Annotated in this window: 59 protein-coding genes and 1 pseudogene (2 of these 60 only partly in view); 34 read left to right on the top strand and 26 right to left on the bottom strand. The window is 69.8% G+C overall.

Annotation, left to right across the window (positions count from 1 at the left end; all coding sequences use genetic code 11):
* On the bottom strand, positions 1–13 hold the 5' end (the start) of the coding sequence (locus QP939_RS08475; RefSeq protein WP_285456057.1) for a DUF1918 domain-containing protein. It extends 176 nt beyond the left edge of the window; only the first 13 of its 189 coding nucleotides appear in the window; the start codon lies at positions 11–13; its stop codon lies beyond the left edge, outside the window.
* Positions 14–70: 57 nt separating this feature from the next.
* Between QP939_RS08475 and QP939_RS08470 the strand changes: the two genes are divergently transcribed.
* Together QP939_RS08470 and QP939_RS08465 are read left to right on the top strand one after the other, a co-directional pair.
* Complete coding sequence (locus tag QP939_RS08470) at positions 71–703, top strand: spermidine synthase family protein (RefSeq protein WP_285456055.1); 633 nt, start codon at positions 71–73, stop codon at positions 701–703.
* A complete protein-coding gene (locus tag QP939_RS08465) occupies positions 685–1,248 on the top strand; it encodes a hypothetical protein (RefSeq protein WP_285456054.1) in 564 nt (187 codons plus the stop codon). The genes QP939_RS08470 and QP939_RS08465 overlap by 19 nt, the downstream gene beginning before the upstream one ends.
* Here the strand turns inward: QP939_RS08465 and QP939_RS08460 are convergent.
* The 3 genes from QP939_RS08460 to QP939_RS08450 are packed head-to-tail and all read right to left on the bottom strand — an operon-like array spanning position 1,245 to position 3,152.
* Positions 1,245–1,826 carry an HhH-GPD-type base excision DNA repair protein gene (locus tag QP939_RS08460; protein WP_285456052.1) on the bottom strand — a complete coding sequence of 194 codons (582 nt, stop codon included), beginning with the start codon at positions 1,824–1,826 and terminating at the stop codon, positions 1,245–1,247. The two genes, QP939_RS08465 and QP939_RS08460, sit on opposite strands and share 4 nt — an antisense overlap.
* Before the next feature lie 30 nt (positions 1,827–1,856).
* Complete coding sequence (locus tag QP939_RS08455; protein ID WP_285456051.1) at positions 1,857–2,354, bottom strand: DUF2165 domain-containing protein; 498 nt, start codon at positions 2,352–2,354, stop codon at positions 1,857–1,859.
* A gap of 21 nt (positions 2,355–2,375) precedes the next feature.
* Entirely contained in the window at positions 2,376–3,152 is a 777-nt protein-coding gene (locus QP939_RS08450; protein ID WP_285456049.1) for an AraC family transcriptional regulator, read from the bottom strand.
* A 49-nt stretch (positions 3,153–3,201) separates the two neighbouring features.
* Between QP939_RS08450 and QP939_RS08445 the strand changes: the two genes are divergently transcribed.
* Positions 3,202–3,615, top strand: a complete 414-nt coding sequence (locus QP939_RS08445) for a DUF2000 domain-containing protein (RefSeq protein ID WP_285456047.1) — start codon at positions 3,202–3,204, stop codon at positions 3,613–3,615.
* 83 nt (positions 3,616–3,698) lie between these two features.
* On the top strand, positions 3,699–4,187 hold the full coding sequence (locus QP939_RS08440; RefSeq protein WP_285456045.1) for a hypothetical protein: 489 nt from the start codon (positions 3,699–3,701) through the stop codon (positions 4,185–4,187).
* Position 4,188: 1 nt separating this feature from the next.
* Here the strand turns inward: QP939_RS08440 and QP939_RS08435 are convergent, their stop codons facing one another.
* From QP939_RS08435 to QP939_RS08420, 4 genes are all read right to left on the bottom strand, one after another.
* The gene (locus tag QP939_RS08435; protein ID WP_285456044.1) at positions 4,189–4,797 is read right to left on the bottom strand and encodes a class I SAM-dependent methyltransferase; all 609 of its coding nucleotides are present in this window, start codon (positions 4,795–4,797) and stop codon (positions 4,189–4,191) included.
* 9 nt (positions 4,798–4,806) lie between these two features.
* On the bottom strand, positions 4,807–5,187 hold the full coding sequence (locus QP939_RS08430) for a DUF2203 domain-containing protein (protein WP_285456043.1): 381 nt from the start codon (positions 5,185–5,187) through the stop codon (positions 4,807–4,809).
* 25 nt (positions 5,188–5,212) lie between these two features.
* A complete protein-coding gene (locus tag QP939_RS08425) occupies positions 5,213–5,722 on the bottom strand; it encodes a hypothetical protein (protein ID WP_285456042.1) in 510 nt (169 codons plus the stop codon).
* Between the two features lie 88 nt (positions 5,723–5,810).
* The gene (locus tag QP939_RS08420; RefSeq protein ID WP_285456041.1) at positions 5,811–6,248 is read right to left on the bottom strand and encodes a hypothetical protein; all 438 of its coding nucleotides are present in this window, start codon (positions 6,246–6,248) and stop codon (positions 5,811–5,813) included.
* A gap of 166 nt (positions 6,249–6,414) precedes the next feature.
* Here QP939_RS08420 and QP939_RS08415 point away from each other — a divergent pair, with 166 nt between their 5' ends.
* Positions 6,415–7,638, top strand: coding sequence for an NADP-dependent isocitrate dehydrogenase (locus tag QP939_RS08415; protein ID WP_285456040.1), 1,224 nt, complete (start codon positions 6,415–6,417; stop codon positions 7,636–7,638).
* 198 nt (positions 7,639–7,836) lie between these two features.
* Positions 7,837–8,133, top strand: a complete 297-nt coding sequence (locus tag QP939_RS08410; RefSeq protein ID WP_285459695.1) for an SH3 domain-containing protein — start codon at positions 7,837–7,839, stop codon at positions 8,131–8,133.
* Between the two features lie 366 nt (positions 8,134–8,499).
* Here the strand turns inward: QP939_RS08410 and QP939_RS08405 are convergent, their stop codons facing one another.
* On the bottom strand, positions 8,500–9,231 hold the full coding sequence (locus QP939_RS08405; RefSeq protein ID WP_285456039.1) for an MBL fold metallo-hydrolase: 732 nt from the start codon (positions 9,229–9,231) through the stop codon (positions 8,500–8,502).
* A gap of 44 nt (positions 9,232–9,275) precedes the next feature.
* Between QP939_RS08405 and QP939_RS08400 the strand changes: the two genes are divergently transcribed.
* Complete coding sequence (locus QP939_RS08400) at positions 9,276–10,073, top strand: exodeoxyribonuclease III (RefSeq protein WP_285456038.1); 798 nt, start codon at positions 9,276–9,278, stop codon at positions 10,071–10,073.
* On the opposite strand, the gene QP939_RS08395 is transcribed toward QP939_RS08400, so the two are convergent.
* Positions 10,070–10,543 carry a cupin domain-containing protein gene (locus tag QP939_RS08395; protein WP_285456037.1) on the bottom strand — a complete coding sequence of 158 codons (474 nt, stop codon included), beginning with the start codon at positions 10,541–10,543 and terminating at the stop codon, positions 10,070–10,072. The genes QP939_RS08400 and QP939_RS08395 overlap by 4 nt on opposite strands.
* A gap of 81 nt (positions 10,544–10,624) precedes the next feature.
* Between QP939_RS08395 and QP939_RS08390 the strand changes: the two genes are divergently transcribed.
* A complete protein-coding gene (locus QP939_RS08390; protein WP_285456036.1) occupies positions 10,625–11,125 on the top strand; it encodes a MarR family winged helix-turn-helix transcriptional regulator in 501 nt (166 codons plus the stop codon).
* Between the two features lie 55 nt (positions 11,126–11,180).
* On the opposite strand, the gene QP939_RS08385 is transcribed toward QP939_RS08390, so the two are convergent.
* Entirely contained in the window at positions 11,181–11,909 is a 729-nt protein-coding gene (locus tag QP939_RS08385) for a chitinase (RefSeq protein ID WP_285456035.1), read from the bottom strand.
* Positions 11,910–12,362: 453 nt separating this feature from the next.
* On the opposite strand from QP939_RS08385, the gene QP939_RS08380 reads away from it, so the two are divergent.
* Genes QP939_RS08380 through QP939_RS08355 form a run of 6 tightly spaced genes read left to right on the top strand, consistent with a single transcriptional unit; the run spans position 12,363 to position 16,966 of the window.
* Complete coding sequence (locus QP939_RS08380) at positions 12,363–12,725, top strand: hypothetical protein (RefSeq protein WP_285456034.1); 363 nt, start codon at positions 12,363–12,365, stop codon at positions 12,723–12,725.
* Positions 12,726–12,771: 46 nt separating this feature from the next.
* Positions 12,772–13,806, top strand: a complete 1,035-nt coding sequence (gene trpS, locus QP939_RS08375; protein WP_285456033.1) for a tryptophan--tRNA ligase — start codon at positions 12,772–12,774, stop codon at positions 13,804–13,806.
* A complete protein-coding gene (locus QP939_RS08370) occupies positions 13,803–14,312 on the top strand; it encodes an ATP-binding protein (protein ID WP_285456031.1) in 510 nt (169 codons plus the stop codon). Before trpS ends, QP939_RS08370 begins: the two co-directional genes overlap by 4 nt.
* 45 nt (positions 14,313–14,357) lie before the next feature.
* Positions 14,358–15,368, top strand: coding sequence for an inner membrane protein YhjD (gene yhjD, locus QP939_RS08365; RefSeq protein ID WP_285456030.1), 1,011 nt, complete (start codon positions 14,358–14,360; stop codon positions 15,366–15,368).
* Positions 15,369–15,425: 57 nt separating this feature from the next.
* Entirely contained in the window at positions 15,426–16,532 is a 1,107-nt protein-coding gene (locus QP939_RS08360) for an acyl-CoA dehydrogenase family protein (RefSeq protein WP_285456029.1), read from the top strand.
* The gene (locus tag QP939_RS08355) at positions 16,529–16,966 is read left to right on the top strand and encodes a winged helix-turn-helix transcriptional regulator (protein WP_285456027.1); all 438 of its coding nucleotides are present in this window, start codon (positions 16,529–16,531) and stop codon (positions 16,964–16,966) included. The genes QP939_RS08360 and QP939_RS08355 overlap by 4 nt, the downstream gene beginning before the upstream one ends.
* On the opposite strand, the gene QP939_RS08350 is transcribed toward QP939_RS08355, so the two are convergent.
* Entirely contained in the window at positions 16,963–18,198 is a 1,236-nt protein-coding gene (locus QP939_RS08350; RefSeq protein WP_285456026.1) for a D-alanyl-D-alanine carboxypeptidase family protein, read from the bottom strand. The two genes, QP939_RS08355 and QP939_RS08350, sit on opposite strands and share 4 nt — an antisense overlap.
* Positions 18,199–18,241: 43 nt before the next feature.
* On the opposite strand from QP939_RS08350, the gene QP939_RS08345 reads away from it, so the two are divergent.
* Together QP939_RS08345 and QP939_RS08340 are read left to right on the top strand one after the other, a co-directional pair.
* Positions 18,242–18,469, top strand: a complete 228-nt coding sequence (locus tag QP939_RS08345; protein ID WP_285456025.1) for an SCO4848 family membrane protein — start codon at positions 18,242–18,244, stop codon at positions 18,467–18,469.
* 63 nt (positions 18,470–18,532) lie between these two features.
* On the top strand, positions 18,533–19,924 hold the full coding sequence (locus tag QP939_RS08340; RefSeq protein WP_285456024.1) for a S8 family peptidase: 1,392 nt from the start codon (positions 18,533–18,535) through the stop codon (positions 19,922–19,924).
* Between the two features lie 394 nt (positions 19,925–20,318).
* Here QP939_RS08340 and QP939_RS08335 read toward each other — a convergent pair whose 3' ends face one another.
* The 4 genes from QP939_RS08335 to sdhC are packed head-to-tail and all read right to left on the bottom strand — an operon-like array spanning position 20,319 to position 23,720.
* Positions 20,319–21,089, bottom strand: coding sequence for a succinate dehydrogenase iron-sulfur subunit (locus QP939_RS08335; RefSeq protein ID WP_285456023.1), 771 nt, complete (start codon positions 21,087–21,089; stop codon positions 20,319–20,321).
* On the bottom strand, positions 21,089–22,843 hold the full coding sequence (gene sdhA, locus QP939_RS08330) for a succinate dehydrogenase flavoprotein subunit (protein ID WP_285456022.1): 1,755 nt from the start codon (positions 22,841–22,843) through the stop codon (positions 21,089–21,091). Before sdhA ends, QP939_RS08335 begins: the two co-directional genes overlap by 1 nt.
* A gap of 18 nt (positions 22,844–22,861) precedes the next feature.
* On the bottom strand, positions 22,862–23,275 hold the full coding sequence (locus tag QP939_RS08325) for a succinate dehydrogenase hydrophobic membrane anchor subunit (RefSeq protein WP_285456020.1): 414 nt from the start codon (positions 23,273–23,275) through the stop codon (positions 22,862–22,864).
* 1 nt (position 23,276) lies between these two features.
* Complete coding sequence (sdhC, locus tag QP939_RS08320; RefSeq protein WP_285456018.1) at positions 23,277–23,720, bottom strand: succinate dehydrogenase, cytochrome b556 subunit; 444 nt, start codon at positions 23,718–23,720, stop codon at positions 23,277–23,279.
* 1,118 nt (positions 23,721–24,838) lie between these two features.
* Here sdhC and QP939_RS08315 point away from each other — a divergent pair.
* The 6 genes from QP939_RS08315 (at position 24,839) to QP939_RS08290 (ending at position 31,647) form a co-directional block, all read left to right on the top strand.
* Positions 24,839–25,978, top strand: coding sequence for a BMP family lipoprotein (locus QP939_RS08315; protein WP_285456016.1), 1,140 nt, complete (start codon positions 24,839–24,841; stop codon positions 25,976–25,978).
* A gap of 78 nt (positions 25,979–26,056) precedes the next feature.
* Positions 26,057–27,628, top strand: a complete 1,572-nt coding sequence (locus QP939_RS08310; protein WP_285456014.1) for an ABC transporter ATP-binding protein — start codon at positions 26,057–26,059, stop codon at positions 27,626–27,628.
* The gene (locus QP939_RS08305) at positions 27,625–28,722 is read left to right on the top strand and encodes an ABC transporter permease (RefSeq protein WP_285456012.1); all 1,098 of its coding nucleotides are present in this window, start codon (positions 27,625–27,627) and stop codon (positions 28,720–28,722) included. The genes QP939_RS08310 and QP939_RS08305 overlap by 4 nt, the downstream gene beginning before the upstream one ends.
* A 32-nt stretch (positions 28,723–28,754) precedes the next feature.
* Positions 28,755–29,984, top strand: coding sequence for an ABC transporter permease (locus QP939_RS08300; RefSeq protein ID WP_285459694.1), 1,230 nt, complete (start codon positions 28,755–28,757; stop codon positions 29,982–29,984).
* Positions 29,984–30,373 (top strand): cytidine deaminase, encoded by a 390-nt coding sequence (locus QP939_RS08295; protein WP_285456011.1) that lies wholly within the window; start codon positions 29,984–29,986, stop codon positions 30,371–30,373. Before QP939_RS08300 ends, QP939_RS08295 begins: the two co-directional genes overlap by 1 nt.
* On the top strand, positions 30,370–31,647 hold the full coding sequence (locus tag QP939_RS08290) for a thymidine phosphorylase (RefSeq protein WP_285456010.1): 1,278 nt from the start codon (positions 30,370–30,372) through the stop codon (positions 31,645–31,647). Before QP939_RS08295 ends, QP939_RS08290 begins: the two co-directional genes overlap by 4 nt.
* Here QP939_RS08290 and QP939_RS08285 read toward each other — a convergent pair.
* Together QP939_RS08285 and QP939_RS08280 are read right to left on the bottom strand one after the other, a co-directional pair.
* A complete protein-coding gene (locus tag QP939_RS08285) occupies positions 31,644–32,123 on the bottom strand; it encodes a hypothetical protein (protein ID WP_285456008.1) in 480 nt (159 codons plus the stop codon). The two genes, QP939_RS08290 and QP939_RS08285, sit on opposite strands and share 4 nt — an antisense overlap.
* A gap of 219 nt (positions 32,124–32,342) precedes the next feature.
* Positions 32,343–33,467, bottom strand: coding sequence for a PA containing protein (locus QP939_RS08280; RefSeq protein WP_285456007.1), 1,125 nt, complete (start codon positions 33,465–33,467; stop codon positions 32,343–32,345).
* A 213-nt stretch (positions 33,468–33,680) separates the two neighbouring features.
* On the opposite strand from QP939_RS08280, the gene QP939_RS08275 reads away from it, so the two are divergent.
* Together QP939_RS08275 and QP939_RS08270 are read left to right on the top strand one after the other, a co-directional pair.
* A complete protein-coding gene (locus QP939_RS08275; protein WP_285456006.1) occupies positions 33,681–34,775 on the top strand; it encodes an adenosine deaminase in 1,095 nt (364 codons plus the stop codon).
* Positions 34,776–34,875: 100 nt separating this feature from the next.
* Positions 34,876–36,084, top strand: a complete 1,209-nt coding sequence (locus QP939_RS08270) for an MFS transporter (RefSeq protein WP_285456005.1) — start codon at positions 34,876–34,878, stop codon at positions 36,082–36,084.
* Between the two features lie 178 nt (positions 36,085–36,262).
* Here the strand turns inward: QP939_RS08270 and QP939_RS08265 are convergent, their stop codons facing one another.
* Positions 36,263–37,522, bottom strand: coding sequence for a SatS C-terminal domain-containing protein (locus QP939_RS08265; RefSeq protein WP_285456004.1), 1,260 nt, complete (start codon positions 37,520–37,522; stop codon positions 36,263–36,265).
* A 147-nt stretch (positions 37,523–37,669) separates the two neighbouring features.
* Between QP939_RS08265 and QP939_RS08260 the strand changes: the two genes are divergently transcribed.
* From QP939_RS08260 to QP939_RS08250, 3 genes are read left to right on the top strand one after another with little or no spacing between them, the layout of a single operon-like run.
* Positions 37,670–40,189, top strand: coding sequence for a DEAD/DEAH box helicase (locus QP939_RS08260; RefSeq protein ID WP_285456003.1), 2,520 nt, complete (start codon positions 37,670–37,672; stop codon positions 40,187–40,189).
* Between the two features lie 21 nt (positions 40,190–40,210).
* A complete protein-coding gene (locus tag QP939_RS08255; protein WP_285456002.1) occupies positions 40,211–41,272 on the top strand; it encodes a C45 family autoproteolytic acyltransferase/hydrolase in 1,062 nt (353 codons plus the stop codon).
* A gap of 56 nt (positions 41,273–41,328) precedes the next feature.
* Positions 41,329–41,466 (top strand): hypothetical protein, encoded by a 138-nt coding sequence (locus QP939_RS08250; protein ID WP_285460052.1) that lies wholly within the window; start codon positions 41,329–41,331, stop codon positions 41,464–41,466.
* An 82-nt stretch (positions 41,467–41,548) separates the two neighbouring features.
* Here the strand turns inward: QP939_RS08250 and QP939_RS08245 are convergent, their stop codons facing one another.
* Positions 41,549–42,130 carry an NADPH-dependent F420 reductase gene (locus tag QP939_RS08245; RefSeq protein WP_285456001.1) on the bottom strand — a complete coding sequence of 194 codons (582 nt, stop codon included), beginning with the start codon at positions 42,128–42,130 and terminating at the stop codon, positions 41,549–41,551.
* 68 nt (positions 42,131–42,198) lie between these two features.
* On the opposite strand from QP939_RS08245, the gene QP939_RS08240 reads away from it, so the two are divergent.
* Entirely contained in the window at positions 42,199–42,525 is a 327-nt protein-coding gene (locus tag QP939_RS08240) for a winged helix-turn-helix transcriptional regulator (protein WP_285456000.1), read from the top strand.
* On the opposite strand, the gene QP939_RS08235 is transcribed toward QP939_RS08240, so the two are convergent.
* Both QP939_RS08235 and QP939_RS08230 read right to left on the bottom strand, forming a co-directional pair.
* On the bottom strand, positions 42,413–43,066 hold the full coding sequence (locus QP939_RS08235) for a hypothetical protein (protein ID WP_434219639.1): 654 nt from the start codon (positions 43,064–43,066) through the stop codon (positions 42,413–42,415). The two genes, QP939_RS08240 and QP939_RS08235, sit on opposite strands and share 113 nt — an antisense overlap.
* A gap of 165 nt (positions 43,067–43,231) precedes the next feature.
* Positions 43,232–44,218, bottom strand: coding sequence for a sugar-binding transcriptional regulator (locus QP939_RS08230; RefSeq protein WP_285455997.1), 987 nt, complete (start codon positions 44,216–44,218; stop codon positions 43,232–43,234).
* A gap of 128 nt (positions 44,219–44,346) precedes the next feature.
* On the opposite strand from QP939_RS08230, the gene QP939_RS08225 reads away from it, so the two are divergent.
* From QP939_RS08225 to QP939_RS08200, 6 genes are all read left to right on the top strand, one after another.
* Positions 44,347–45,351 (top strand): zinc-dependent alcohol dehydrogenase family protein, encoded by a 1,005-nt coding sequence (locus tag QP939_RS08225; protein ID WP_285455995.1) that lies wholly within the window; start codon positions 44,347–44,349, stop codon positions 45,349–45,351.
* A complete protein-coding gene (locus tag QP939_RS08220; protein WP_285455994.1) occupies positions 45,344–46,678 on the top strand; it encodes an ABC transporter substrate-binding protein in 1,335 nt (444 codons plus the stop codon). The genes QP939_RS08225 and QP939_RS08220 overlap by 8 nt, the downstream gene beginning before the upstream one ends.
* A complete protein-coding gene (locus tag QP939_RS08215; protein ID WP_285455993.1) occupies positions 46,678–47,610 on the top strand; it encodes a carbohydrate ABC transporter permease in 933 nt (310 codons plus the stop codon). Before QP939_RS08220 ends, QP939_RS08215 begins: the two co-directional genes overlap by 1 nt.
* The gene (locus tag QP939_RS08210) at positions 47,607–48,440 is read left to right on the top strand and encodes a carbohydrate ABC transporter permease (RefSeq protein WP_285455992.1); all 834 of its coding nucleotides are present in this window, start codon (positions 47,607–47,609) and stop codon (positions 48,438–48,440) included. The genes QP939_RS08215 and QP939_RS08210 overlap by 4 nt, the downstream gene beginning before the upstream one ends.
* 2 nt (positions 48,441–48,442) lie before the next feature.
* Positions 48,443–49,516, top strand: a complete 1,074-nt coding sequence (locus QP939_RS08205) for an ABC transporter ATP-binding protein (protein ID WP_285455991.1) — start codon at positions 48,443–48,445, stop codon at positions 49,514–49,516.
* A gap of 191 nt (positions 49,517–49,707) precedes the next feature.
* Positions 49,708–50,982, top strand: a complete 1,275-nt coding sequence (locus QP939_RS08200) for an IS701 family transposase (protein WP_285459667.1) — start codon at positions 49,708–49,710, stop codon at positions 50,980–50,982.
* 13 nt (positions 50,983–50,995) lie between these two features.
* Here the strand turns inward: QP939_RS08200 and QP939_RS08195 are convergent, their stop codons facing one another.
* The 4 genes and pseudogenes from QP939_RS08195 to QP939_RS08180 all read right to left on the bottom strand — a co-directional run.
* Positions 50,996–51,622, bottom strand: coding sequence for a hypothetical protein (locus QP939_RS08195; RefSeq protein ID WP_285455990.1), 627 nt, complete (start codon positions 51,620–51,622; stop codon positions 50,996–50,998).
* Between the two features lie 509 nt (positions 51,623–52,131).
* On the bottom strand, positions 52,132–52,326 hold the full coding sequence (locus tag QP939_RS08190) for a ferredoxin (protein WP_285455988.1): 195 nt from the start codon (positions 52,324–52,326) through the stop codon (positions 52,132–52,134).
* Positions 52,327–52,366: 40 nt separating this feature from the next.
* Positions 52,367–53,569 (bottom strand): cytochrome P450, encoded by a 1,203-nt coding sequence (locus QP939_RS08185; RefSeq protein ID WP_285455986.1) that lies wholly within the window; start codon positions 53,567–53,569, stop codon positions 52,367–52,369.
* Positions 53,570–53,579: 10 nt separating this feature from the next.
* A pseudogene (locus QP939_RS08180) lies at positions 53,580–54,414 on the bottom strand (cytochrome P450) (it continues 390 nt past the right edge of the window).

Raw genomic sequence — 54,414 nt, 5'->3', positions numbered from 1 at the left:
CTGTGGCGTGCATGGGCTTCACCTCCGTGTCCAGGGTAGGAGCGGGCACGGCCTGTGAGAAGGTCGACGCGTGGTCGAGGTGGTGGAGACGGTCCGTGGCCGCGGCGGCGAGCTGGTGCTGCGCCGGGACGGCGAGGCGTTCGAAGTGATCGAGAACGGCGTTTTCCTGATGGACACGCGCAACGGCGAGTCCGAGCGGCTCCTGGTCACCGAGGCGCTGAGCGCGGGCGCCACCGTGCTGATCGGCGGCCTCGGCGTCGGGTTCTCCCTCCGCGCGGCGCTCGACGCGGGCGCGGCTTCGGTCGTCGTGGTGGAACGTGAACCGGCGGTGATCTCATGGAACCGTCACGGTCCACTTCGGACGGTCCATGCCGACGCGCTCGCCGACCCCCGCGTCCGGGTCGTGGAGGCCGACCTCGTGTCGTGGCTGGCGGAGACGTCCGAGCGGTTCGACGCGCTGTGCCTGGACATCGACAACGGTCCGGAATGGACGGTCACCGAAGGCAACGCGTCGCTCTACTCCGACGCCGGGCTCGCGCGCTTGGCGGACCTGCTGAACCCGGGCGGCGTGCTGGCGGTGTGGAGCGCCGGGGCGGCCCCGGCGTTCGCCGCCCGGCTGCGGGCGCGCTTCGCCGACGTCCGCGAGGTGCCGGTCGAGGTCCCGCGCGGCGAGCCGGACGTGCTGTGGTTCGCGCGCGGCTAGCGGCGGCGGAGAACGCGTCCTGGTGCGCCCTGGTCTGCGGCGGCGGCCGGTTCGGCCCGCGGGCCTGGACGAGCCCGCGCCGCACCCCGGAGTTCTACCCGGACGCGGTGACGCTGACCGCGGACGCCACGACCGCCGACGTCCTCCCGCTCATCGACGCCTCGGCCGGGTGTTCGGTGAAGGACAGCTTCGCGACCCTGGAGCTGCCGGGCTTCTCGGTCCTGTTCGAGGCGACGTGGATCGCGTGCGGGCCGGGAGTGCCGGAGGCGGGCTGGGAGCGCACGACCAGGCACGGCTTCCCGGTCGACGACGCGGTGGCGGTGCTGGCTCGCGGTGAAGACGTGGTCGTGGCCCACCGCGGCGAGGGAGTCGTGGGCTTGTCCAACTTCGCGGGCCCGGCGGCGAGCTGGCCGGGCGCGGTCGCGGCGGTGGCGGCGGCGTTCCCGGGTGTCCCGGTCGTCGGCTACGAACACGGCGCCGCGCTGGACATCGCGCTCGCGCACGGCGCCGAACCGCTCGGCCCGCTGCGCGTTTGGGTGCGTTAGTCCGCGGCGGCGGTGGCCTTGGCGGCCTTCTTGAAGGCGCGCACCTGGGCGAGGGTTTCGGCGTTGGTGACGTCGGCGATCGACCGCCGCGACCCGCGGTCGCCGTAGGCACCGGCCGCTTCGCGCCAGCCCTTCGGCGCCACCCCGCGCTGCTTGCCGAGCAGCGCCAGGAAGATCTTGGCTTTTTGCTCGCCGAAGCCGGGCAGGGCCTTCAGCCGCTTGAGGACGGTGGGGCCGTCGGGCTTCGGGCGGCCGTCGAGCCAGATGCCCTCGGTGCGGCCGTCGTAGTTCTCGATGATGTGCTGCGCGAGCGCGTGGACGCGGCGGGCCATCGAGCCGCCGTAGCGGTGGATGGCCGGCGGCACGACGCACAGCTCGACGAAGGTTTCGACATCGGTGGCGGCGATCTTCGCGATGTCGAAGCCGTCCATCCGGTCGGCGATCTTCCGCGGGCCGGCGAACGCGTGCTCCATGGGGTACTGCTGGTCCAGGAGCATCCCGACGAGCAGGGCGAACGGATCGTCGTTAAGCAGCTTGTCGGCCGCCGGGTCACCGGTGAGGTGCAGTTCGCGCAGCATGCCCGTCATCTTGACACAACGGCCCTCTTCCTACGTGCGCTCTTTCGCGGGGAGGTGGGCGACGACCAGCGCCGCCACCGCGATGAGGAAGTTCTGCAGGGCGGGCTGGAGGCCGTTCCACTTGTCCGACTGCCACATCTGGAACCACTCACCGCCGACGGCGAGGAAGCCGACGCCGAACAGCAGCACCCACATCACCCAGCCGAGGGTCGCCAGGCGCCGGGCCGTAGCGTCTTTCGCGCGGATCCACCCGGCCAGTGCGGCGAGCAGCACCAGCGCTGTCAGCACCTCCCACGCGATGATCACGACGTAGGCGGTGTTCTGCAGGCCGGGGCTGGTGATCGCGCGCCACATCATGTCCGGCGAGCGGAACGTCGTGTCCATCGCGAGCACGTGCTGGACGAACGCCTGGTTGGTGCCGAAGTCGGTGATGTTGCCGAACGCGATGAGCGTCATCTGGAGCGCGGTCATGGCGGTGAGGACGACGACCGCGAAGCGCAGGCCGCCGACCCTGGCGAGGAACCCCATGTCCGGATCGTAACGACGCCGTCACCGGGTTTTCGCGTAGCGCGACGGCGTCGTGCCCAGGTAGCGCTTGAAATGCCTCGTCAGGTGGGCCTGGTCGCTGAACCCGGCCGCGGCGGCGACGTCGGCGGCCGGGGCGCCGTCGAGCAGGAGCCGCCGTGCCCGGTCGACGCGGCGGCCCGTCAGGTAGCGGTGCGGGGGCAGCCCGAACTTCGCCCCGAAGCAGCGGACGAGGTACGCCGGGTGTGCGCCGAGCGTCGCGGCCGCTTCGGCCAGCGTCAGCGCCTCCGGCAGTCGGGCGTCCAGGAGGTCCCTCAGCTCGTCGGCGAGGCCGCGCTTCGGCTCGTGCGTCACCGGCCGGCCCAGGTGGACGCGCAGGCGGTCGGCCACCAGCACCAGCCTGCTCTCCGCCTCGAGCGCGTCGCCGGGCTCGGCCAGCGACTCGTGCAGCTGGTGGATCCGCGTGCGCAGCAGCCCGTCGGCCAGGCTCGGCCGGTCCACCGCCGCGCCGATCAGGTCCTCGCCGAGCACCGGCGTGTCCAGGTAGAGCACGCGCTTGCGGAAGCCGTGGCTGGTGGCGGCCCGTCCGTCGTGCGCGACGTTCGGCGGCAGCAGCGTCACCGCCGTTCCGAGCGCGCCGTGGTGGTGGCGGTCGAGGTCGTAGCGGATGACGCCGTCGTCGACGATCAGCAGGGTCCACGTGTCGTGCGTGTGCAGGGGGTAGGCGTGCGTGGTGAAGCGCGCGTGGAAGACCTCGGCGATCCCCGGGACCGCCGGCCGCCAAGCCGCGACGTCCGCCATGTCAAGAACGTACAAGACGCGCCGGTGGCCGCCGGGGGAGTCTTCGGGCATGAGTTCCTTCGACACGAAGATCGCCGTCCTGCTCCGCGACGACCTGGCGTCCTGGCAGCGGCTCAACGTGACGGCGTTCCTGGTCAGCGGCATCGCCCACGTGACGCCGGAGCTGATGGGCGAGCCCTACGCCGACGCCGACGGCACCGAGTACCTGCCGATGTTCGGCCAGCCGGTGATGGTCTTTTCCGGCACGGCGGACGTCCTGACCGCGGCGCACATCCGCGCGCTCGGCCGGGGTCTGCGGTTTTCGATCTTCACCGACGAGCTGTTCCACACCGGCAACGACGCCGACAACCGGGCCGCGGTCCGTGCGGTGCCGGGCGAGAAGCTGGCGCTGGCCGGGATGGCCGTGCACGGGCCGAAGAACGCCGTGGACAAGATCCTCAAGGGTGCGTCGCTGCACCGCTGAGCGGAAACCCCTGTCCGAAAACCACCGGCGTTGGCAGCATGATCGGCGAGGCCGCGCGAGGCGGCTCGGACTGGGGAGGTTCCGTGAAGTCACTTCTTCGTGCCGGTGTGGTGCTGTCGGCGGCGGCCGGGCTGGGTGTCGCGCTTGTCCCGGCCGCGTCGGCGGACCCGGTGCAGACCGTCGCGTACACCTCGGAAGACGGCGCCTGGCCGCTGGTTGGCAGCGCCCAGTACGCGGCTCCCGGCGACGAAATCGCCGTCTGGGAACGCGACGGCGTCCTGAAGATCGACGTCCAGTCGGGTCTGAAGGACCTGCGCGTCGAGCTGAGCGCCCCGGCCGGGGAAACCCTGCACACCGGGACCTACACCGGGGCCCGCTTCCGCGGACAGAGCGACCCGGCGCTGACGACTCCGGGGATCTTCGTCGTGAGCGGCAACTTCGGCTGCGGTGATCCCTACGCCGACTTCACGATCGACCGCCTCGACGCGGACGGCGTCGACGTCACCTTCGTCCAGCGCTGCGGGTCACCCGACGGCCCGGCGACCCGCGGTGAGGTCCACTTCCACGCCTGAGTCAGGGCGCCGTCGCGTGCACCACGAAGACGCTGCGGACCCGCTCGCCGTCGTTGAGGGTGAACGTCCGGGCCGACGCGTCGGCGAAGCCGTGCGCCAACGCCGCCGCCTCGGCTTCGTCGGTCGGGAACGTCAGGTCCTTCGGCACGAACTCGGCGAACGGGCCCGACGGCTTGAACCGCGTCCCGGAAACGACCGAGAACGCCAGCCGCCCGCCCGGCTTCAGCACGCGCAGCCAGTCGGCGAACGCGACGGCGCCCAGGAAGTGCAGTGAGGACGCGCAGAGCACGACGTCGGCCGAGTGGTCCTCGGCCGGCATCGGCACCGCGGGCCCGACCCGCCAGGTGATCCGCCGCTCGGGGTCGAGGTCCGCCTTGGCCTCGGCGCGCGCGATCATCGCCGGCGACAAGTCGACAGCGAGCACGCGGGCCGGCTTCAGCCGCAACGCCGCGTACGCCGCCCAGCCCGTTCCGGTGGCGACGTCGAGGACCAGGTCCGGGCCCGTCGGCAGAGGCTCGACCAGCGCGTCCGCGACGGCCCGGTGGAAGGTGTCTTCGTCGTAGTGCTCGGCCGTGCCGTCGAAGAAGGCGGCCCTGGTGTCGTGGTCCACGACCTCAACCTAGCCGGGCAGGCCAGGGGTTTTCAGCGGACGGCGCCCGGCGAAACCCAGGTCGGTGCGGTGGTACCAGCCCAGGTCGCGGTCGCCCTCGAGCCAGCACAGCAGCACGTCGGTGCCGTCGAGCTCGGCGGGGAAGTCGACCAGCAGCGGCGCGAACCCCTTGAGCTCGGCGCCGGTGCGCTGCACCGTCGTCATCAGGTCGTCAAGCCGGGCCTGGGCCGCCTTCCACTCGGGCAGCCCGCCCAGGTCGGTGGCCCGGCCGCCCGGTCGCAGCGACGCCGCGAGCTCGGCCGCGTCGGCCCGCACGCGCACGAGTTCGTCGAGGACCGGCCGCAGCCGCGCCAGTTCGTCACGTGCTTCCGCGACGGTGAACAGTCCCATCCGCCGATGATCCCACCGGCGCGGGTCACGCCTCGCGGCGCCGCCGGACCAGCGCGTTGGCCAGCCCGCTGCCGACGAGCAGGAACCCGACGCCGAGCAGTCCGCCGATGAAGAGGAAGTCCATGACGCCGTAGGCGATGTCGCTCTTCGGCATCAGGTTCACCAGCCGGAAGCCCCATTCGGGCATGGCCATCGCGGCGACGCCGGGCAGCACGCCGTAGAGCAGCCCGCCCAGGATCGGGCCGACGGCCGAGAGCGCCCCGAGCGCGGCGACGACCAGCAGCAGGATCGCGCCGCCCGCCAGCAGCGCGATGCCGAGCGGGTCGCGGTTCGTGCTGAGCGTCGCCTGGATCAGCTGCTGCTGACGCAGCCCGCCCCAGCTGAGGAGGCCGAGGGCGACCGGCGTGAGCACGAGCCCGCCGAGCGCGCTGACCACGTGCGCGCCGCCGCGGCGCGGCCGCTCGTCGAGCACGTCGGTGGTGTCTTCGTAGTCGTCGTAGTCCTCTTCGTAGTCGGCGTACCGATGGGTCGACATGGCCGTCACCTCCCGGATGATGAGTTCACGGGTGGCATCGTGCCTTGGTTCACCCGGAAGCGCGACGCTCGCTCGGCGAGCGGTCGGATCAGGTGACCGGCAGGCTGAGCGACCCTTCGACGTCGGTGCGCTCGACGTGGACGGTCCAGCAGCCGGGCGTGGCGAACCGGAAGCCGACGCCCCATTCGTCGCCGGGGTAGGCGAAGGTCGAGCCGCCGTGCTCCTCCGGCCCCCAGACGGGCTGGACGACTTCGGCGGCGGGGCCGGTCGCGAAGATCCGGATCGGCCCGGTGCCGGTGACCCGCCAGACGATCTTGTGCTCGTCGCCCGCCTTCAGCGGGACCTGCGCGAACACCAGGGCGACCGCGGTCCCGCCGCGCGACGAGCCCTGCAGGCCTTGACCGACCTGCTCCGGCGACGGCGGGTGGGCGCAGTCGGCGTAGGGCGCGAGCCGCGGCGGCCCGGACGGCGCCGCGGAGCACGCGGTCGCGAGCAGCGCGACGGCGGCGATCCCCCGGAAACCCACCTGACCAGCATGCCGCCCGCCCCGTGATCCCCGCCACAACCGGCGGGTGGAGACTTGATACCGACCACTACTGGAACCATCCAGCTCCGTCAAGCAGTACGCTTGTACCGCTACCGGCGAGACTTAAAGAAGAACGCGAAGATCCGCGGAAGGAGCACCGCTGCTCATGGCCAAGATCAAGGTCCAGGGCACCGTCGTCGAACTCGACGGCGATGAGATGACCCGCATCATCTGGCAGTTCATCAAGGACAAGCTGATCCACCCGTACCTGGACGTGAACCTGGACTACTACGACCTGGGCATCGAGGAGCGGGACCGCACCGACGACCAGGTGACCATCGACTCCGCGAACGCCATCAAGAAGCACGGCGTCGGCGTCAAGTGCGCCACGATCACCCCGGACGAGGCGCGGGTCGAGGAGTTCGGCCTCAAGAAGATGTGGCTGTCGCCCAACGGCACCATCCGCAACATCCTCGGCGGTGTCATCTTCCGCGAGCCGATCGTCATCCAGAACATCCCGCGGCTGGTCCCGGGCTGGACGAAGCCGATCATCATCGGCCGCCACGCGCACGGCGACCAGTACAAGGCCACCAACTTCAAGGTGCCCGGCCCCGGCACGCTGACCATCAGCTTCACCCCGGAGGACGGGTCGGAGCCGATGGAGTTCCAGGTCGCGAAGTTCCCCGAGGGCGGCGGCGTCGCGATGGGGATGTACAACTACCGCAAGTCGATCGAGGACTTCGCGCGCGCGTCGCTGCAGTACGGCCTCGACCGCGGGCTGCCGGTGTACATGTCGACCAAGAACACGATCCTCAAGGCCTACGACGGCCAGTTCAAGGACGTGTTCCAGGAGATCTTCGACGCCGAGTTCAAGGCCGACTTCGACGCCAAGGGCCTCACCTACGAGCACCGCCTGATCGACGACATGGTCGCGGCGGCGCTGAAGTGGGAGGGCGGCTACGTCTGGGCGTGCAAGAACTACGACGGTGACGTCCAGTCCGACACGGTCGCGCAGGGCTTCGGCTCGCTCGGCCTGATGACGTCGGTGCTGCGCACGCCGGACGGCAGGACGGTCGAGGCCGAGGCCGCGCACGGCACGGTCACCCGGCACTACCGCCAGCACCAGCAGGGCAAGCCGACCTCGACGAACCCGATCGCGTCGATCTACGCGTGGACGCGCGGCCTCGAGCACCGCGGCAAGCTGGACGGCAACTCGGAGCTGATCGGCTTCGCGAACAAGCTGGAGCAGGTCGTCATCGAGACCGTCGAGAGCGGCAAGATGACGAAGGACCTGGCGCTGCTCATCGGCAAGGACCAGCCGTGGCAGACGACCGAGGAGTTCCTCGCGACGCTGGACGACAACCTGGCGAAGAAGATCGCCCAGGGCTGAGTGGTTTAGTCGGAGCCCCCTTCCCGGTTCTCTTTCGCCGGGAGGGGGGCTTTCGTCTGGTTACGGACGGTCGTGGGCGGGTGACGTCGCTGGCGCCTCCGGGTGGTTGCGCTGTCCGGCGCTGTCGGTCCGGGTAAAGGATTGCCTACCCTTGGCGTGGGACGGGATTCGCGGCTGGAGGAAGGCGTCATGCTCGGGATGTCGAAGAAGACGCTGATCGTCGTCGGCGCCATCATCGCGGTCATCGTCATCTACGCGTTGAACACGGACAAGCAAGCGGCGGGAGCCTCGGCGACGGGCTGCAAGGTCACGGTGACGGCGGACGTCCTGAACGCCCGCGAGACAGCCGACGGCAACGCGAAGATCGTCGGCAAGTACTTGCGCGACGCCCAGTTCGACGCGTTGCCAGGGGTGCAGAACGGGTTCCGGAAGGTCGCCGACGACAAGTGGGTGGCTGCTGAGTACACGCAGCCCGTCGAGGGCTCGACCTGCTGATTCCGCCGCGCTGAGCCCGCTGGTCGCGGGTGTCGGCTCGCGGCCGTGGGCTAGTTCGTGTCCGAGGCCGGTTGCTTGCGCTCTGACCCCCGTCCGAGCGCAAGCCCACCGGAACCTCGTCTCCGCTCGGATCTCGCCTCGCGCTCCGACCCCCGTCCTCGCGCGTTCCCCCGGCTCGACCCGGCCGCCCGCACCATCCGGCGCCCGCGGAACTCCCCCTGGAGACCCCGCGGACCACCCCGTCGATCCGTGCCGCATTCAGTTGTCGCCCGTCCCCGGGACTCGGACCTCACCTCCGCCCACCAGCCGCCCTCCAACGCGACCAGTTCTAGCAGCAGGCACCGACAAAAACGGCATCCCCGCAGGTCAGAGCGCGATGGTGAGGTCTTCCGAGGCGACCAGAACCTCCCCGCCGAACCGCGCACCCGCCTCGGCGGCAGCCGCGGCACGATCAGTCCCCGGCCAGAAGTGGGTCAACATAAGCCGCCGGGCTCGGGCCTCCGCCGCCCACTGACCCGCCTCCGCCGCCGTCATCAAGTACCGAGGCGAAGGCGAAGGCGAGCGCAGCGTCGCCTCACAGATGAACAGATCCGCGTCCCGCCCGAGCTCGGCCAGCACCGGCGACGGCCCGGTGTCCCCGGTGTACGCCACGGTGAGCCCGGGCGCGGTGAGCCGCACCCCGAAGTTCGGCACGTGGTGCGGCAGCGGATACGCCGTGAGCCGGAACGGCCCGATCTCCGCCGGCTCCCCGAGGTCGTGCACCTCGAACAACTCGGTCGGGTGCGGCCGCGGCTCCATCGCCGCCAACCGCTCGACCGTCCCCGGTGTGCAGTGCAGCGGCAACCGCGGCTGCCCGTCCGTCTGGACCGTGTAGTGCCACGCTCGCCCGAGCGCGCTGACGTCCGCGCAGTGGTCCGGGTGCTCGTGCGTCACCACCACCGCGTCGGGCAGGCCGTACCCGAACAACCGCGACGCCGCCCCGTACCCGAGGTCGAGCACGACGCGGAAACCGTTGTGCTCCACCAGAAACCCGGCGCACGCGCGTCCCGACTCCGGCCACGCGCCGCAACTGCCGAGCACCGTGAGCCGATTCCCCATGCACGGCAGTCTGGCAGAGCGGACCCGGCCGGTACCGTGCACGTGTGCTGACTGTCTCCACCGTGAACGTCAACGGACTCCGCGCCGCCGCCAAGAAGGGCTTCGTCGAGTGGCTCGCCGCCACGAAGGCGGATGTCGTCGCCTGCCAGGAGGTGCGCGCCGAAGCCGGTCAGCTGCCCGCGGCCGTCATCGAGCCCGAGGGGTGGTTCGTCGTGCACGCCCCCTCGGCCGTGAAGGGGCGCAACGGCGTCGCCATCTACAGCCGCGAGGAACCCGAAGAAGTCCGGATCGGCTTCGGCGAGCCGGAGTTCGAAGACAGCGGCCGGTACCTCGAAGTCCACCTGGCCAAGGTCGTCGTGGCCAGCCTCTACCTGCCCAGCGGCGACGTCGGCACCGAACGCCAGGCCGAAAAAGAGCGCTTCATGGCCGCGTTCCTGCCCTACCTCGTCGAGCTGCGGGCGAAGGCCGCCGCGGCCGGACGGGAGGTCGTCGTGGTGGGGGACTGGAACATCGCCTACGACACCGTCGACCTCAAGAACTGGCGCGGCAACCGCAAGAACTCCGGCTTCCTGCCCGAGGAACGCGAGTGGCTCGGCCGCGTCTACACCGAGGCCGGCTACACCGACGTCCAGCGCCGCCTCGACCCCGAAGGCCCCGGCCCCTACACCTGGTGGTCCTACCGCGGCCAGGCCTTCGACAACGACTCCGGCTGGCGCATCGACTGCCAGCTCGCGACGCCCGGCCTCGCCGAGAAGGTCGTCGACGTCGTGGTCGAGCGCGCCGCCGCGTACGACCAGCGCTGGTCCGACCACGCGCCGGTCACCGCCACCTACGACATCTAGGCCGCACGGGCGGCGCGCCAGGCCGCACTGTCCACGAAGTGGTTGTCGAAGCGGTCCTGCGTCGCCAGGATCTCCGACGGAGACGCCTCGCCGCGCCGGATCCGGTCGATCATCCGGAAGTACTCGAAGAGCTCGACACCGGGCGTGAACACGATCAGCACGTCCGCGCCCGACCGTTCGGTCGCTCCGAACGCGTGATTCGTGTGCGGCGGCACGAACAGCATGTCACCCGTCCGGACCGTCACGATCTCATCGCCGTTCAGGACCTCGAGCTCGCCGTCGAGCATGAAGAACATCTCCGCCGACGACGTGTGGAAGTGCGGCGTCGCGCCGTCGCTCCCGCGGCCGAGCGTCGCGCGGTTGGTGCTCAGGTGCCCGTCGGTCTGGGAGACGTCGGCGAGCAGGGTCATCGTGTCGGGCGTCGAGCCGAGCTGCTCGGCCTCGTCGTGGCGTACCAGCAATGTCGTCATGCCCAAGATGGTTCCACGACTGATAGTTCGCTGTCAAACTATCTCGCGTCGAATAGTGCTGGCATCGAATAAGCTGCGTGGGTGACTGACGAAGACGCCGTCGACGAGGTCGTGGCGGCCTGGGGGCGCGAACGCCCCGACCTGGACCTGACCGCGATCGGGGTCGTCGGCCGGATGGGCAGGCTGGCGCTCGTGCTCGGCCCGGCCCAGGAGCGCGTGTTCGGCAAGTTCGGCCTGCAGCGCGGCGAGTTCGACGTCCTCGCCGCGCTCCGCCGCTCGGGCCCGCCGTACACGCTCATCCCGTCCGAGCTCTCGAAGACGCTGATGCTGAGCCGCGCCGGCATGACCAGCCGCCTCGACCGGCTGGAGAAGGCCGGGTTCGTCGAGCGCGCGCTCGACCCGAACGACCGCCGCAGCTTCCGCATCCGCTTGACGGACAAGGGTTTCGAGGCCGTCGATGCCGCGATGACCGAGCACACGGCGAACGTCTCCGAGTTGCTGGCCGGCCTTTCCGAGCAGGAGGTCGGCCTGCTCGACGACGTCCTGCGCAAGCTCCTGAACTGGCTCGATCCCCAGAGCTGAGCGCAAAAAGGGCCTCCCCGGCAGCCGGGGAGGCCCTTCTCGCCGCGCCCGGCTCTCAGCAGGACAGGTTGCCGCCCGTCGGGACCCCGAGGATCCCGGCGAACCGCGTGTACAGGTCGATCCGGCTCTGGACCTGGGCGGGGTTGCCGCCGTTGCACTCGATCGAGCCGTTGATGCTGCGGATGGTCTCGCCGAAGCCGCGCTGGTTGACCATCGCGTCGTGCGGCGTCATCGTGCCCGGCCCGCTCTGGGTGTTCCAGTACCAGAGGCCGGTCTTCCACGCGACAGCCGCGTCCCGCTCGACCAGGTACGGGTTGTTGAGCAGGTCGATGCCGAGGTTGTCACCGGCGGCCTTGTAGTTGAAGTTCCAGCTCAGCTGGATCGGCCCACGGCCGTAGTACGCGGCCTGGCCCGCCGGGCAGCCGTAGGGCTGGCTCGCGTCGCAGTAGTGCGGGTAGTTCGCGGTGTTCTGCTCGACGATGTAGACCAAGCCACCGGTTTCGTGGCTGACGTTCGCCAGAAACGCGGCGGCTTCCTGCTTCTTCACCGTGTCGTCGCCGGTGTTCGCGAAGCCCGGGTACGCCGAGAGTGCCGCCGTCAGGCCGCTGTAGGTGTAGAAGTCGTTGCGGCTGGGGAACATCTGGCCGAACTGCGCCTCACTGACCACAAAGGACGCATCGGCCGCGGCGGACGCGCTCGTGGCGGGCAGCACGACGGCGGCGGCCGCGGCGGCGAGCGCGCTCATCGCCACTCCGGCGCGCTTCAGGAACCGGGTCATCGGCATTCGGGTCTCCTCTTGATCACGCCGGTCGTGCGCGGTCCGACCGAGCCGAATGGGCTACTCCAAGAGGTATAGACCAATCACCAACGAGTGAAAAGTTTTCCAGATAAGACGACGCGATCGGAGCAGTCGCGACTGCGACGAATGGCAGAGCGTGAGCCCGACTTGGGGTAAACGGGTGATGACCACCCGGACACGGATCCGTCACGCTCTACTCTCGGTATGAGCGTTCCGTCCTGCGCAACACCCACCCGGGTGGTGGGTGTGAACCGTGGGGGTGCCCGGATCGTGTTCCCGGTTGGGCGCTACTCTCGGCCCCCGAGTCGATCAGCACCGCCAGGTCTTGACACGCTCGGTAGTTTTTTGACCAGTAGCACGCAGCGTCTCACTCGGATGGGTGAGCGTTTCGCTTCACTCGCGGGAGGCACTCCGGTGCGCAACCCAGGTCAAACCCTGATGCGGTCCACGCTGCGCGGGTTCCGCGCGGCCGCGGTGGTCGCGCTGGTCCCGAGCGGCCTGCTGGTGGCCGGCGGCGGGAGCGCGTTCGCCGACGTCGCGGTCGCGCAGGCCGACACGAACGCGGAGAGCTTCGGCGTGCTGGGCCCGGTCGGGCTGGTCGCGGTCGCGCTCGGCATCGTCGGCATGACACTGGGTGTGCTGCGCCAGCGCCGCAAGACGCGCGCGGCTGAGGTGGTCGCCGACGCCGCACCCGCCACGCCGGACGTGCCCGGCCCGGTCACGGCGATGGCCGAAGCCGTCCTCGCCGACCCCGACGCGACGCCGACGCGCCCGTTCCTGACGCAGCGACCGCACGCCTGAGGGCCCTCGGCGCCCGCCGCGCGTCGCGGCCTGAAAGAATCCTGACGTGTCCGAAGAGCAGACCGTCGCAGCAGAGCGCCGCCCGCGGGTCCTGTCCGGGATCCAGCCGACCGCCGACTCGTTCCACCTCGGCAACTACCTCGGCGCGCTGCGCCAGTGGGTGCGGATGCAGGACACGCACGAGACGTTCTACTGCGTGGTCGACCTGCACGCGATCACGGTCGAGCAGGACCCGAAGGTGCTGCGGCAGCGCACCCGCGTCTCGGCCGCGCAGCTGCTGGCCATCGGCATCGACCCGCAGCGCAGTGCCCTGTTCGTGCAGAGCCACGTGCCGGAGCACGCGCAGCTGAGCTGGGTGCTGGAGTGCCAGACCGGGTTCGGCGAGGCCGGCCGGATGACGCAGTTCAAGGACAAGTCCGCGAAGCAGGGTTCGGACCGCTCGAGCGTCGGGCTGTTCACGTACCCGATCCTGCAGGCGGCGGACATCCTGCTGTACCAGGCGGACGCGGTCCCGGTCGGCGAGGACCAGCGCCAGCACCTGGAGCTGACGCGCGACCTGGCGCAGCGGTTCAACAACCGGCTGGGCAAGACGTTCGTGGTGCCGGAGCCGTACATCATCAAGGACACGGCGAAGATTTACGACCTCCAGGACCCGACGAGCAAGATGAGCAAGTCGGCCTCGACGGCGAACGGCCTGATCGAGCTGCTGGAGGACCCGAAGCGCTCGGCGAAGAAGATCCGCTCGGCGGTCACCGACACCGGCCGCGAGGTCGTGTTCGACGCGGAGAACAAGGCGGGTGTTTCGAACCTGCTGACGATCTATTCGGCGCTGACGTCGCGGTCGATCGCCGACCTCGAGTCCGCGTACGAGGGCAAGGGCTACGGCGACCTGAAGAAGGACCTCGGCGAGGTGTTCGTCGAATGGGTGACGCCGATCCAGGACCGCGTGAAGTCCTATTTAGACGATGTGGCGGAGCTGGACAAGGTCCTCGCGGCGGGCGCCGAGCGGGCGCGCGAGGTGGCGTCGAAGACGCTGGCCAAGACGTACCAGCGGATCGGGTTCCTGCCCCCGGTCCGGTGAGGCTGGTCCTGCTCAACGGCCCGCCCGGGAGCGGCAAGACGACGTTGGCCCGGCGCTACGCGGAAGAGCACCCGCCGGCGTTGGCGCTGGACGTGGACCGCGTGCGGGCGATGATCGGCGGCTGGCGTTCGTCGCCGGGCCCGGCCGGGTTGCTGGCGCGGGACATCGCGGTCGCCGCGGCGCGGACGCACCTGCTCGCGGGTCACGACGTCGTGGTGCCGCAGCTGGTGGCTCGTCCGGGGCTCCCCGAACGGCTCGAGGCCCTGGCTGTCGAGTGCGGGGCGAGCTTTCGCGAGGTCGTGCTGCTGCCCGGGCGCGAGGAGGCGTTGCGGCGCTTCGCCGAGCGCGGCGCGTCGGAGGTCGAGACGGCCGGGCCGCTCACGGCGTCGCAGCTGGGGGAGGCCTACGACCGCGTGGCCGCCTTCGCGGCCGAGCGGCGGGTTGCTGTCGTGAGCGCGGGGTCGCTTGACGAGACCTACGGCGCGTTCGTCGCCTCCCTCATCTGACGCGCTCGCGTTGCGGGAGTCACGGGGCGTGGTTAGCGTTTCACAGTGGCGACTGAAGAGAAGGAAAAGCTCCTGCCGCGCCTGCGCAGGAAGTACCCGTGGCTGGATCACCTGATCCGCGCCAACGACGCCTTCACCGAGCGGTACGGCAACCACTATGCCGCCGCCATCACCTACTTCAGCGTGCTCTCCGTCTTCCCGCTCTTCATGGTCGCCTTCGCCGTGGTCGGGCTCGTCGTCAACCACGACCAGACGATCATCCACAAGATCACCGACGGCATCAACAACTCCGTCCCCGAGGGCCTCAAAGACCTCGTCAACGGCATCGTCAAGGGCGCGCTCGACTCCGGGGGCGGCATCGGGATCTTCGGTCTGCTCATCGCCCTCTACTCCGGCATCGGCTGGATGTCGAACCTCCGCGACGCCCTCACCGCGCAGTGGGGTCAGGAAAAGCAGTCGCAGCCGATCGTCAAGCAGACGCTCAAAGACCTCGTCGCCCTCGTCGGGCTCGGCGTCGCCCTCGTCGTCTCCTTCGCGCTCACCGCCGTCGGGGGCGGGATCGGGCAGTTCCTGCTCGAACTCGTCGGGCTCGAACACGCCACCTGGGCGATCGTGCTGCTCCGGGGCGCCACCATCGTGCTCGGCCTGGCCGCCAACACCCTCGTCTTCATCTGGGTCATCGCGCGGCTGCCGCGGGAGCGGGTCGCGCTGCGCAGCGCCGTCAAGGGCGCGATCGTCGCCGCCATCGGGTTCGTCGTGCTGCAGCAAGTCGGGTCGATCTACCTCGCCAGCGTCACCAAGTCGCCGTCGGCGGCGCTGTTCGGGCCGGTCATCGGTCTGCTCGTGTTCGCGAACCTCGTCTCGCGCTTCCTGCTGCTCATCACCGCCTGGACCGCGACGGCCAAGGAAAACGAACGCAAGGTCGTCCAGCCCCCGCCGCCGGTGCGGCTCGAGCAGCACGTCACCGTGCAGCGCGGGCCCGGCCTCGGTGCCGTCGCGGGCGCCTTCAGCGCCGGGGCCCTGCTCGCCTGGCTCGGGGGCCGCCGCCGGTCTTGACACCCGGCCGACCAGTAAAGAAACTGAACCGGTAAGAAAACTGAACCGGAGGGTTTCATGCTGGACGCCGCCCGCGAGTGCGCCGCGCTCGCCAAGACGCTCGCACCCGTCACCGAGCGGCAGCGCGCCCTGCCCGCCGAGCTCGTCGCGAAGCTGACCGACGCCCAGCTCCTGCGCAGCGGCGTCCCCGGCTATCTCGGCGGCCCCGAAGCGCCGCCCGCCCTCAGCCTCGAAACCGCCGAGACGGTCGCGCGCGGGGACGCGTCCGCGGGCTGGTGCGTCTCGATCGCTGTGACCAGCAGCCTGCTCTCGGCCTACACCCCGCGGAAGTGCGCCGAGGAGGTCTTCGGCGACCCGCGCACCGTCGCCGCCGGGGTCTGGGCGCCGCGCGGAACCGGCCAGAAGGTCGACGGCGGGTACGTCGTGTCCGGTCGGTGGGCCTTCTGCAGCGGCATCCCGCACTGCGACTGGCTCTTCGCGGGCTTCGTCCACGAAGGCGCGCTTTACGTCGCCGCGTTGCCGAAGGCCGAGATCGACGTGCTCGACACCTGGCACACCACCGGCCTGCGCGGCACCGGCAGCCACGACTGCGTCGCCGACGCGCTGTTCGTCCCCGAGCACCGCGTCTTCTCCGTGATGGGTGGTCCGCCGGAGGAAGCCGTTGCGCTGCACCGGTTTCCGCTCTTCGGCTTCTTCGCGCTGTCGGTCGCCGCGGCCGCGCTGGGCAATGCGCGCGGCGCGATCGACGACCTCGTCGAGCTGGCTTCGACCCGGAAGCCGCTGGGTTCCAGCCGCTCGCTGGCCGAGCGGTCGGCGACGCAGGCCGCCGTCGCGGAGGCCGAAGCCGCCCTGCGCGCCGCGCGGCTGCTCTTCTACACCAGCATCGACGACGCCTGGCAGGCCGCGCAGGGCACCGAACCCGTGCCGGACACGCTCAAGCTCGGCCTCCGGCTGGCCGCGACGCACGTGACGCGCACCGCCGCGAAGGTCGCTGAAAGCATGTACGACCTCGGCGGCGGCGCCGCGATCTACGAGACTTCGCCGTTGCAACGCCGGTTCCGCGACGCGCACACGGCGACCGCCCACTTCCAGGTCAACCCGGCCAGCTTCGAGCTGTCCGGCAAGCTCCTGCTGGGCGTCCCGGCCCGGACGGAGCAGCTGTGAACGACCTGCGGCACCGCTTCACGGCGGACTCGGTCGGCCGCGCCCTCGACCTGGTCGGCGAGCGGTGGAGCCTGCTCATCCTGCGCGAGGCGTTCTTCGGCGTGCGCCGCTACGGCGAGTTCGCGCGCCACCTGTCCATCCCGCGCCCGACGTTGTCCGCCCGGCTGAAGACGCTCGTCGACGCGGGCGTGCTCGACCGCGTCGACCCGGTGCCCGAGTACATGCTGACGCAGGCGGGACGCGACCTGTTCGGCGCGGTCGTCACGCTCATGCAGTGGGGCGACCGGTACCTCGCCGGGCCGGAGGGGCCGCCGATCCTGTTGCGGCACAACGACTGCGGCGAGGTCGCCGGGACGTTCGTGGCCTGCGGGCACTGCGGCGGCGCGATCACCACCGACAAGGTGACCCCGGAGCCCGGGCCGGGGTTCCGCTAGCTCGCGGCCTTCTTGCGCTGGTGGGCGACGGCGAACGCGCCGACGATGATCAGGAACACCACCAGCGTGATGATCCAGCCGGTGACGCCGAACGGGTCCTCCTTGGCGGCCGCCGCGGCCGAGGACGGCCCGCTGCTGCCGGTGCCGTCGGCGAGCACGGACCCGTCGGCGTCCGGCGCCGCCGGGGCCTGGTAGGTGATCTGGCCGACCGGCTCGGCGCGGTCGTCCTCGAGCGCGAAGCCGTAGTCGAGCAGCTTCGACGCCTGCTCGACGACCTTCGTCGGCTTCTGCTCGGCGCGCAGCATGACGACCGCGAGCCGCTTGCCCTTGCGCTGCGCCGCGCCGACGTAGGTGTGGCGGGCGTCGTCGGTGAAGCCCGTCTTGCCGCCGAGGAAGCCGGGGTAGACGCCGAGCAGCTTGTTGTCGTTGTAGACCGGGATGGCCGGTTTGCCGCCGGTCGGCGGGATCTCGAAGTTCTTCGTCGAGATGACCTTCGCGAACTCCGGCTGCTTCATCGCGTAGTGGAAGATCAGGCTCAGGTCGTAGGCCGACGTCGACATGCCGGGGCCGTCGAGACCCGACGGCGTCGCGGCGCGCGTGTCGAGCGCGCCGATCCGGGCCGCCATCGCGTTCATCTTCGCCACGGCCGAGTCGACCCCGCCGAGCACCGTGGCGAACGCGTGCGCGACGTCGTTGCCGGAGTGCATCAGCAGGCCGTGCAGCAGCTGGTCGACGGTGTAGCGGCCGCCCGCGACGATGCCGACGCAGGTGCACTCTTGCTCGGCGTCCTCCTTCGTCGCGACGACGACCTGCTGCGGGTCCAGCTGGGTGACGACGACGAGCGCGAGCAGCGTCTTGATCAGCGACGCGGGCCGCTGCCGCGCGTGCGGGTCCTTGGCCGCGATGACCGCGCCGGTGTCGAGGTCCTGCACCAGCCACGACGCCGCGGTGTTGCCGTCCGGCGGGTTGAGCGCGCCGTCCGGGGTGACCAGGCCGCACTCGGCCATCCGCGCGCCGCCGACGGGCACCGCGGGCACGGCCAGCGGCGCGGGGGCCTGCCGGCCCGGCGCGGGCTTCTCCGAGGTGTCGACGGGCGGCGGGGGAGCCTGGCGGTTCGCGCACTGACCCTGCTGCGGCGCGGCGGCCGCGAGGGCCGGCGTGCTCAGGGCCAGCAGCGCGGCGGCGAGCGTCGTCGTGAGGACCTTGAGCGACCGGGAAACAGCGGAGTGCACCCACGCAATCTAGCGCCGCGGCGCGCGTCGCATACTCAGGGGCATGCGCATTTCGCGAGGCACCTCGCTGTTCCTGCTGGCCTTCGGCGTGTGGTCGTGGATCATCTGGATCACGTTCGCCAAGAACCTGTGGGACAGCGACCGGTCCTGGACCCCCGACGGCTCGCCGACCGCGTACTTCATCGTGCACGCGGTGCTGACGGTGGTGTCGTTCGTGCTCGGCACGATCATCGGCGTGCTGGGGTGGCGCGGGGTGCGAACCTCTTCCTGACTTTGGTCGGTGGCGCGGTTTCCGGGGCCGGTTTAGGTTGACGCCACCGACTCTGGAGGTGGAATGTCCCGTTTACGCCGAATGGCGGCCCCGCTCGCGCTGGCCGTCGGGGGCGGCCTGTTCGCCGCGGCCCCGGCCGAGGCCGCACCGGTCACGTGCGACACGACGAGCACGCCGTACACGTACGTGGTGACGTACCAGCCGGGCACGGGCGCGGCGGCGGTCGACCGCGAGCTGGCGGCCAAGTGCGGCACGAAGGTGGCGTACTACCCGGAGATCGCCGTGGCGATCGCCAGCTCGCGCAACGCGGACTTCCAGCAGAAGATCGGCGTCTACCGGGCGTATTCGGGCGGCAAGGACGTGGCTTCCGCGGCTTCGGCGCGCTCTTCGCTGGGTGCCGTGCGGACGCTGGAGGACACGCGGACGTTCGCTGCTTCGGGTGACCTGTCCGCGCAGCAGTGGGACATGAAGGCGATCCACGCGCCGGAGGCGAACAAGATCTACCAGGGCAGCCGCGCGGTGACGGTCGGGGTCCTGGACTCGGGCATCGACGCGACGCACCCGGCCCTTCGCGCGGCGGTTTCTCCGGCGTCCTCGGCGGGCTGCGTCACGGGCGCGCCGGACCTCACGCCGGCGTCGTGGGCCCCGACGACGTCGGACCACGGAACGCACGTGGCGGGCACGATCGCGGGCAAAGACCCGGCGGCGGGTTTCACGGGCATCGCCCCGGGGGTGCGGCTGGCGTCGGTGAAGGTGGTGAACGACGACGGCTACATCTTCCCGGAGTCGGCGGTGTGCGGGTTCGTGTGGGCGGCCCGGCACGGGTTCCAGGTGACGAACAACAGCTACTACATCGACCCGGGGATGTTCTTCTGCTCGCGGGAGCCGGGCGACGCGGCGGCGTACGAAGCGGTGCGTCGCGCGATCGAGTTCTCGACGCGCCGCGGGGTCCTGAACGTGTCGGCGGCGGGCAACTCGGGCTTCGACACGACAACGCAGACGACGGACCCGAACCGGCCACACCCGGTGGACTCGTCGTGCGGCATCCTCCCGAAGGCGATCGACGGGGTGGTGACGGTGTCATCGGTGGGGTACGCGGGGACGAAGTCGTCGTTCAGCAACTACGGATCGATTTCGGTGACGGCGCCGGGTGGCGACTTCTCGCAGCTGCCGCCTGAGGGCGAGGGTCCATCGTGCCCGTTGTCGACAACGGTGTTCGGCGGGCAGTACGGGTCGAAGTGCGGAACGTCGATGGCGTCACCGCACGCGGCGGGGGTGGCGGCGCTGCTGGCATCGAAGTTCCGAGGAGCACCACCGTCGTTCATAGCGCGGCTGCTGGAGGGCGAGGCGGACGTGGTGAAGTGCGCATCGACGGAGACGGAGTGCACAGGCCCGGCGAAGAACAATTCGTACTACGGCCACGGCTTGGTGAACGCGCTGGACGCGGTGCGCTGAACCCAACAGAGGAGCTGGGTGGTCATCCCGTCGCCTGAGGCCGAAAAAATCACTTTGAGCCGGGCCCGCAACCCAGAGACCAAGGCGAGGAAGCATGCCAAGCTTGCGGGCCCGGCTCAAAGTGATAGGCCTCATTCAGGCGACGGGATGACCACCCAGCGGCCCACCTCTCAAAGGTGAGAGGACAGCGTGACGGGATGGCCATCCCAGAGCCTGCCCGTCCGGCGAGGACAATCTTTTGTTTTTGCCGCGGCAGATCTTTCCGCTGCGGCGGGGCGGGGGAGGTCTGGTGAGTTCGTTGTCGGCTTGCATTGCCGGCTGGCTGCTGCTTACTCGCATGACGAAAAGGCCCTCCGGCGAAGTCGCCGGAGGGCCTTTCGGGTGTTGCGGAAAATCAAACGCGCTTGAAGAGCAGCGCTCGCTTCACTTCCTGGATCGCCTTGGTCACCTGGATCCCTCGCGGACACGCGTCCGTGCAGTTGAACGTCGTCCGGCAGCGCCACACACCCTCGCCGTCGTTCAGGATGTCCAACCGCTCCTCCGACCCCTCGTCACGGGAGTCGAAGATGAACCGGTGCGCGTTGACGATCGCCGCCGGGCCGAAGTACGACCCGTCGTTCCAGTACACCGGGCACGAGGACGTGCAGCACGCGCACAGGATGCACTTCGTCGTGTCGTCGAAGCGGTCGCGGTCCGCCTGGGACTGGATCCGCTCGCGCGTCGGCTCATTCCCATACGTGATCAGGTACGGCTTGATCGCGCGGTACGCCTCGAAGAACGGGTCCATGTCGACGTACAGGTCCTTCAACGTCGTCAGGCCCTTGATCGGGGCGATCGTGATCACCGTCTTCTTGCCGCCCTTTTCCAGCAGGTCCTTCATCAGGACCTTGCAGGCCAGGCGGTTGATGCCGTTGATCTGCATCGCGTCGGACCCGCACACGCCGTGCGCGCACGAACGGCGGAACGAGAACGTCCCGTCGATGTAGTCCTTCACGTAGAACAGCAGGTTCAGCAGCCGGTCGGTGCGCTGCGCCGGGACGTCGTAGGACTCCCAGTGCGGCTCCGAATCCACTTCCGGGTTGAACCGGAGGATCTTCAGCGTGACCGTGATCGGCGTGTGCTCGTCAGACGGAGCGGCGGCCGGGTCAGCAGTAGCCGTAGTCATCAGTACTTCCGCTCCATCGGCTCGTAGCGGGTGAAGGTGACCGGCTTGTAGTCCAGCCGGATGTCGGACGACAGCCCCGTGCCCTGCTTGTAGGCCATGGTGTGCCGCATGAAGTTCGTGTCGTCGCGGTTCGGGTAGTCCTCGCGCGCGTGGCCGCCGCGGGACTCCTTGCGCGCCAGCGCGCCCACGACCAGGACCTCGGCCAGCTCCAGCAGGAAGCCCAGCTCGACGGCCTCGAGCAGGTCGGTGTTGTACCGCTTGCCCTTGTCCGCCACGGTGATCCGCTGGTACCGCTCCTTCAGCGCCTGGACGTCGGTCAGCGCCTGCTTCAGCGTGTCCTCAGTCCGGTACACCGACGCGTGCGAGTCCATCGTCTGCTGCATTTCCTTGCGGATGTCGGCGACGCGCTCGTCGCCGTGCTCCGACAGCAGGCCCGCGAGCTGCTCCTCGACCAGCTTGGTCGGGTTCTCCGGCAGCTCGACGTGCTCGTGCGCCAGCGCGTACTCCGCGGCCGCGATGCCGGCGCGGCGGCCGAACACGTTGATGTCCAGCAGCGAGTTCGTGCCCAGGCGGTTGGAACCGTGCACGGACACGCACGCGACCTCGCCCGCGGCGTACAGGCCCGGGATGACGTTTTCGTTGTCCCGCAACGCTTCGCCGTGCACGTTGGTCGGGATCCCGCCCATCACGTAGTGACACGTCGGGAACACCGGCACCGGCTCCTTCACCGGGTCGACGCCCAGGTAGGTGCGCGAGAACTCGGTGATGTCCGGCAGCTTGGTCTCGAGGACCTCGACCGGCAGGTGCGTGACGTCGAGGACGACGTAGTCCTTGTTCGGGCCGCAGCCGCGGCCCTGCAGCACTTCCTGCACCATCGAGCGCGCCACGATGTCGCGCGGCGCGAGGTCCTTGATGGTGGGGGCGTAGCGCTCCATGAACCGCTCGCCGGAGGCGTTGCGCAGGATCCCGCCCTCGCCGCGGACGGCTTCGGAGATCAGGATGCCCAGCCCGGCCAGACCGGTCGGGTGGAACTGGAAGAACTCCATGTCCTCCAGCGGCAGGCCCTTGCGGAAGATGATGCCGAGGCCGTCCCCGGTGAGGGTGTGCGCGTTCGACGTCGTCTTGAAGATCTTGCCCGCGCCGCCGGTGGCGAACACGATCGACTTCGCCTGGAAGACGTGCAGCTCGCCGGTGGCCAGCTCGTAGGCGACGACGCCCGACGCGATCGGGTTGCCGTTCTCGTCCTCGGACAGGATCAGGTCGAGCACGTAGAACTCGTTGAAGAACTCCGTGCCGTGCTTGACGCAGTTTTGGTACAGCGTCTGCAGGATCATGTGGCCGGTGCGGTCCGCGGCGTAGCAGGCGCGGCGCACCGCGGCCTTGCCGTGGTCACGCGTGTGCCCGCCGAAGCGGCGCTGGTCGATCTTGCCTTCGGGCGTCCGGTTGAACGGCAGGCCCATCTTCTCCAGGTCGAGCACCGCGTCGATGGCCTCCTTGGCCATGATCTCCGCGGCGTCCTGGTCGACGAGGTAGTCGCCGCCCTTGACCGTGTCGAAGGTGTGCCACTCCCAGTTGTCCTCTTCGACGTTCGCCAGCGCGGCGCACATGCCGCCCTGGGCCGCGCCGGTGTGGGACCGGGTCGGGTAGAGCTTGGTGAGGACCGCGGTGCGGGCGCGCTGGCCGGACTCGATGGCCGCGCGCATGCCGGCGCCGCCGGCGCCGACGATCACCACGTCGTACTTGTGGAACTGCATCGAAAAGTCTCCGTGGCTTCAGTTCGCGGGCATGTTCGGGTCGAAGGTGAAGATCACCATCGTGCCGACGGCCAGGATCAGCACCATCGAGACGTAGAGCAGGATCTTCAGCCAGAACCGCGTGCTGTCCTTGCGCGCGTAGTCGTCGATGATGGTGCGCAGGCCGTTGCCGCCGTGGATCTCGGCGAGCCAGAGCATGGCCAGGTCCCAGAACTGCCAGAACGGCGAGGCCCAGCGGCCGGCGACGAAGCCCCAGTTGATCCGGTGCACGCCGCCGTCGAGGATGTTCATGATCAGCAGGTGGCCGAGCACCAGGATGATCAGCGCTAGGCCGGAGATCCGCATGAACAGCCAGCTGTAGAGCTCGAAGTTGCTCCGGCGGGCGGCCGGGCGCTTCGGCGTGCGGGGGCTGGCGAGAGCGAGGTCGGCCATGTCAGTTACCCCCGAAGAGCGTTTCGACGGTGCGCTTCAGCATGAAGAAGGCACCGGGAACCATCACGACGACCCAGACCACGCCGATGACCCACAGCATCGCCTTCTGCAGCTTCGGGCCCTTCGACCAGAAGTCGACCAGCATGACGCGGATGCCGTTGAGCGCGTGGAAGAGGACCGCGCCGACCAGCCCGACCTCCAGGAGGTTCACGATCGGCGTCTTGTAGGTCTCGATGACCTGGTCGTAGGTGTTCGGCGACACGCGCACCAGCGCGGTGTCGAGCACGTGCACGAAGAGGAAGAAGAATGTGAGCACGCCGGTGATGCGGTGCAGGACCCAGGACCACATACCGGGGTCGCCCCGGTAGAAGGTCCCCTGCCGGCGTGAGGCACCCGCCCGATCGCTCGCGCCTGCCTCGGGGGCAGTGCTCGCCGTGGTGGACATCGGTGAACGGCCTCCAACGTCTGACTTGTGCCCGGGTGACCGGTGAGGTCCGCACTGATCGTCGCCGTCCACCTGGGACGGCTCCGGCGGCAATGCCGAGATCAAGGGTCATCGAGCCTGGATGAAAGGGATGCTAGACCCGCCCCCGACGGACGGCTCACCTCCGGGTTCCCCTCTGTGATGGACCAGACACCGGCGCGGGTGCGGGGTCACCCGGCGGTGTGGCGTGGCGCACTCGCGAGAGCGGTTTCCCGTGCGGCGCGTGGATAACCGCGCGACCTGCGACGGCTGGCTCGGGCTGTGGGCGGGGTCACAGGCAAGTGGTCCACTGTGGACGCGCGACGGGGGCGCCGCCCGGGCGGCGGACGCCTGATCGGGTGGCCACGTGACTGAACCGATCCGGAAGCGGCGGCGCGGGGAGTGTGGTGGCGGCCGGAGGCTCGCGGCGGGCGGCTGAGGTGCGGGGTTCGCTGGCTGGGCGGGGGCCGGGAGGTTCGGGCTCGCTCGGCGGCCCGGCGACTAGGCCGGGCGGCCGGGCGGCCAGGCGACGGGCGGCAGCGCGGTGGCGGCCCGGCAGTCTCGCGGCGGCGGCCCGGGCGCCGGTGTCCGGCTCGGCTGGCCGAACGCCGGAGTCCGCGGTGCGGCCCGGACCGCGGGCCTGGGGAGGCAAGCGCAGCCCGGGCTCGCCTGGCCCGTCGTGAGTGTTTAGGGCGGTTAGAACCGCCCTAAACACTCACGACTGCCGAGCCCAGCCATCGCGGCCAGCCCGGCCCGCTCGGCAACGCGAGTGGGGCCCGGAGCCCGCCGTCTCACAGAGTGATCGGGCTGGTCCACTCCTCGGTCAACGTGCCACACTCCGTGACAGCAAACGGCATTTCGGCCCTCCCCAACCCCCGCAACCCGCCGAAAGTAGCCCTCCGAGAGCGCGAAAATCACTCTGCGTACGCACCTGATCGCGCGCGCGACTCGTGAGTAAACGTTTGTGTTACGTAGCGTGCCGTTCCTATGGCGCATTCCTGTCCGCCGGGTACGGTCTGGCGGTCGACTCGGCAGTAGGGCCGGGTCGTGCCCTTGACCATCCGCTGGATCAGCGGGGAGGGAGACACACGTTGCGTCGCATGCGTGGAACCGCGCTGGCCGCCGCGGCCATGGCCGGGGTACTCGCCCTGGCCGGGTGCGCCAAGGACTCGGGCGGTGGCAGCACCAACAACACCGCGGCTTCGTCGGGTGGCTCGGACTGCGTCACCGCGCAGAAGCCGCCCGCCGCGCCGGCCGCGGCCAGCAGCTCGACCGCGGCCGGGGAGAAGGTCGACGGCAGCAAGCTGAAGATCGGCCTGGCCTTCGACGTCGGCGGGCGGGGTGACGCGTCCTTCAACGACGCCGCCGCCGCTGGTACCGACAAGGCGAAGAGCGAGCTCGGCGTCACGACGGTCAGCGAGAGCACCGCGTCCGCCAGCGAGGCCGAGTCGGCCAAGCAGCAGCGCCTCGACCAGATGGCCGCCTCGGGCCTGAATCCGATCATCGCCGTCGGTTTCGCCTACGCGAAGTCGGTCGAGGCCGTCGCCGGGAAGTACCCGAACACGAAGTTCGCGATCGTCGACGACGACTCGATCAAGCTGCCGAACGTGACGTCGCTGGTCTTCGCCGAGGAGCAGGGCTCGTTCCTGGCCGGCGTCGCCGCCGCGTACAAGAGCAAGAACTGCCACATCGGCTTCGTCGGCGGTGTCAACACCCCGCTGATCCAGAAGTTCGAGGCCGGCTTCCTGCAGGGCGCGAAGACCGTTTCGAACAAGATCAAGATCGAGGACGAGTACCTCACCCCGGCCGGCGACTTCTCCGGGTTCCAGGACCCGCCGAAGGGCAACGCCAAGGCCGCGGCCGAGATCGCCAAGGGCGCGGACGTGATCTACCACGCCGCCGGCGCCTCGGGTAAGGGTGTCTTCGACGCCGCCAAGGCGGGCAACGCGCTGGCCATCGGTGTCGACTCCGACCAGTACAACCAGAAGACCGTCGAGGCCGACAAGGACGTCATCATCACGTCCATGCTCAAGCGGGTCGACGTCGCGGTGTTCGACTACGTGCAGGCCGTCGCCAAGGGTGACCTGAGCGGCCTGCCGAAGCGGTTCGACCTCAAGGTCGACGGCGTCGGCTACGCCACCTCCGGCGGCAAGGTCGACGACATCAAGGACGTCCTGGACGGCTACAAGGCCCAGATCATCTCGGGCGCGATCACCGTTTCGGACAAGCCGCAGAAGTAACTCACCACGTGTCCGGGGCTCGGAGGAATTTTCCTCCGGGCCCCTCACGCGTTCCAGAGATATGGAATTCTCCCGCCCATGAGCACAGCCGAGGCCCCGGCCGAGGCCGTCCCCGACCGGGGCGCCCCCGCCGTCCAGCTGACCGGGATCACCAAGCGCTTTCCCGGCGTGGTGGCCAACTCCGACGTCAACCTCACCGTCGCCGCGGGCGAGGTGCACGCCATCTGTGGTGAGAACGGCGCCGGCAAGTCCACCCTGATGAAGATCCTCTACGGCATGCAGCCGCCGGACGAGGGCACCATCGCGATCAACGGCGAAGAGGTGAAGCTGCGCAACCCGCAGGACGCCATCCGCGCCGGCATCGGCATGGTGCACCAGCACTTCATGCTGGCCGACAACCTCACGGTCGGCGAGAACGTCTTCCTCGGCGCCGAGGCCCTGCACGGCATCGGCCGCGCCGCCCGGGCGCGGCTGGCCGAGCTCGCCGAGCGGACCGGCCTGCACGCCAAGCCGGAGACGCTGCTGGAAGAGCTCGGCGTCGCCGACCGCCAGCGCGTCGAGATCGTCAAGGTGCTCTACCGCGGGGCGAAGATCATCATCCTGGACGAGCCGACCGCGGTCCTCGTGCCGCAGGAGGTCGACGCGCTCTTCGCGACCGTCCGGGAGATGAAGGCCGACGGCTACACCTTCCTCTTCATCTCGCACAAGCTGGACGAGGTGCGCGCGATCGCCGACACCGTCACGGTGATCCGGCGTGGCACCACCGTCGGGACCGTCGACCCGAAGACGATCACCTCCCGCCAGCTCGCGGAGATGATGGTCGGCTCGGAGCTGCCCAGCCCGGAGACGCGCGAGTCCACGGTCACCGACCGGGACGTGCTGCGGCTGACCGGGCTGACCCTGGGCGCAGAGGGCTCCGACCGCAACGCGCTCGACGACATCTCCTTCACCGTGCACGCGGGCGAGGTGCTCGGCGTCGCCGGTGTCGAGGGCAACGGCCAGACCGAGCTGGTCGAGACGATCATGGGCATGCGTAAGCCGTCCGGCGGCACCATCGAGCTGGTCGACGCCGACGGCAAGGCGCGAGACATCACGAAGGCGGGCACGCTGGCGCGGCGCGAGGCCGGTATCGGCTACATCGCCGAGGACCGCACCCGGCACAGCCTGCTGCTCACGCAACCGTTGTGGGTCAACCGGATGCTCGGCTACCAGACCCGTGAACCGGTCTCGAAAGGACAGTTGCTCGACATCGCGGGCACGCGCGCGGACACCGAGCGGATCGTGCGCGAGTACGACGTCCGCACGCCGGGGATCGACGTCCCGGCCGCGGCGCTCTCGGGCGGCAACCAGCAGAAGCTGATCGTCGGGCGGGAACTCTCCGGCGAGCCGGTGCTGCTCATCGCGTCGCACCCCACGCGCGGCGTCGACGTCGGCGCGCAGGCGCTGATCTGGGAGAACATCCGCCAGGCCCGCGCCGCCGGGCTCGCCGTGCTGCTGATCTCCGCCGACCTCGACGAGCTGATCGGCCTGTCCGACACGATCCGGGTCATGCTGCGCGGGCGCCTCGTCAGCGAGGCCGACCCCGCCACCGTGACCCCGCAGGAACTGGGCTCCGCGATGACCGGCGCGGGAGAGGGTGACGAAGAATGACCTCCTGGCGCACGAAACTGCTGCCGCCGCTGCTGGCGATCGTGTTCGCCGTGCTGCTGTCGGCGATCGCGCTGATCATCTCCGGCGCCGATCCGCTGCAGGCCTACGGCACGATGATCGGCCAGATGTTCAAGGGCTCGACCGCGGTCGACACCGTGAACCTGGCGACGGTCTACTACCTGTCCGGCCTCGCGGTCGCCATCGGCTTCCAGATGAACCTCTTCAACATCGGTGTCGAAGGCCAGTACCGGTTCGCCGCCGTCGTCGCCGCGATCGCCGGTGGCGCCATGAAGCTGCCGCCGGTCATCCACGTCGTGGCGATCCTGGTGGTCGCGGTCGTCGCGGGCATGGCCTACGCGGCGATCCCGGCGGTCCTCAAGGTGACCCGCGGGGTCAGCGAGGTCATCTCGACGATCATGCTCAACGCGATCGTCGCCGGCATCATCGCCTTCCTCATCAACGCCGACCAGTTCGGCGTGCAGACCGGCAACAACATCGGCACCCGCGTGATCGAGCCGTCGGGCCGGATCCCGGGCATCCCGCTCGGCTCGGGCACGCTCTTCGGGTTCGTGTTCATCGCGGCGATCATCGGCGGTGCCTACTGGTTCATGCTGAACCGCACGCGGTTCGGCTTCGAGCTCAAGGCGTCCGGCGAGTCGACGACCGCCGCGGCCGCCGGCGGCGTCAACGCCAAGAAGATGACGCTCATCGCGATGCTGCTCTCCGGTGGCGTCGCCGGCCTGGTCGCCATGCCGGAGCTGCTCGGCCGCGACTTCAGCTACGGCATCACCGCGACGCAGATGTACGGCTTCACCGGCATCGCGGTCGCGCTGCTGGGCCGCAACCACCCCGGCGGCATCGCGCTCGGCGCGCTGCTGTGGGCCTTCCTCGACACCTCCGCGGTGTCGCTGGAGCAGATCAACGTGTCCAAGGAGATCGCGACGATCATGCAGGGCATCATCGTGCTGTCGGTCGTCGTGGCGTACGAGGTCGTGCGCCGGGCCGAGCTTCGCTCCCAGCAGCACCGGGTCGGGCGGGCACTGGCCGCCAACGGCCGCAAGGGTGCTTCGGTCTCCGAAGGGGGTGCGGTGTGATCACCGACGTCGCTCCCGAATCCGGCTCCACGATGCCGGTGCGGCGCAAGCGGGGCCGGGTGCCCGGCTGGCTGCGCGGCGTGATCTGGGCCGTGGTCGCCATCGCCGTCATCTCGACGGCGTCCTACTCGACCGGTGTCGCCGCGCTGACGTCGTCGAACACCGCGTCGACGGCGTTGCGCCTGGCGCTGCCGATCCTGCTGTGCGCCCTCGGTGGCCTCTGGGCCGAACGCGCGGGCGTGGTCAACATCGGCCTCGAGGGCATGATGATCCTCGGGACCTGGGGCGCCGCCTGGGGTTCGTTCTACGGCGGCGTGTGGGCCGGGCTGATCGCCGCGCTCGCGTTCGGCGCGCTCGGCGGCCTGCTGCACGCGGTGGCGACGGTGACGTTCAACGTCAACCACATCGTCTCCGGTGTCGCGATCAACCTGCTCGGCCTCGGCGTCACGAAGTACCTGGCGAACCTGATCTTCGCGCCGATCTCCGGCAACCCGCGGCAGTCGCCGGTGGTGCCGAAGTTCGACACGTACTCGGCGACGTTCCTCTCGGACTGGCTGGGCGACCTGGAGAAGGAGCAGCGGGTCGGCATCTCCGACGTCGCGGGCATCCTGCGCGGCCTGGTCACCGAGGTGGCGCCGCTGACGATGATCGCGATCGTCCTGGTGCCGGTGAGCTTCTGGGTGCTCTGGCGGACGCGCTTCGGCCTGCGGCTGCGGTCGTGCGGCGAGAACCCGGTGGCGGCCGAGTCGCTCGGCGTCAACGTCTACCTGCACAAGTACGTCGCCGTCGTCATCTCCGGTGCCTTCGCCGGGATGGGTGGCGCGTCGCTGGTGCTGCTGCGCGGCGGCGCGGACTACCTGGAGAACCAGACCAACGGCCGCGGGTACATCGGCCTCGCGGCGATGATCTTCGGCAACTGGCGGCCCGGCGGCCTGCTCGGCGGCGCGGCGCTGTTCGGCTACGCGGACGGTCTCCAGCTCGCCGGCGGTGGCGAAGCGGTGCTCGCGCTGCTGTACGGCGCGGTGATCCTGGTCGGCGTGATCGTCGTCGTCCAGCTGTTCCGCAAGCAGTGGATCGCGGCCGGGCTCGGCGTCGTCGGCGCGGGCGTGCTGTACGCGATCTACTGGTCGAACGACACGCTGCCGTCCGACCTGATCCCGTACACCGCGCACTTCGTGACGCTGATCGTGCTGGCGGTGGCTTCGCAGCGGCTGCGGCCGCCGAAGGCCGACGGCCAGCCGTACCGGCGAGGGGAAGACTGATGTCCACAGTGGACTGGGACGCGCTGCGTTCCCAAGCGATCGAAGCCGCTTCCCATGCGTACGCGCCTTATTCGGGTCTGCACGTCGGGGTCGCCGGGATCGTCGACGACGGCCGCGTGGTCACCGGGTGCAACGTCGAGAACGCCTCCTACGGGCTCGGGCTGTGCGCCGAGTGCACGATGGCCGGGCAGCTGCGGCTGTCCGGCGGGGGTCGCCTGGTCGCGGTGGCCTGCCGGTCCGGCGCCGGTGACCTGCTGATGCCGTGCGGGCGCTGCCGCCAGATCCTGTTCGAGCTGGGCGGATCCACGTGCCTGGTGGACACGCCCAGCGGCATCCTGCCGATGTCGGACGTGCTGCCGGACGCCTTCGGCCCGGACGACCTGCCGTGAGCGCGTTCGCGGCGGTCGACGTCATCCGCGCCAAGCGGGACGGCGGCCGGTTGTCCGACGAGCAGATCGACTGGGTCGTCGACGCCTACACCCGCGGTGAGGTCGCCGAAGAGCAGATGTCCGCGCTGGCCATGGCGATCTTCCTGAACGGGATGTCCGACGGCGAGATCTCCCGCTGGACGCACGCGATGATCGAGTCGGGGGAGCGGCTGTCGCTGGACGTCTCGCGCCCGACGGTCGACAAGCACTCGACGGGCGGCGTCGGCGACAAGATCACGCTGCCGCTCGCGCCGCTGGTCGCCGCGTGCGGCGCGGCCGTGCCGCAGCTGTCCGGGCGCGGGCTCGGGCACACCGGCGGCACGCTCGACAAGCTCGAGTCGATCCCGGGCTGGCGGGCGTCACTGTCCACTTCGGAGATCCAGGCCCAGCTCGAGGACGTCGGCGCGGTGGTCTGCGCGGCGACGTCCGGGCTGGCCCCGGCGGACAAGAAGCTCTACGCGCTGCGGGACGTCACGTCCACTGTGGAGTCGATCCCGCTGATCGCCAGCTCGATCATGAGCAAGAAGATCGCCGAGGGCGCGTCCGGGCTGGTGCTGGACGTGAAGTTCGGGTCCGGCGCGTTCATGAAGACGCTCGACCAGGCACGAGCGCTGGCGTCGACGCTGACCTCGATCGGCGTCGACCACGGCGTCCCGACGACGGCGTTGCTGACCGACATGAACACCCCGCTGGGGCGGGCGGTCGGGAACGCGGTCGAGGTCGCGGAGTCGGTCGAGGTGCTCCAGGGCGGCGGCCCGGCGGACGTCGTCGAGCTGACGCTCGCGCTGGCCCGCGAAATGCTGTCCCTGGCCGGTATTTCCGCCGATCCGGCCGCGGTGCTGGCTTCGGGCGAGGCCTACGAGGTCTGGTGCCGGATGATCGCCGCCCAGGGAGGAGACCCTTCCGCGCCGCTGCCGACGCCGTCGCACGTCCACGTCGTTCCGGCGCCCGCTTCGGGCGTGCTGGCGACCCTGGACGCGTACGCGGTCGGCGTCGCGGCCTGGCGGCTCGGCGCCGGACGGGCCCGCAAGGAGGACCCGGTCCAGGCCGCGGCGGGCGTGCTCTGCCTGGCCAAGCCCGGCGACGCCGTCACCGAGGGCGAGCCGCTGCTGGAGCTGCACACGGACACCCCGGACGCGGTCCCGGCCGCGCTGGCGGCGCTCGAAGGCGGGTTCGCGATCGCCGCGGAGGCACCCGCGCCGGGACCGATCGTCCGGGAGACCGTGCGCGGCTAGGACACCTGGATGGTGGCGGCGACCGGCTTGGCGCCGCCACCGCAGGAGCTGATCCAGGTGCCGGTGCTGTAGTAGAGCACGTAGCCGCTCGTCGCCAGGGTGACCTGACCAGCCGCGGGCAAGGTGACCTGACCGGTGCCGCCGGTCAGGCGGAACAGCCCACCGTTCTCGATGACGGGGTTCGTCATCCCGGTGGCGTCGACCCGGCCCGAGGCGGCGCCACCGAGTTCGAGGACGACGTAGCCGGTGTACCTCCCGGCGGGTTCGGTGCCGACCCACGTCGGCGAGACCTGCGTGAGGTCGGCGTGCACGGTGACGGGCTGCCCGGCGGTCGCCGTCGCCGGTGCGGTGACCGTGATGTCGAAGGTCTTGAACCCGGCGGGGCCGCCGAACGCACCGCACCCCCAGGTGACCGAGACGGTCCCGGCTTCGGCCGCGGCGGGGGCGACCAGCCCCAGCCCGGCGGCGGTGGCCACGGCGGCCAGGATCGTGCCTATTCTGCGTGCAGCCTTCATCGCGAGTTCCCCTCTTCGGCAGTGCGGACTCCGAGGGTCGCGAAGATCGCCGGCGGGGAGCGTCTCCCGAAATGCCGGAGTGGTCCGGTTAGCCGGGGCATGATCACCCGAACGAGTGAAGTCTTACGCATGAAGATGCCCCCGCCGGAGGTCCGACGGGGGCATCGCGGTGGAGCTGGGTTATTCGGTGGTCTCGTCCGCGGACTCGCCGGTCTTCGCCTTCGCGTCGACGGCCTTCGGTGCGCGGCCGTTGCGCGAGCTGCGGCGCGGCTGGCGCGGGGCCGGCGGCGGCGGGGAGATCTGCTGGACGGCCGGGCCGCCGCCGAGCATCAGCTCCGCGAACGTCGCCATCGCCTCGTCGAGCTGGCCGCCGATGCGGCGGACGCTCTCGTCGTTGCTCTTGCGGACCAGCGAGTCGACCGAGTCGGTGTCCGGCTGCTTCGCCAGGGTGCCCTCGACCTTGGCCAGGCCGCTCTTCACCGCGCCGTCGAGGTCGCCGAGGCTCGACAGGAAGCCGTCCTCCACCTTGTCGAGGCGGGAGGCCAGGTCGTCGAGGCGGGTGGTGACCGTCTCGAGCCGGGTGCCCAGGTTCTCCAGCCGGTCCGAGGCGTCGATCATCTCGCCGGTCTCGGTCAGCGCGGTCTTGAGCGCGTCGGTGTTCGCGCCGATCCGCTCCTGCGTCGAGCGGTCCAGCTCGGTGATCCGCTCGTTCGTCGTGCGGCTCAGCTCGTCGACCTTGTTCCGCAGCTCGTGGTCGGCGTGGTCGACGCGGTCGCGCAGTGCCGACTCGGCCTGCTCGATCCGCTCGCGGACCGGGCCGTGCACCGACTGCGGCAGCGACTCGAGCTTCGCGTCCTGCTTGTCGAGGTGGCTGCCGACCTCGTCGATCCGGCGGTGGATGTTCTGCAGCTTGTCCTCGAGCCCGTCCATCCGCCCGGCGACGCCCTCGAAGCGCGCGGCCATGCCGTCGAGGCGGCCGTCGAGCTGCGCGAACGGCTTGGCCAGCTTGTCGACGATGCTCTCGACCGCGCGGGTCAGCGCGGCGATCGCGTTGTCCTGCGCCTCGAGGCGGGACATCGCCTCGTCGAGGCGCTCGGCCAGCACGCCGACCTCGGTGCGGTCGGGGAGCTCGGACAGCCGCTTGCGGACCGCGCCCAGCGAGTCCACCGGCGCGAGGCGGGCGTAGATGTCGTCCAGCGCGTCGAAGATCTGCTGCTGCTCGCTCTCACGCACTTCGGCCGCGCGCACCAGCATGTTGCGCATCCGGTCGAAGGACGGGGCGGCAATGTGGTTGTCAGTGGTCACTGCTGTGTGTCCTTCGTCGGCGGGGAAATGGAGGGACGTGCCACGAAGCTTATCGATTGCAAAAATTGCTGTCTGTATGGCCCCCGTGAAGAGCCTATTGCGGAGGCTGCCCCCGGATGGCCGATTCGTCGCATGATCGTCAACGCTGAGGGTTAACCCGAGCCTGAGAGTTACGGCCATGTAGGGGAATGACACCGAGGTTACCGTTGGGGGATGCCTGACGAAAGCCCTGTTCTGACCGGCGAGACGCTCCGCCGGGCCCCCAAGGTGCTCCTGCACGACCACCTCGACGGCGGGCTGCGCCCGGCCACCGTCGCCGAGCTCGCCGACGCGACCGGGTACGCCGGCCTGCCCACGACCGACCCGGCCGAGCTGGGCAGCTGGTTCCGCCGGGCGGCCGACTCCGGCTCGCTCGTTTCCTACCTGGAGACCTTCGCGCACACCTGTGGAGTGATGCAGACGGAGGATGCCCTGGTCAGGGTCGCCGCGGAAGCGGTGGAAGACCTGGCGGCCGACGGCGTCGTCTACGCCGAGGTGCGCTACGCACCGGAGTTGTTCGTCGAACGCGGTCTGTCACTCGATGCGGTGGTCGAGGCCGTCCAAGCGGGGTTCACGGAGGGCACACGCCGGGTGGCCGCGAACGGCGGCAGCATCCGCGTCGCGACGTTGCTCTGCGCGATGCGCCAGCACGCCCGCGCCCTCGAGATCGCGAACCTGGCCGTCCGCTACCGCGACGCCGGCGTCGCGGGCTTCGACATCGCCGGGCCGGAGGACGGGTTCCCGCCGACCCGCAATCTCGACGCGTTCGAGTATTTGCGGCAGAACAATGCTCATTTCACCATTCATGCCGGGGAAGCGTTCGGTTTGCCGTCCATTTGGGAGGCGATTCAGCACTGCGGAGCCGAGCGACTCGGGCACGGCGTGCGGATCGTCGAGGACATCAAGACCGACGCGGACGGTACGGTCCACCTTGGACGGTTGGCCGCGTACGTCCGCGACCGCCGCATCCCGCTGGAGATCTGCCCGACGTCGAACGTCCAAACCGGCACGGTCGCCTCGATCGCCGAGCACCCCATCGGCCTGCTGGCGCGGCTGCGCTTCCGGGTGACGGTGAACACGGACAACCGGCTGATGAGCGGGTGCACGATGACCAGCGAATTCGCCGCGCTGCACGAGACCTTCGGCTATGGCCTCGACGACTTCCGCTGGTTCACGATCAACGCGATGAAATCCGCCTTCCTCGATTTCGACGCCCGGCTCGCGCTGATCGACGACGTCATCAAGCCCGGCTACGCCGCGCTGGCCTGACCTCCCCGCTCCGGACCGCAACTCGCTTGCGGTCCTTAGCCATGCCAACTATCGTTCACTATGTAGGAAATACTTCTCAGAATTTGAGACGGTGAGGACGATGGCGCAGGTCGCTGGCGATGCGGGTGAGCAGCTTTACGCGAGTTCACGGCGGTGGCTCATCCTCGCGCTCGGCCTCGCCGCGCAGACCGCGAGCTGCTCGTTCCTCTACGGCCTGCCGTTCCTGGTCCCAGCTATGCGAGCGGCCGAGGGACTGACCCTGGCCGAGGCGGGAACGGTCGTGGCGGCCCCGAGCATCGGGTTGTTGTTCACCCTGATCGTGTGGGGCGCGGCTGCGGACCGTTACGGAGAGCGTCTGATCATGGCGCTCGGACTGGGTGCCTCGGGGTTACTCCTGGTGTACGCCGGGGTGGGCACTCACCCGGTCGGCCTTCTCTTTGGAGTGTTCTTGGCTGCCGGAGCGTGCACGGCTTCGGTGAACGCGGCGAGCGGCCGCGTCGTGATGGGCTGGTTCGCGAAGTCCGAGCGCGGGGTGGCGATGGGGATCCGCCAGACGGCCCAGCCGCTGGGCGTGGGCGTCGCGGCGCTGGGGCTGCCGCCGCTGGCGGCGCACTTCGGGTTCCGCGCGGCGGTGCTGCTGCCGGCGGGGCTGGCGATCGTCGTCGCGCTGCTGGTGGCGTGGCTGGTGACGGACCCGCCGCGGCCGCCGCGGGTGGCGGGCGGGGTCAAGCCGCCGTCGCCGTACCGGCACGCGGCGCTGTGGCGGGTGCACGGGGCGAGCGCGTTGCTGGTGGTGCCGCAGTTCGCGGTGTCGGCGTTCGCGCCGGTGTACCTGGTGGCGGTCCAGCACTGGAGCCCGCTGGCGGCGGGCTGGTACCTGGCGGTGGTCCAGGTGCTGGGTGCGGCGGGGAGGCTGGGCTCGGGCTGGTGGTCGGACCGGGTGGGCAGCCGCCTCCGCCCGATGCGTCAGCTGGCGGTGCTGAGCTGCGTCGTGATGCTGCTGGTGGCGTTGGGCGACGCGTCCTGGCCGTGGCTGGTGCTGCTGGCACTGGCGTTGGCGGGAGTGATCACGGTGGCGGACAACGGGCTGGGCTTCACGGCCTCGGCCGAGCTGGCGGGCATCGCGTGGTCGGGCCGCGCGATGGGGACGCAGAACACGGGGCAGAACATCGCGGCATCCCTGACGCCGCCGTTGCTGGGGCTGGTGATCGGCGACAGCAGGTACGCGCTGGCGTTCTGCGTGGCGGCGGTGTTCCCGGCGCTGGCGGTACTGGTGGTCCCGGTCCGAGCGGAACGCGACCACGACTGAGGCCGGGCTTGCGGGGGCGGGTTCGGCCGCGTCTTGAATGACTCATTCACCTCCTCCGAGGACCTGAATGACTCATTCAAGACGCTCGCGCCGGCGGGCTACGGCAGCCGGACCGACCCGCACACGACGAAGGCCGCCTCCCCAACCCGCGGGGAGGCGGCCTTTGTGAGCCGAAAGATCAAGCCACCGTCAGGCGGTTCTCGAACGTCTCCACAAGCTTCCGCCAAGCGCTCTGCTCAGCGTCGAACGGCGCCGACGGCTCGAGGCGCGTCGGGTCCGGGCGCAGCACGAACGACACCAGCCAGCCCAGGCTTTCGTTGCCCGCCAGCGCCGTCTCGGCGGAGTCGTCGCCCGCCCACTCCGCCGCGTCCGTGATCAGCTCGACCGCCAGCTCCAGCTGCGTCGGGTCGATCGCCTCCGGGCCCTCCGCGATGTCCGCGTCCAGGCCCGTCAGCACGTACGTGTTCTCGGGGTCGACCTCGATCTCGAGCTCGCCCGCCGTCGCCTTCGCGAGGACCTCGTCCCACGTGGACACGTCCGCGAGGTCCGTGTCGGCCAGGTCCTTGCCGTCCGCCAGGGCGCGCGCCAGTGCCTTCTCCGACGTGAACACGTCGATCTCGCCCTCGCTGCCGAGGAACACCGGTGCGTCGTCGAGGTAGCAGCGCAGCGTGTAGTACTCCGCGCCGGACGTGATGATCTTGATCGGGTCGATGCCGACCTCGGCCCAGAAGCCGATCGGGCCCTCTTCTTCGTCGGAGTCGTCCTCGTCGTCGTCCGAGGAGATCGCCTCGAGGTCCTCTTCGCCCTCGGCGCCGGCCTCGGCCTCCGCGGACTCCTCGTGGAACGCCGCCAGCTCCTCGGCCGTCTGCTCCAGCACCTTCTCGTCGACGTCCGGCACCGTCACCAGGCCGTCGATCGCGTCCAGGACGCTGTCCCACTTCTGCGACACCGTCTCGGACAGGTCGTTCCACACCTGGACGCCGACGCTCCCGGTGAACGGGAGGGTGCCCTGGTCCAGCAGCGAGAAGCCCTCGGTCGAGTCGAGGATCTCGTGGACCTCTTCGAGGTCGCAGACGTCGGCGAGCGACCGCACGATGCCGACGATCTCGGCCAGCTCCGCGATGTGCCAGACGTCCGGCTCCTCGGCGACGAGCTCCGGGACGCCGACGAGGTCGTACGTGTGGTCCTCGTCCGGGATCAGCTCGGGCACGTTCAGCGACGGCACCGCGTCCCACGCCGGGTGGTCGAGCAGGTCGTGCCGCTCGGACGTGCGGACGAAAGCGGCCAGGTGAGCGGCGTCGGGGAAGGCGTACAGGTCGTCCTCGTCGCCGAGGAACGCTTCCCACTCCTCGCCGTCTTCCCGCCAGCGCGGGGCCCACAGGGTGACGACGTCGCCCTGCGGCAGCCCGAGTTCGATCGGGATGATGTCCTGTGCCATTCCTAAGCCCTCCGGAGTACCGCCCGTGTGCGCGCGACACCGTATCTCCCGGTCGAAGCGCGGTAACGCGAAGCCTACGGGTTTACCACGCGCGATGCGATCGCCCCTGCCGACTTTGCGACGAGCGGATGGCACGATGGACGTCTGATGACTCTTACAGACCTCCTGCCTGCGGATCCCGACCCCGACGCCCTGTTCGAAGCGTTCACGACCTGGACGGCCGACCGGGGCATCGAGCTGTACCCGGCGCAGGAGGAGGCGGTGATGGAGGTCGTCTCCGGATCGAACGTCATCCTCTCCACGCCGACGGGCTCCGGGAAGAGCCTCGTCGCCGTCGGCGCGCACTTCACCGCGCTGGCCCAGGGCCGCCGCAGCTACTACACCGCGCCCATCAAAGCCCTGGTCTCGGAGAAGTTCTTCCAGCTCATCGAGATCTTCGGCGCCGACAACGTCGGGATGATGACCGGTGACTCCAGCGTCAACCCGGACGCCCCGATCATCTGCTGCACGGCCGAAATCCTGGCGAACATCGCGTTGCGGTTCGGTGCCGACGCCCCGGTCGGGCAGGTCGTGGCCGACGAGTTCCACTTCTACTCCGAGCCCGACCGCGGCTGGGCGTGGCAGGTGCCGCTGCTGGAGCTGCCGAAGGCCCAGTTCGTCCTGATGTCGGCGACCCTGGGCGACGTGTCCTTCTTCGAGAAGGACCTCACCCGCCGCACCGGCAAGCCGACCGCCGTCGTCACGTCGGCGCAGCGCCCGGTGCCGCTGACCTTCCGGTACGCGCTCACGCCGCTGCACGAGACCATGTCCGAGCTGCTCAACGGCGGTCAGGCGCCCGTCTACGTCGTGCACTTCTCGCAGGCCGCGGCCATCGAGCGCGCGCAGACGCTGATGAGCATCAACGTCACGACGAAGGCCGAGAAGGAGGCCATCGCCGAGCTGATCGGCGACTTCCGGTTCTCCGCGGGCTTCGGCAAGACGCTCTCGCGGCTGGTGCGCCACGGCATCGGCGTCCACCACGCCGGGATGCTGCCGAAGTACCGCCGATTGGTCGAGACCTTGGCGCAGTCCGGGCTGCTCAAGGTGATCTGCGGGACCGACACCCTCGGCGTCGGCATCAACGTGCCGATCCGGACGGTCGTGTTCTCCGCGCTGACCAAGTACGACGGCGTCCGCCAGCGCCACCTCAAGGCGCGCGAGTTCCACCAGATCGCCGGCCGCGCCGGGCGAGCGGGCTACGACACCGACGGCTACGTGGTCGTGCAGGCGCCCGACCACGTCGTCGAGAACGCGAAGGCGCTGGAGAAGGCGGGCGACGACCCGAAGAAGAAAAAGAAGATCGTCCGGAAGAAGGCGCCCGAGGGCTTCGTCAACTGGACCGAGAGCACGTTCGAGCGGCTCATCGCGGCCGACCCCGAGCCGCTCACGTCCAGCTTCAAGGTGACGCACTCGATGCTGCTGAACGTGATCTCGCGGCCGGGCAACGCGTTCGACTCGATGCGGCACCTCCTCGAGGACAACCACGAGGACCGCGCGTCGCAGCGCAAGCTCATCCTGCGCGCCATCGCGATCTACCGCGCGCTGCTCGCCGCCGGGGTCGTCGAACGACTGTCCGAACCGGACGAGCAGGGCCGGATCATCCGGCTCACCGTCGACCTGCAGTTCGACTTCGCGCTCAACCAGCCGCTATCGCCGTTCGCGCTGGCCGCGGTCGAACTGCTGGACATGGAGTCGCCGTCGTACCCGCTCGACGTCGTGTCCGTGGTTGAATCCACTGTGGACGACCCGCGGCCGGTGCTGTCGCAGCAGCAGTTCAAGGCGCGCGGCGAGGCCGTGAACGCGATGAAGGCCGAGGGCATCGAGTACGACGAGCGGATGGAGCTGCTCGAGAACGTCACCTACCCGAAGCCGCTCGAAGAGCTGCTGCAGGCGGCGTTCCACAGCTACCGGCAGGGCCACCCGTGGGTCGCCGACTACGAGCTGTCGCCGAAGTCGGTCGTGCGCGACATGTACGAGCGCGCGATGAACTTCGTCGAGTACATCGGGTTCTACCAGCTCGCACGGTCGGAAGGGCTGGTGCTGCGCTACCTCGCGGACACCTACGACGCGCTGCGCCACACCGTGCCGGACGAGGCGAAGACCGAGGCGCTGCAGGACCTCATCGAGTGGCTCGGCGAGCTCGTCCGGCAGGTCGACTCGAGTCTGCTGGACGAGTGGGAGGCGCTGCGCCACCCGACCGAGGAAGGGCCGGTGTCGCACCGGCCGCCGGAGCTGCCGCCCGCGGTCACCCGCAACGAGCGCGCGTTCCGCGTCCTGGTGCGCAACGAGCTGTTCCGCCGGGTCGAGCTGTTCGCGCGGCGGGCGTGGTCGGTGCTCGGCGAGCTGGACGCGGCGTCCGGCTGGGACGCGGAGGCGTGGGAAGACGCGATCGAGGACTACTTCGAGGAGTACGACGCGCTCGGCACCGGCCCGGACGCGCGCGGCCCGGCGTTGCTGCTGATCGACCAGCAGCCGGACGTGTGGAAGGTGCGGCAGATCTTCGACGACCCGGCGGGCGACCACGACTGGGGCATCAGCGCGGAAGTCGACCTGGCCGAGTCCGACGAGGCCGGGGCCGCGGTGGTCCGGGTGACCGACGTCGGCCCGCTCACCGTTGCGGATTCCTGACCGGTCGGTCATCGTGACCCCATGGTGGCGACACTGGGGGAGCACCGCGTCGGCGACGTGCGCTGGACGATCGTCCGCGGTCCACGGGAAGCCGCTTTCCGGGAGCTGGGCGCGTACGCCGCCGAAGACATCCGGACCGTTGTGGACGGACTCCCGTCGTGGCCGGTCACGGCCCGGGCACGCCGGTCACCGGTGCTGTTCCGGGCGATCCAGTCGGCGTCCCAGGTCGAGCACCCGGACGCGTACGCCGAGCTGACGGCGCTGGCGGCGGGCGCGGGCGTGCCGTTCGACGACCTGCTGCTGGCCAACCTGCGCGGTGACTTGGGCACGGGCGACGGAACGGGCTGCACGGACCTGGCGCACGGCTCCCTGCTCGGCCACAACGAGGACGGCGCCCCGCTGTTCGACGGCATCGGAAGGCTGCTGACGCTGCTGATCGACGGCGAGCCCGGGGTGTGCGTCTGGTGGTACCCGGGGTTCGTGCCCGCCAACACGTTCACGGTGACGACGCACGGCCTGGTCTGGGGGATCGACAGCGTGAGCGTGGTGGCGCCGTCGCCGTGCGCCGGCCGGCACTTCCTGGCGCGCACGGCGCAGCGGGCGACGTCGGTCGCGGAAGCGGTTTCCGTGCTGCGGTCGCACGCGTCGGCGGGTGGGTTCGCGTACACGATGGGCCAGGTCGGCGTCCCGGGGGCGACGGTGGTCGAGAAGGCGGGGCACCAGACCGCGGTGACCACTGTGGGCAGTGGGTTTTCCTGGCACACCAACCACTTCCGACGGTTGTCGCCCTCTTTGGATTCGGCGTCGGAGGAGAGCTTGGCCCGCGCCGAGGTGTGCGCGCACTTGGCGCCGTCGAACCCGGACGCGCAGTGGCTGGTCTCGGCGTTGACCCTCGACGTTCGCCAGGACGCTGCCGGTGGTGATCCGCTGATGACGTTGAGCACGTTGGTGACGGATCTGGCCGACGGGACGGTGACGCTGGTCCCGCGCGGCGGCTCCCCGCTGCGAGCCCGGGCGGCCGATCTGGCTCTGGGCGACGTCGACGCAGTCACTGCGCTCAACGGCGCAATCTCCGTGGAGTAGCGGGAGGCGCGGGTTACCGTGGAGGGCTCCGGAGCCTGGGAGGGACCATGGGGAACGTGAAGCGCGTGCTGGCCGGAATCTTCGTCGCGGCCGCGGTGGTCGTGGGCATCGCACCGGCGGCATCGGCCGCATCGATGGTCGAGTACGCGCTCCTGGCGAGCCCGAACGCGACAGCCATCGAATACGGCCTCTGACCGCCTAGGCTGAAGGGGACTTTGCTGGCATCTGATGCGAGGAAAGTCCCCTTCAGCGCGTCTGGTGACCTGAAGGTCCCCTTCAGCCCGCCGGGGCCAGGATCGCCTGGGCGTCTTCGCCCGCGAACCACAGCCCGATGACGAACGCCGCCGTCGCCTCCAGCAGGGCCGCGCGGTTCAGGCCACCCGCCAGCACCGGCTTCGCCCCGACGTCCCGGACCAGCGTGCTCACCGCTTCCAGCGCCGCCGGGTCGTCGCCGCACAACGGGACCGACAGCGGGCGGCCCTCCCACGCCGGGGGCCGCAACTGCCAGACGTCCGTCGGAGCCAGGTTGAACGCCTTGACCACCTGGGCCTCCGTGGCGATCCGCGACGCCACCGGCGTGCCGGTCAGCTCCGGGTCGTTCGTGCAGTCCACCAGTACCTTCCCCGCCAGCGGGCCCGCCTGCGCGAGGACCTCGGCGATCGCCCCGGCCGGGACAGCCAGGAGCAGCACGTCCGCGAAGGCCGCCGTCTCGTGCCAGGTTCCGGTTGTCGCGCCCAGCCGCTCGGCCAGCGGGCCCGGGCCCGACCGGCCGCTCACCTTCAGCTCGTGACCCGCGCGCGCCCAGTGCGTGCCCAGCGCGTCCGCCATTCCGCCCGTGCCGAAAATCCCGATCCGCATGCTTCCTCCGGTGTGCTTGGCTGTACCAGCACGACGTTAGGAACCCGGGAAGGAACCGAACGGTAACCATGGACTTCCTCGCCGACTGCCGGACGCGGCTCGCGTTCGACCTGGTCGCCAACACGTGGAACCCGGTCGTCGTGTGGGCCTTGCGCGACGGCCCGCGTCGCCACGTCGACCTGCGGCGCGCGATCGGCGGGATCAGCGCCAAGGTGCTCACGGAAACCCTGCGGCGCCTGGAGTTCGACGGCCTCGTCGAGCGCCGCGAAGGCGCGTACGCGCTTACGACGCTGGGCTCGAGTTTGCTGGAACCGATCGAGGGCTTCGGGCGCTGGGCCGCTGAGCACGGCGACGACGTCCTCGCCGCTCAAACCCGAGCAGCACGATCAGCGTGACCAGCGACAACGCGGGCAACGGGTAGCCGAGCGCCAGACCGGCGGCGACGTCCACGACGGGTGCGCCGATCCCGGCGATGAACACCCACGTCGGCGCGGTCGGCGGCTTCGCGGCCGGGGACCACGGCGTCTTCCGCCACGGCTTCGCGATCGAAAGCCACGCCTGGAACGCCAACGCGCTCGCCATCAGCGACGCGCCCGCGATCTGCAGCCCGGCGACCGTCTGGGTGTCCGCGGCCCGGTGCAGCGCGGGGGAGAGCAGGAAGATCCCGGCGTAGAGCTGGACCAGCGTCAAGGCGAACTTCGTGAGCACCCACCAGTGCCGGAAGTAACCCCACGCCGTCGCGCCCGCGAGCAGCAAGCCGGTGAACGCGGAGACGTTCGCCATCGGGGCCAGCAGGACGGAGTCGAGGCGCTCGGCCATGGTCGGCGCGCCCGACGCCATGAGCACGACCAGCGCGAGGGCCTGGCTCATCCAAGCGACGGACGAAACGACGTGCAGCCAGACGACGGCCTGGCGCCAGCGAGGAGAGGTTTTCACGCCTTCAAGGCTCGTCGAGCAGCCGCGGCGGCACATCGGGCGCGACCCGGGTTTCGCCCCCGAGCCAGAGGGGCCGCACCTACACCCGCCGACGTACGAAACCGGCGGTCGCGTACTCCCCGGGTTGTCGTGAGTGTTTAGGGCGGTTAGAACCGCCCTAAACACTCACGACCGGTGAGGTGGGTTCTTCGCAGCCAGGGCCAGTAGGGGGACCGCCGCCGCCGCGTCCGTGATCAGCGTCGACACCATGCCCGAGCGCAGCACCGCGTCCACCGCCGCCGCCTTCGGACGGCTGTAGCCCAGGGCGATCACCTCCGGCACCGCCATCAGCTCCTCGTGACTGATCGCCAGCACATGGTGGGCCAACCCCGTCGACAAAGCGTTGCCGGACGCGTCGAACAACCGAGCCGCGACCTCCGCCGTCGCCCCGCGCGCCGCGATCGCCGCGCGCTCCGCCTCGTCCAGCGCGTCGTACACCGTCGACTCGCCCGGCTGCCACGCCCCGATGCTGACCACCGCCTTCGTCAGGTTGCGGAACTGGCCGAACGTCTCCGCGATGCCCGGCTGGCGCCGCAACGTCTCCGTCGTCCGCCGGTCCGGCAGCACCAGCGGCCCGAAGATCGGGTACGCGTCGCCACCCGACACCGACGTCACGCGGCTGACCGTCTCCACCGAGCGGCCGCGCATGTCCATCCCCGCCTGGACCCCGCACAGCTGGACGATCGGGCACCGCGGCAGCGCCCGGATCGCCTCCGTCATCGCGTTCACCGACCGCGCCCACGACAGCCCGATCACGTCCGACGGCGTCGCGATCTCCTCCAGCAGCCGGGCCGCCAGCGAGCCGATCTTGGCCCGCACGACCTCCTTCGGTTCGCGCTCGGTTGAGCGTTCGAGCACCAGCGCGCGCTTCAACCCGTACGCCGTGCGCACCTCGTCCGACAGCGCCAGGTCCACCGGCGCCGGCAGCGAGAACTCCACCCTGACCAGGCCGGACTCCATGGCCGTGTCGAGCATCCGCGCCACCTTGAACCGGCTGACGCCGAACTCGTCGGCGATCTCCAGCTTGGACCGTCCCTGCACGTAGAAGCGCCGGGCGACGGTGGCGAGCAGCAAAGCCTCCGAGAGCGAAGGCGGCTTCTTGGTCGCGCTCATATGAGCATAATAGCGCGAAATCCAGCCGAAAGGTTGACGTAACACCGACGTCAGACCTGTAATGCCTTCACATGTTCTCGACGCCATAGGTCACCGCTGCTCATATGAGCGCGAGAAAGGGGCAAGGCATGCGTGCCGCCATCGTCGACCGGCCCGGTGAGATCAGGGTCGGCGAGGTGCCCGATCCGAAACCCGGGGAACGCCAGGTCGTCGTCAAGGTCGGAGCGTGCGGGATCTGCGGCACCGACCTGCACATCGCGGACGGGCACTTCCCGCCCACCCCGTACCCCATCGTCCCCGGGCACGAGTTCGCCGGGGAGATCGTCGAGCTCGGCGCGGACGTGCCGGGCGAGTGGAAGGTCGGCGACCGCGTCGCCGTCGACCCGTCCCTGTTCTGCGGCTACTGCGGCCCGTGCCGCGCCGGCCACGGCAACCTCTGCGCGAACTGGGGCGCCACCGGCGACACCGTCAACGGCGCCTTCGCCGAGTACGTCGCCGTCCCGTCGTCCACCTGCTACCGCATGCCGGATTCGATGACCTGGGAGCAGGGTGCGCTGGTCGAGCCCGTTTCCTGCGCCGTGCACGGGGTGCGCCGCGTCGGCGTCGAAGCCGGAGAGCGCTTCCTCGTCGTCGGCGCCGGGACCATGGGCCTGATCATGCAGCAGCTGCTGCAGCGCTCCGGCGCGCAGGTCACGGTCGTGGATCGCAACGAAGCCCGGCTGCCGCGAGCAAAGAGCCTCGGCGCCGTCGCCACCGCGAAGGACGTCAGCGACCTGAACGGCGAGAAGTTCGACGTCGCCGTCGACGCCACCGGCGCTGCCCCGGCCATCGAAGCGGCCTTCGACTCGATCCGCCGCGGCGGACGCCTGCTCGTCTTCGGCGTCGCCCCGGCGGAAGCCCGGGTCGCGCTCTCGCCGTTCCGCATCTACAACGACGAGATCACCATCGTCGGCTCGATGGCCGTGCTGCACAGCTTCGGCGCCGCGCTCGACCTCGTCGCAAGCGGTGCGATCGACACGGATTCGCTGCTCACGGACACGCTGCCGCTCGAGCAGTACCCCGAGGCGCTGGCCAAGATGCGCAGCGGCTCGGGCCTCAAGGTGCAAGTACTCCCGGGAGGCGGCCGTGCGTAAGCTCCTCACCCTCTTCGCCGCGACGTCGCTGCTGGTCACCGGCTGCGCGGGCGCGGGATCGATCGGCCAGGGGAACAGCACGCTCGTCATCGCGATCGTGTCCAACCCGCAGATGAAGGACGCGATCTCCCTCGCGCCGGAGTTCGAGAAGGCCACCGGCATCAACCTGAAGTTCGTTTCCCTGCCGGAAAACCAGGCCCGCGCGAAGATCACGGCGTCGACCGCCACCGAGGGCGGCGAGTTCGACGTCGTCATGATCAGCAACTACGAAGCCCCGCAGTGGGCCGCCAACGGCTGGCTCGAGAACCTCGAACCGCACATGGCGTCGACCCCGGGCTACGACGAAGGCGACTTCATCCCCAGCATCAAGCAGTCACTGTCCTATCAGGACCAGATGTACGCGGTGCCGTTCTACGGCGAGTCGTCGTTCCTGGCCTACCGCAAGGACCTCTTCGACAAGGCCGGGCTCACCATGCCCGCCAAGCCGACGTGGCAGCAGATCGCCGACTTCGCCGCGAAGCTCGACGACAAGGCCGCGGGGGTCAGCGGGATCTGCCTGCGCGGCAAGCCCGGCTGGGGCGAGAGCCTCGCGCCGTTCACCACCGTGGCCAACACCTTCGGCGCCCAGTGGTTCGACAAGGACTGGAACGCCAAGCTGACGTCGCCGGAGTTCAAGGAAGCCGCGAACTTCTACGTCAACCTGATCCGCGAGCACGGCGAGGTCGGCGCCTCCAGCGCCGGGTTCTCCGAGTGCGGCACGCGCTACACCCAGGGCCAGGCCGCGATGTGGTACGACGCGACGGTCATGGCGGGCACCAACGAGGACCCCTCCAGCAGCAAGATCGTCGGCAAGTCCGGGTACGCGCCGGCGCCGGTCGTCAAGACCCAGGCCAGCGGCTGGCTCTACACCTGGGCGCTCGGCATCCCGAAGGTCGCCAAGGACAAGGACGCGGCCTGGAAGTTCATGGCCTGGATGACCGACAAGGCGTACGTGCAGAAGGTCGGCCAGACCTACGGCTGGAACCGCGTCCCGCCGGGCGTGCGACAGTCCACTTACGACATCCCCGAGTACACCAAGGCCGCCGCGGCCTACGCGAAGCCCACTTTGGACGGCATCGCGGACGCGAACCAGCAGAAGACGATGGCGAACCCGGTGCCCTACCCCGGCATCCAGTTCGTCGGCATCCCCGAGTTCCAGGACCTGGGCACCCGGGTGAGCCAGCAGCTGTCGGCGGCGATCGCCGGCCGCGAGTCCGTCGACGACGCCCTGAAGCAGTCCCAGGACTACGCCCAGACGGTGGGCGATTCCTACAAGGCGGTGCAGTGATGTCCACGCTCTCCGTATCCACCCCCACCTCCCAGACGCAGGCGAAGACCGAGGAGAAACGCGGCCTCAGCACCGCGGCGAAGCGGCGGCTGCCGCTGCTGCCCGCGCTGATCTTCGTCATCGCGGTGACGCAGCTGCCGTTCCTGCTCACCGTGTTCTACTCGTTCCAGTCGTGGAACCTGGTCCGGCCGGGTTCGCGGCACTTCGTCGGCCTCGACAACTACATCGACGTCTTCAGCGACACGACGTTCCTCATCGCGCTGCTCAACACGGTCGTGCTGACGGTGGTGTGCGTGCTCGTCGCGCTGCTGCTCGGCCTCGGCCTGGCGATCCTGCTCGACCGGAAGTTCTTCGGCCGCGGCGTCGTCCGGACGCTGCTGATCACGCCGTTCCTGATCCTCCCGGCGGCGGGTGCGCTGCTGTGGAAGACGACGATGTTCGACCCGACGTACGGGCTGCTGCACTTCGTCTTCGGCACCGACGTCGACTGGCTTTCGGAGTTCCCGCTGGCCGCGGTGATGGCGCAGATCGTGTGGCAGTGGACGCCGTTCATGATGCTGCTGATTCTGGCCGGGCTGCAGAGCCAGTCCAAAGAGGTCCTGGAAGCGGCCTCTGTGGACGGTGCCAGCCGCTGGCGGACGTTCGTCTCCATCACGCTGCCGCACCTGTCCCGGTTCCTGCAGCTGGCGACGCTGCTGGGCGCGATCTACATCGTGAACAGCTTCGACGCGATCTTCCTGATGACCCAGGGCGGGCCGGGCACGGCCAGCACGAACCTGCCGTACTACATCTACCAGCGCGCGTTCGAGGGCTTCGACGTCGGCCAGTCGTCGGCGATGGGCGTGATCGTGGTGATCCTGACGATGATCGTCGCGACCTTCGCGCTGCGCCTGATGTTCCGCACCTTCTCCGTGAGCGGAGGCGTGAAATGACCACGGTTTCGGTTCGCAAGCGGCAGTACGGCAAGGGGTCCCTGACCCTGGCGACCTGGGTGATCGCGATCCTGTTCGTCTTCCCCCTGCTGTGGATGATCCTCACGGCGTTCAAGCAGGAGGCCGACGCCTACACCGACCCGCCGAAGCTGCTGTTCACGCCGACGTTCGACCAGATCGGCAACGTCCTGAGCGGCGGGTTCCTGCCGTACCTGTCCAACTCGGCGTTCGTCACGATCATTTCGACGCTCCTGGTGCTGCTCTTCGGCGTCCCGGCGGCGTACGCGCTGTCGCTGGCGCCGGTGAAGGGCACGTCGAACGCGCTCGGGTTCTTCCTCTCGACGAAGATGCTGCCGATCGTCGCGGCGATCATCCCGCTGTACGTGATCTCGCAGAACACCGAGCTGCTGGACACGGTGTGGGCGCTGGTCATCCTGTACACGTCGATGAACCTGCCGCTGGCGATCTGGATGATGCGGTCGTTCTTCCTCGAGGTGCCGCACGAGATGATCGAGGCGGGCCGGATCGACGGCGCGAACCTGCCGACGCTGCTGCGCAAGATCATCATGCCGGTGGTCGCGCCCGGGATCGCGGCGACCGCGCTGATCTGCGTCATCTTCTCCTGGACCGAGTTTTTCTACGCGGTCAACCTGACGGCGGCGCGGGCCGGCACGGTGCCGGTGTTCCTCGTCGGGTTCATCACCAGTGAGGGCCTGTACTGGGCCCAGCTTTCCGCCGCCGCGCTGCTGGCCTCGCTGCCGGTGATGATCGTCGGCTGGATCGCGCAGAACCACCTCGTCCGGGGGCTGTCGATGGGAGCGGTGAAGTAGCCATGGCCGGAGTCGTTTACGAGCAGGCGTCGCGGATCTACCCGGGCGCGCAGTCGGTTCGCGCCGTCGACAAGTTCGACCTGGCGGTGCCGGACGGCGAGTTCCTGGTGCTGGTCGGGCCGTCGGGGTCGGGCAAGTCGACGGCGCTGCGGATGCTCGCGGGGCTGGAGGACATCGACGAGGGCGTCATCCGGATCGGCGACCGCGACGTCACGCACCTGCCGCCGAAGGACCGGGACATCGCGATGGTGTTCCAGTCGTACGCGCTCTACCCGCACATGACGGTGGCCGAGAACATGGGCTTCGCGTTGAAGCTGCGGGGCATGTCGTCGTCGGACATCTCGGCTCGGGTGGGCGAGGCGGCGGCGATGCTGGACCTGACCCGGTTCCTGGACCGCAAGCCGAAGGCGTTGTCGGGCGGGCAGCGGCAGCGCGTCGCGATGGGGCGGGCGATCGTGCGCGAGCCGAGCGTGTTCCTGATGGACGAGCCACTGTCCAATCTGGACGCGAAGCTGCGGGTGGAGACGCGCGCGAACATCGCGCAGCTGCAGCGGCGCCTCGGGACGACGACGATCTACGTCACGCACGACCAGGTCGAGGCGATGACGATGGGCGACCGGGTGGCGGTGCTGCGGGATGGCGTGCTGCAGCAGTGCGCGTCGCCGCGGGAGCTGTACGAGAACCCGACGAACTCGTTCGTGGCGGGCTTCATCGGGTCTCCGGCGATGAACCTGGCGACGCTGCCGTTGACGGAGGGCGGTGTCCAGCTGGGCGACGTCGTGCTGCCGCTGCCGCGTTCGGTGCTGTCGGCCGCGGGAGACCTGCGCGAGGTGGTCTTCGGGGTGCGCCCGGAGTCGCTGCAGCTGGTCTCCGAAGGCGGGTTCGAGCTGGTGGTGGAGTTGGTGGAGGAGCTGGGCGCGGACGCGTACCTGCACGGAAAGGTGGGCGACGACCGGTTCGTGGTCCGAGTCGACGGCCGTACGCCGCCGCGAATGGGCGACAACGTCCGAGTGGCGTTGCGAGGCGAAGGGGAGACGCACGCGTTCCACCCGGAAACGACCCTGCGCCTCGCGTAGATGGCCGGCTTGTCGTGAGTGTTTAGGGCGGTTCTAATACTCCAGCTGTAGTTCGTGATCTTGCTGGAGGGGGCCGGTGAGATGGGTGCGGCCACCACGTGATCATGGTGTTTGTGAAGACAACTCAAGATCATGTGGTGGCCGCGGCTGCCAGCGTAGACCCTGCGGGGTGGCAGTCGCTGCTGGGTGAGATGTTCGTGCGGGTGGGGCACCGGTTCGCGCGGGTGGAGTCGCGTCGCCGCGCGGGGCGGTTCGTGCAGGGGCTGCTGGCCGGGCTGGTTCGGGTGAACTGCTGGACCATCGCCGAGGCTGTCGGGGACACGACCCCGCATGGGATGCAGAACCTGCTCTCGCGCGCGAGCTGGGACGTGGACGGGGTTCGTGACGACCTGCGCGAGGTCGTGGTCGAGCAGCTGGGTGATCAGGATGCGATGCTGGTCATCGACGAGACCGGCGACCTGAAGAAGGGCACCGAGTCGGTCGGAGTCCAGCGGCAGTACACGGGCACGGCGGGCCGGATCGAGAACTCGCAGATGTCGGTGTTCCTGACGTATTCCACCCCGGCCGGGCATACGTTCATCGACCGTGAGCTCTACCTGCCTGAAAGCTGGGCCGAGGACCCCCGGCGCCGGGACCGGGCCGGAGTGCCCGCCGGGACCCGGTTCACCACGAAATCCCGGCTCGCGTTGGCCATGATCACCCGGGCGCTGGACGCGGGCGTGCGGGTGGGGTGGGTGACCGGGGACGAGGCTTACGGCAAAGACGCTGCCGGCCTGCGTGATCCGCTCGAACAACGCGGACAGGCCTATGTGCTGGCCGTGGCCTGCGACCATCGCATTCCCGGGCCCGGCAGGCAGAGCGTGCGAGCTGATGAGCGGGCGGCCGCGCTGCCGAAACGGGCCTGGCAGAAGCTCTCCGCCGGAGCGGGCGCGAAAGGCCGGCGCTACTACCTGTGGGCCCGCATCCGGCTGCACCCCGCGGGCACCACCGGTTATCACTGGATCCTGATGCGCCGCAACCGGCGCACCGGGGAGACTGCGTTCTACCGCTGTTACAGCCCCCGCCGCGTCTCGCTGGCCAAGCTCGCCCGCGTTGCCGGGCGTCGCTGGACGATCGAGGAAACCTTCCAGACCGGCAAAGAACTCACCGGCCTGGACGAGCACCAGGTCCGCACCTGGACCTCCTGGTATCGCTGGACCACGCTGGTCATGCTGGCCCACGCCTTCCTCGCCATCGCCGCCGCCCATGCCCGCCACACAAAACCGCATGAGGGCCTGATCCCGTTGACACGCAACGAGATCAGGCACCTCTACGCCCAGCTCATCCTCAAGCCAGCCCGCCGCGTCGCCGACATCCTGGCCTGGTCCACCTGGCGCCGACGACACCAACATCACGCCCGGCAAAGCCACTACCAGCGACGACACGAAAACCCAGCACCCGATCACGAACTACAGCTGGAGTACTAACCGCCCTAAACACTCACGACGTGCACCGCTTGCAGGTGGGTTCGCGGTGCCCGGTCGGGTCCCAGCCTTCGCGGAGCAGCACTTGGCGGACTTCGTCGGCGACCGCGCACGGTGCGGTGTGCACGTCGGTCCAGCCGTAGACGAGCCGGGCCCGGCCGGCGATTTCGGCAGCGTTGTCCCGGCGACGGTCCCGGAAGGCGACGTCCGCCATGGCGTGGGTGGCGCGGCCGTCGAGCCGGACGGTGACCGCGGCGCCGTGGCTGTCGTAGGTCACGTCTTCCCAGAGGGTCTTCCCGTCCACGGCGACGGGTGTCTGCCGATCACCTCGGGGCAGCCCGTGCCCATCCTCGACCAGCTCGAGGTATTCGACTTCGAGGGCGGACATCAAGCCGTTGCGCACCAAGCCGAGTCCCTTGCGGATGGCGGCCCGGTAGCGGTAGGGCGGGCGGTGCGTGACACAGTGCTCGACCGATTCCAGCGAGATCGAACTTCGGCTGACGAGGTCGACGACGAGAAGCGTCGCCTTCCGGGCCGTCTCTTGTGATACGGCCAGGTCGAGGATCGTGTCCGGGCCGCGGGTCCGGGGCGGCGTCGCCTCCAGCGTCGTGTGCACCAGGGCGCGTGAGCGGTGAACGAGCACCAGCGGGAGCTGCGAAACGGCCGGCTCGTGTAGGGCACGGTGATCTCCACCGGCCGGTCGGCGATCGGGATGAGGCCCGATTCCTCCGCGGCCGAGTGATGGCTCAAGACGGCGTCCTTCCCGCCGTAGAGCAGGGCCGCCACCAAGCGCGCGGGCCGGGGCAGCGGACCGGTGAACGTCGCGTAGACACCGGGCAGCACGCGTTGCCACCGCCCGGCTTCCACGTTGGCCGCCAGATCCGCCTTGCTGTGGCCGTAGGCGCGGAGCTGTCCGCGACTGAGAACGCCGTGTTGCCGGTCGAGGACGACTTGCCAGCTCGGTCTGGCCGGGTCCGGCAACTCGTCGGGGGACCACCGTCGATGAAGTGGCATACCTCGACCATGGTCGACTCCGGTGGCCCGCGGGAGCCGCCCGGCAAATCTGTGGACAACCGGAACCGTTGTGGATAACTCGGTCGTGAGTGTTTAGGGCGGTTAGAACCGCCCTAAACACTCACGACAACCACGCGGTCAGTCCTCCAGGGAGAGGGCCTGGCTGGGGCACACGTGGACCGCTTCGCGGGCCTTCTCCACCAGGTCGCCGTCCGGCTCCGCGTTCAGCACGATCACCGTGCCGTCCTCTTCGCTCTGGTCGAACAGCGCGGGCTCGGTGAGCACGCACTGACCGGCGCCGACGCACTTGCCGGTGTCCGCGATGATCTTCATCGTTCTTCCTTCTGGCTGTGGTGGGATGGCTCTTCGATCTCTACCAGGTCACCGGGAGCCGGTACAGGCCGTAGATGTTCGCGTCGTCCTTGAACGGCAGGTCGTCGACCGGTGCCGCCAGGGACAGGGACGGCACGCGCCGGAACAGCGTGTCGAACACGATCTGCAGCTCCATCCGGGCCAGGTTCTGGCCCAGGCACTGGTGCGGGCCGAACCCGAACGCGACGTGGTGGCGCGCGCCGCGCTCGATGTCGAGGGCGTCCGGGTCGTCGAACGCCCGCGGGTCGCGGTTGGCCGAGTACCCCAGCGCCAGGACGCCTTCGCCGGCGCGGATCAGCTGCCCGCCGACCTCGATGTCCTCGACGCACAGCCGCGCCGTCGCCGCGTCCACGATCGTGAAGTAGCGCAGCATCTCCTCGACGGCGTCGAGCGTGCGGCCCGGGTCCGCCTTGATCAGCGCGAGCTGGTCCGGGTTGGTCAGGAACGCCACCGTCGACAGCGAAATCATGTTCGCCGTCGTCTCGTGGCCGGCCACCAGCAGCAGGAACCCGAGCGACGCCAGCGCGGGCCGCCGGTAGGTGCCCTCCTCGCGCAGCTTGACGACCTGCCTGCCCAGCAGGTCGTCCGGCGGGTTCTGCTCCTTCTCCGCGATCAGGTCGCTCAGGTAGCCGCGCACCGTCTGGAACGCCGCCCGGCGCTCCTCCGGCGTCGTCGAGCGCTTGATCAGCTTCGCCGTGTGCGTCTGGAAGAAGTCGTGGTCGGCGTACGGGACGCCGAGCATCTCGCAGATCACCAGCGACGGCACCGGCAGCGACAGCGTCTCCACCAGGTCACCCGGCTTCGGCCCGGCCAGCAGCGCGTCGATCTGCCCGTCGACGATCTCCTGGATCCGCGGCCGCAGCGCCTCCATCCGGCGCACCGTGAACTCGCCGAGCACGGCCTTGCGAGCCGGCCCGTGCTCGGGCGCGTCCATGGTGAGCATCGTGCGCTCGTCGTCGCGCCGGAACGCCGCGCCGCCCTTGACCAGCTGCGGGAAGTCCGGGTGCTGGCGGTCCGCGCTGAACCGGCGGTCGTTCAGGACCGTTCGGACGTCCTCGTGCCTGCTGACCACCCAGGCCGAGCCGCCGTCGGGCAGCCGCACCCGCGAGACCGGCTGCTCCTCGCGGATCTCCTCGTACGCCGGCGGCGGCGCGAACGGGCACGTGCGGGTCATCGGGAACTCGTGCTTTTCGACGGTCGTCATGGCGTCCCCCTCACCAGGTCACGGGCAGGCAGTACAGGCCGAAGATCGACGAGTCGTGCTTGAACGGCAGCTGGTCGACGGGCGCGGCCAGCTTCAGCTCCGGGATGCGGCGGAAGAGCGTGTCGAAGACGATCTGCAGCTCCATCCGGGCCAGGTTCTGGCCGAGGCACTGGTGCGGGCCGAACCCGAAGGCGACGTGGTGGCGCGCGCCGCGCTCGAGGTCGAGCTTGTCGGCGTCCTCGAACGCCGCCTCGTCGCGGTTGCCGGAATAGCTCAGCCCGAGCACGCCCTCGCCCGCGCGGATCAGCTGCCCGCCGATCTCGACGTCCTCGGTGGCGACGCGCGAGGTCGCGAACTCCGCGATCGTGAAGTACCGCAGCAGCTCCTCGACGGCGTCGAGCGTCTTGCCCGGGTCGTTCTTGATGAGCTTCCAGCTGGTCCGGGTTCTCCAGCAGCGCGACGGTGCCGAGCGAGATCATGTTCGCCGTCGTCTCGTGCCCGGCGATGAGCAGCAGGAACGCCAGCGAGACGAGCGAGTCGTGGTCGACGTCGCCGTGCTCCTCGCGCTGCTTGACGATCTGGCGGCCGAGCAGGTCGTCGGTCGGGTCGGCCTCCTTGGTGGTGACGAGCCGGTCGAGGTACTCCTGCAGCTCGTCGACGGCCTGCATGCGGGTCTGCTGGTCGACCTCCCGGTTGAGCAGCGTCGAGCTGCGCGCCTGGAAGAAGTCGTGGTCCTGGTAAGGCACGCCGAGCAGTTCGCAGATGACCAGCGACGGCACCGGCAGGCTCAGCGCGCTGACCAGGTCGGCGGGCTTCGGGCCGGCCAGGATCGCGTCGATGTGCTC

The organism is Amycolatopsis nalaikhensis (assembly GCF_030264295.1).
Lineage (GTDB): Bacteria > Actinomycetota > Actinomycetes > Mycobacteriales > Pseudonocardiaceae > Amycolatopsis > Amycolatopsis nalaikhensis.
Note: the sequence above shows the minus strand (reverse complement) of the source record. Positions and strands in the feature narration are given on the sequence as shown.

Excerpts from the sequence above, each read along its gene's own strand:
- QP939_RS08460 (WP_285456052.1), bottom strand. The coding sequence starts at position 1,826 with ATGCTGCGCGAACTGCACCTCACCGGTGACCCGGCGGCCGACAAGCTG.
- QP939_RS08455 (WP_285456051.1), bottom strand. The coding sequence starts at position 2,354 with ATGGGGTTCCTCGCCAGGGTCGGCGGCCTGCGCTTCGCGGTCGTCGTC.
- QP939_RS08450 (WP_285456049.1), bottom strand. The coding sequence starts at position 3,152 with ATGGCGGACGTCGCGGCTTGGCGGCCGGCGGTCCCGGGGATCGCCGAG.
- QP939_RS08445 (WP_285456047.1), top strand. The coding sequence starts at position 3,202 with ATGAGTTCCTTCGACACGAAGATCGCCGTCCTGCTCCGCGACGACCTG.
- QP939_RS08430 (WP_285456043.1), bottom strand. The coding sequence starts at position 5,187 with ATGGGACTGTTCACCGTCGCGGAAGCACGTGACGAACTGGCGCGGCTG.
- QP939_RS08425 (WP_285456042.1), bottom strand. The coding sequence starts at position 5,722 with ATGTCGACCCATCGGTACGCCGACTACGAAGAGGACTACGACGACTAC.
- QP939_RS08415 (WP_285456040.1), top strand. The coding sequence starts at position 6,415 with ATGGCCAAGATCAAGGTCCAGGGCACCGTCGTCGAACTCGACGGCGAT.
- QP939_RS08410 (WP_285459695.1), top strand. The coding sequence starts at position 7,837 with ATGTCGAAGAAGACGCTGATCGTCGTCGGCGCCATCATCGCGGTCATC.
- QP939_RS08405 (WP_285456039.1), bottom strand. The coding sequence starts at position 9,231 with ATGGGGAATCGGCTCACGGTGCTCGGCAGTTGCGGCGCGTGGCCGGAG.
- QP939_RS08395 (WP_285456037.1), bottom strand. The coding sequence starts at position 10,543 with ATGACGACATTGCTGGTACGCCACGACGAGGCCGAGCAGCTCGGCTCG.
- QP939_RS08385 (WP_285456035.1), bottom strand. The coding sequence starts at position 11,909 with ATGCCGATGACCCGGTTCCTGAAGCGCGCCGGAGTGGCGATGAGCGCG.
- QP939_RS08380 (WP_285456034.1), top strand. The coding sequence starts at position 12,363 with ATGCGGTCCACGCTGCGCGGGTTCCGCGCGGCCGCGGTGGTCGCGCTG.
- QP939_RS08360 (WP_285456029.1), top strand. The coding sequence starts at position 15,426 with ATGCTGGACGCCGCCCGCGAGTGCGCCGCGCTCGCCAAGACGCTCGCA.
- QP939_RS08345 (WP_285456025.1), top strand. The coding sequence starts at position 18,242 with ATGCGCATTTCGCGAGGCACCTCGCTGTTCCTGCTGGCCTTCGGCGTG.
- QP939_RS08340 (WP_285456024.1), top strand. The coding sequence starts at position 18,533 with ATGTCCCGTTTACGCCGAATGGCGGCCCCGCTCGCGCTGGCCGTCGGG.
- QP939_RS08335 (WP_285456023.1), bottom strand. The coding sequence starts at position 21,089 with ATGACTACGGCTACTGCTGACCCGGCCGCCGCTCCGTCTGACGAGCAC.
- sdhA (WP_285456022.1), bottom strand. The coding sequence starts at position 22,843 with ATGCAGTTCCACAAGTACGACGTGGTGATCGTCGGCGCCGGCGGCGCC.
- QP939_RS08325 (WP_285456020.1), bottom strand. The coding sequence starts at position 23,275 with ATGGCCGACCTCGCTCTCGCCAGCCCCCGCACGCCGAAGCGCCCGGCC.
- sdhC (WP_285456018.1), bottom strand. The coding sequence starts at position 23,720 with ATGTCCACCACGGCGAGCACTGCCCCCGAGGCAGGCGCGAGCGATCGG.
- QP939_RS08315 (WP_285456016.1), top strand. The coding sequence starts at position 24,839 with ATGCGTGGAACCGCGCTGGCCGCCGCGGCCATGGCCGGGGTACTCGCC.
- QP939_RS08310 (WP_285456014.1), top strand. The coding sequence starts at position 26,057 with ATGAGCACAGCCGAGGCCCCGGCCGAGGCCGTCCCCGACCGGGGCGCC.
- QP939_RS08305 (WP_285456012.1), top strand. The coding sequence starts at position 27,625 with ATGACCTCCTGGCGCACGAAACTGCTGCCGCCGCTGCTGGCGATCGTG.
- QP939_RS08300 (WP_285459694.1), top strand. The coding sequence starts at position 28,755 with ATGCCGGTGCGGCGCAAGCGGGGCCGGGTGCCCGGCTGGCTGCGCGGC.
- QP939_RS08295 (WP_285456011.1), top strand. The coding sequence starts at position 29,984 with ATGTCCACAGTGGACTGGGACGCGCTGCGTTCCCAAGCGATCGAAGCC.
- QP939_RS08275 (WP_285456006.1), top strand. The coding sequence starts at position 33,681 with ATGCCTGACGAAAGCCCTGTTCTGACCGGCGAGACGCTCCGCCGGGCC.
- QP939_RS08270 (WP_285456005.1), top strand. The coding sequence starts at position 34,876 with ATGGCGCAGGTCGCTGGCGATGCGGGTGAGCAGCTTTACGCGAGTTCA.
- QP939_RS08265 (WP_285456004.1), bottom strand. The coding sequence starts at position 37,522 with ATGGCACAGGACATCATCCCGATCGAACTCGGGCTGCCGCAGGGCGAC.
- QP939_RS08260 (WP_285456003.1), top strand. The coding sequence starts at position 37,670 with ATGACTCTTACAGACCTCCTGCCTGCGGATCCCGACCCCGACGCCCTG.
- QP939_RS08255 (WP_285456002.1), top strand. The coding sequence starts at position 40,211 with ATGGTGGCGACACTGGGGGAGCACCGCGTCGGCGACGTGCGCTGGACG.
- QP939_RS08245 (WP_285456001.1), bottom strand. The coding sequence starts at position 42,130 with ATGCGGATCGGGATTTTCGGCACGGGCGGAATGGCGGACGCGCTGGGC.
- QP939_RS08240 (WP_285456000.1), top strand. The coding sequence starts at position 42,199 with ATGGACTTCCTCGCCGACTGCCGGACGCGGCTCGCGTTCGACCTGGTC.
- QP939_RS08230 (WP_285455997.1), bottom strand. The coding sequence starts at position 44,218 with ATGAGCGCGACCAAGAAGCCGCCTTCGCTCTCGGAGGCTTTGCTGCTC.
- QP939_RS08225 (WP_285455995.1), top strand. The coding sequence starts at position 44,347 with ATGCGTGCCGCCATCGTCGACCGGCCCGGTGAGATCAGGGTCGGCGAG.
- QP939_RS08215 (WP_285455993.1), top strand. The coding sequence starts at position 46,678 with ATGTCCACGCTCTCCGTATCCACCCCCACCTCCCAGACGCAGGCGAAG.
- QP939_RS08210 (WP_285455992.1), top strand. The coding sequence starts at position 47,607 with ATGACCACGGTTTCGGTTCGCAAGCGGCAGTACGGCAAGGGGTCCCTG.
- QP939_RS08205 (WP_285455991.1), top strand. The coding sequence starts at position 48,443 with ATGGCCGGAGTCGTTTACGAGCAGGCGTCGCGGATCTACCCGGGCGCG.
- QP939_RS08200 (WP_285459667.1), top strand. The coding sequence starts at position 49,708 with ATGTTCGTGCGGGTGGGGCACCGGTTCGCGCGGGTGGAGTCGCGTCGC.
- QP939_RS08190 (WP_285455988.1), bottom strand. The coding sequence starts at position 52,326 with ATGAAGATCATCGCGGACACCGGCAAGTGCGTCGGCGCCGGTCAGTGC.
- QP939_RS08185 (WP_285455986.1), bottom strand. The coding sequence starts at position 53,569 with ATGACGACCGTCGAAAAGCACGAGTTCCCGATGACCCGCACGTGCCCG.